Source organism: Leucobacter sp. NPDC015123 (assembly GCF_043080205.1).
Lineage (GTDB): Bacteria > Actinomycetota > Actinomycetes > Actinomycetales > Microbacteriaceae > Leucobacter > Leucobacter aridicollis_A.
In genome coordinates, this window is sequence record NZ_JBIBVH010000002.1 from 79460 (window position 1) to 137130 (window position 57671).

Sequence of the window (57671 nt, forward strand, 5' to 3'; positions counted from 1 at the left end):
TCCGGGCTCGTCGGCGAGTCAGGACTCGACACGACGTTCCGCAGAACAGCGTCCTCAGGATCAAGCACATCATTCACACGCACCTGATAACTCACCGACTTCGAGTCACCTGCTGAGATGTCACCCGTCCAGGAGAACTGCATCGTCAGCGGGTCGTAGGCGCCTTCGACAAGCGGCTCGATGAGCGTCGCGTTGTCCAGCACGCCGCTGAGACCATCAGTGAGCGTCACGTCAGCGAAATCAACCGCCGACGGGTTCGTCGCCGTCACCGTGTACGTAATCGTGTCGCCGGGCTTCACAGCCGAACCCGTCACCGGATCCGAGCTCTTCGCCAGCTCAATCGTACGAACCGGGTGGACCGTCGTCGGCGGCTCCTCCGGATCATTCGTCATGTCATCACTCGTCACGACATTCTTCACGACAGCAGGCGCGACCGCGTCGGCGTTCACCGTCACCTCGTAACTGATGGTGACAGAGTCGTTCGCGGGTACGTCGCCAGTCCAGGTGATGACGTTTCCGTTCAACGTCGCGCCCACCGGCAATGACGATTCAACGACCGTCACGGGGCCCGAGATTTCGTCCGTGATGACGACGTCAGGGATACTCTGCGCGGTGTCGTTCGTCGCGGTGATCGAGTACGTGATTGTCGAGCCAGGGCGGACCGGGGTGCCCGATGCTGGATCGGCATGCTTTGCGAGCTCAACCGAGCCGCGCGGATTGTCTACCTCATGCTCGGTACCAGGCGGATCCTCACGAACCTGAGCACTGCCAGCATGGTTGCCGATCTTCGTGCCGTCAGGTGCCGAGTCAAGCACACGGACCGTGTAGCTAATTGTCAGAGTCTCCCCTGCCGCAACGTCGCCGACCCAGCTCAGGGTCGTGCCGTCAACGGTTGCCCCGGCAGTCGGATCACCAATCAGTTCGGCGTAGGGAAGCACTGCCGAGAGATCGTCGGTGACAGTGACACCGGTCTTTGCGACCTCGGCGTCTTTGTTCGTGAGCGTCAGCGTGTAGGTGATCTCGTCGCCTGGCTTCACAACGGACCCCGAGTCAGGGGAGGCTGTCTTCGCGAGCGTGAGCTCATCCTCAACAGGAACTGTCGTCGTCGGCCCTTCAGGGTCGACGTTCCACGGTGACTCAACACCGTTCACAAGCGATTCGCCGCCTTCAAGCGGGTACAGCTCTTCCGCTGTCTTTGTCGTCACCTCGTAGCTCAGCTTGAGAACTGCTCCGGCCGGAACATCGCCCTCCCAACTCAGCATCGGCTCGGCAAAGGTTGCTGCCGCAGCGGCAAGGTCTGCGCCGTCGCGGTCGACGAGGGACACCTTGATGTTCTCAGGCCCGTTCGCGTATTTCAGCACGTTTGCGAGATTGTCGCTCACTGTCGCGCCCTCGATCGGCAGACCGCCAACGTTCGTCGCGGTGACGAGGTACGAGACCTTCTCGCCCGGGGCCGCGTGCCCGTTCCCGTCGGCATCGGTGGCGGTCTTCTCGAGTTTCAGCGCGCCATCGATCGGAGTCGTTACTGTGACGCCGTTCGTCCACTTAGCGCGGTCACCAGCGTCTGATTCGCTGCGCACGCTTGGCACAGCAGTCACGACACCGTCGGCCTCGCGCGTCGTCGACACTGTGTTGACGAGCGCCGCGACAGGCTCAGTGAAGTTTTGCACGTTCTCGTCGTCTGCGACAACGGTCTCGGCGACTGTGGCCCGATAGGTGATTGTGAGGGTCTCGTTGGCTGCGAGATCGCCAGTCCACGTGATCTTCGAGCCCGCGAGCGTTGCTGTTCCGGTGCTTGCGTTGACCCTGCTCACGTCTGCGTCGTCGAGAACATTCGTGAGGTCGTCAGTCACTGTCAGAGCGGAGAGCGCACTGCCAGTCGTGTTCTTCACCGTGACGGTGTAGTCCGCGATATTGCGGCCCTCGTTCGCGCTTGGTGAAGCATTGCCGGGCTCGAGAGAGGTCGTCTTGGTCAGGGTGAGGGCACTGAGGCTCTCGAACACGTAGACGTTTCCGCTCGCCGATACAATCGCGCGGTGGTGGGCAGTGCCATCATCGTCAACTGTCGTGGCGGCCTGCACAGAACCGCCGAGGATGCCGAACGTACCGAACTGTGACTCATTTCCTGCGAGGGTTGCAAGTGGCTTCGCTGCCGTAGCGGTCGCAGGAGCGACTACATCGAACACCTGTACCTTGCCCTGGTCTGCCGTCCCGTCAAGATTCAGCGAACCGACAAAGAGCTCGTCGGTGGTGTCGTTCAGGTCAAGGCTCGCACCAAAGTAGTACTGATGTGGGAGGTCGGAGACCGTTTTCCCGGCGAGAGTGCCATCAGCGTTATAGACGTAGACGGCGCCCTGCGTTGTGGTGTCGTCTGTCGCGACATCGCCGGGAGCGGAGCCAGTGAAGTTCAGCTCTGAGGGCGAACCGGCGATGATCGCGCCGGTTTCGGTTATCGCGATGGCGCGGCCGAGGCCCGCCCACGACCCGCCTTCGAGCGAGGCTGGAAATGCAACGTTCGCCTGGTTCACGTCGGGAGTGACAGTGAAGCTAGGCGTACGATCAGCGAGGTTCCACGCGCTGATCTGGCCGACCTGGTAGCTGTTCGAGTCTCCAGCGACGGCCTGATGCTGTGGTGCTGCGACGACCGCTGTGGGACCGCGTGCGGTGACCACTTGGCCATACACATCCGATACGTGTACCTGGGCCTCGGGCAGGAGCAGCGCGGCCGCGACGGCGTCCGAGCCGAGATCGGCGACGGGAACGGCGAACGCAGCGCCCGCATCGCTCTTGCCATCCACACGAGAGTTCGGGGCTCCAACGACGAGGTGGGACTCCGAGAGGCTCACTGATTCACCGAAAGACGCGACCGCAGTGAGGCGTGCGTCAGTGCCTGGGGTCACGCGCGTCGGCGCGGCCGACCACGCATCACCGGCGCGCGCATACACGTAGACCTCGTTTGAGTAGCGGGCGCCCACGACTGCAATCCCTGCGGCCTCGTCAAGGTCAACCGAGTACCCGAATCCCTTTGCCTCGGCGGGTGCGGGAAGCGTCGTCTCCGAGAAGTCGCCCCGTTCGGGGCCAACCCAGGAGCGAATCTGCACACTGCCGGTGCCGGCCTTGGCCGAACCGCGCTCAGCGGTGAAGATTACCGAGCTTCCGTCGAGCGCGACATCGTAGCCGGTTCGCTTCGAGTCGCTGCCGCCAGCGTCGCTGCCGAACTGGGCGACCTCGACGTATCGTTCTGCATTCGCGAGATCAAACGGCACGACGTCTTGTGTCGTCGTCGTTGCCGTCGCCGCGCTTGGCGCGACGATCAACATTCCGGCGGCCAGCGCTGCAGTGGCTGTGGTGGCCAGTGCAGATCTCAGCCTCCTCCACAGCCGCGGGCTGGAGTGCTCCAGCTGTGGCTCTCGTAGGTATTCCACGTTTCTCCTCATAACTTGGCCGAATAGTTCGACAGAGGGTGAAAAAACCGCGCCTGAATAGCGCGAGGTCTCAGCGCCCTCGTATATAGGTGCCAGTTACGAGAGGAAAGTGACGCGGCCTGAAAAAGAATTTCGTACGCAACACGCAAATAGATCGAGTTGCCGGCACAGCGCTATCGTCTACTGGACGCCAGAGGGCAAAAGTAGTTCAACAACTCGATACTGAGTACGAGGCTCACAAAGTTGAGTATGTATCGGGTAGATTTGGGCGTAGAAATTGAGTAAGAAGCCGCCAGCTGAGTACCGCTAGGCCCAGTGCGGCGGCTTGTCCGCCTGCAATCGCCTATCGTTCTCTCCAACGCTCGTCGAGCGCCGCTCAGACTGACCGCCCCACCCTTGGGGCGTGTCTTCCGCGGCCTTCGCTGTCAAGGCGTGATCCGAGGGTCGCGGGTCGACGCCCTGAGGCGCTTGTCGCTGCGCACGCCGCGCACCGCGAACCTTCCGGATGGGTTGCTCGGCCGCGTCTCGGCCCGCATCCGCGGCCGGCGCATCGTTCACGACGTGCCTACGATTCTGAGCCAGTCAGCGCGCCCTCGGTGACGCCGAGCACACGTGCGATACGTGCTGCCGCGCCCTCGGGATCCGCGAAGAGGTCAAAGCTCTGGACCCTGTGGTAATGCCAGCCGAGACGGCGGAGCACCGCCGGACGCAGCCGGAGCGCCTCCCGAAGGCTGACGTCGCCGTCGTTCGCGGTTCCGAGGTCGATGTCGATCGCGATCGCACGGTCACCGAACGATGCCGCGATCGGGATCTCGCCTCGGTAGTCCAGCACAACTGTGATTCCGTGCCCCTCGAGCCTGTCAGCGAACTCCCTGATGAGCGGATCCGTCTCCGCTGGTAGCGAGACCGGCTCCGGTTCTGGGTGTTCAAAGGCAAGGAGCTCCGCGAGCTCGACCACGCCGTGCTTGAGGCGCGAGGAATCGAGGTCCTCGGGCCTAAAGCACGACACGATTGTCATCGCACGGCGAGCGCGCGTCATCGCCACTGCGAGAAGGTGCTCACCGCCGGGCCGACCGAGCGCACCAAAGTTTGACAGCACCCTGCCGTGGGGCGTGCGACCGTACCCGATCGAGAAGATCACCCGGTCGCGGCTCTGCGCGGTTGCCTGCTCAAGCGTGAGCACAGCGAACGGCTCGGCGCGCTCACCGAGCAAGAAATCACGGTACTGCGGGAACTTCGAGAACGCCTGCAGCACCTCGCGATACACGCGCACAGCGTGCTTCTCGCTCGCCGTGATCACCATGAGTGATTCGTTCGGGCGCTCGTCTGCGTGCTGCAGCACCATCTGCACGACCCTGTCGACCTCTGCCTCGGTGCTCTCGACAGCGCCAGTCTGCTGGTCGGGCAGCCCCTGCCCTGCCGGAACGAAATCATAGGTGAGGCTCGAGTGCCCGAGAAAGCTTCCAGCCCACGGCAGCGAGTTGATCTCGCCGTCGTAGAAGCGGTCGTTCACGAGGTTCGTGAGATCTTCGCCGCCGGCTCGATAGCTGCGGGTGAGTTTCAGCGTGGGAAGCACCTCGGCGAGCTCGTCGAGCGCTGAGCGCAGCCCCGTGGTGTCCTCGCCCTGGTCAACGTCGGGGCTGTGCACACCAATCTCGAACGAGCTCGGGCTTTGCGTGGTGCTGTCACCGAACACAACAACCTGGTCGGCGCGGCGGATCGCTCCGATGTTCTCTGCGAGTGTCGTTGCGCCAGCGTCGACGAGCAGCACTGCGTCGAAGCGTGCCGTTTCTGGGAGCTGTGAAACCTCGTACGGTGACATCGCGAGAACCGGGGCAAGTGTTGAGAACAGCACGGGCGCGTCCTGCGCAAGCGCCGCAATCGTCGCGTAGCCGCTTCGCAAGAGGCCCCGAAGCGCGAGCGCCTCCTGCTTGTTGTCGAGCACTGCGACGCGCCAAGAGTCGGCGAGCTTCGACGCGAGCAGCGACCCGTTCGCCCCGGCGTGCGCGTCGTCGACGAGGCGGAAGTCTGCCTCGAGCCGCTCGATGACTCCCGTGTTCGCGCTGAGCAGCGCCGGATTCGTCTGGAGCATGCGTTCGAGTACGGACTGCCACCAGGCGAGCTCGAGTTCGGCGCCAACCTCGTCGGCCGGCACGTGACGCGCAGAGAGGTCGTCGAGCAACGGCCCCAGCCTGGCGCTCCGGAGCCGCTCCACAATCGTCGTGCGCTCCTGAATGTTCTGCAGCACCTCAGACTCTTTCGCGAGCTCCGATACGCGCGCGGCGAGCTCGTGCAGGTCGAGGTTCTTCAGGCGATCAGGTTCGACGGTCGTGCCAAGTACCGCGTCGAGCTTGTCGAGATCCTGATATGCGGCCTGGAAAGCGACTACAACGTCCGCGATTCCGAGCGGCACTTCGGGGCGCGTTCCAACAACAGTCGTGTAGCGCTGCCAGAGCACGCGCTGCTGCTGGATCTGCACGAGTCGCGCGTACATGTCAGTGATGCTCACGCCCGGCCGCACATACTCCTGGGCAAGCTTCTTCAGACGGCGCTTGTTCGACGCCGACATGTCTTCGTCGCTGCCACGGGGGGCATGCGCCGCAATAACTTCTGCGAGTGAGCGATCGTACACCTCAGGGGTGAACCGATCGAGTGTGTCGCGGATCCCCATGAGCAGCCGCAGGTACACGCCAAGCTCAGAAATCGATTCGAATGGCCGCATCGACGTCTGCTCGACGACCTCATTCGCCATCGAGATGAGGCGCGGCAGCTGCGACTCGGCGAGGTCGACAGCGACACCGTATGCAGCGCGCGCCTCTTCGGTCGTCGAGAAGTCGACGCCGTACCACGGCGAATCCTCTGGCCCGTACTGGAACTGGCCGAGGCGGGCGACCTCCGTGAGATCATCAGCGACTGATGAACGGTCAATCGTGAGCTGGCCGAGCGCCTGATCGTCGAGCCGCACAGTCGTCGACGGCGGGTTGTCGCCGAGCGAAAGCTTCGTCAGCTGCCGAAGCGCCTGCAGCGGCGTGACCGAGTAACGCTCGTCAGGCTTTGACAGAGCGTCACGGTAGTCGAGGAGCACGCCCCTGAGGCGGACGAGCGCCTCGTCGACGTCGCGCATCTGCTCGGACGCCGCGTTCTCGTTGCGGCTGATTGACTCGACAAGGTTGCGCCGCAGCCTCCGCGGGGTCACCGCGAGGCCGGGGAGTCCTGCGCGAGTCAGGCGGTGCGTGATCCCGTCGATCGTGGAACGGCGGGGCGTCACGACGAGCACGTGCTTGCCGTCGCGCACGAGGTTGCCGATTGCGTTCACCACAGTCTGGGTGCCGCCGGTGCCCGGAAGCTGCCGCACGACAATCGACTGGCCAGCGTCGATCTGCGCGAGCACGTCATCTTGCTCAGGGTCGGAGTCGTAGAGGCACCTGTCGGTTTCGGGCGCCATATGATCCGGCGAGACTGGATTCACTGGGCGGTAGTTGTCGGCGAGCGCCTGCTTCGCTGGCTCGCTCCCGCAGATCGCTTGCAGGATCGGCGTGTCGAGTCGCACCGCGTCGGCGGCCATGCCCTGCGACACGTTGTGGAACGACGAGACGACGAGCCTGGGTTGCACGAGAAACTCGGGGACGCCCGCAACCATCTGGCGGAGCCTGTCGATCACGGGCTGAGGCTTGAACACGCCCTCGGACTGCGAGAGTTCAATGAGCGAGCGCGCGTCGATGGTGATCCCAAACTGGTCGCGCAGTGCTCGGATCAGCTCCGAGTTTACGACGGGGAAGTTCTTCAGTTTGAGCTCGAAGTCGCGGCCGTAGCGGCGAATCGCGAGCGGGCGCAGCAACACCGGCGCCGAGAACTCGTCACCCTCGAACGTCCACTTCGCGAGTCCGACCGCAAGATTCACAGTCTCGAGCCCACGCATTGTGCGCATCTCGACGGCCTTATCGGTTACACGCGCGGCGGCGGCGCGTGCGTGACGCAGCGCGAGGTCGTCGCGGATCAGCGCCGAGAGCAGGATCTTGTTCCCCGAGATGAACTGGGGCAACCCGCCGGGGTGAGTCGAGCTGAGCTCGATCCGATTCGCTGGGTGGTCGTCGAAGTGGAGTAGCGGGTTGCGGCCACCGATGCCTGCGAGCTCGCGAAGCCAGGCTGCATGTTCCTCGGAGAACGGATCGACAACGCCAAGCGGGCCACCGAGGTCCTGGCGGTCAGTGTCGTTGTCGTTCACTCCTGCGAGCGCTGCGTTCGACACCGGCTCCGTCGCCTCAGCGACATCCGGTGCTTCTGCGGCGTTGCCCTTTGATTCGGGTCGCCTAAGTCGATCCACACTCCACACACCGCCACCCTAAGGCGTCTGCCTTTGAAAACGCGGCATTATCGCGGTGTTTCTTCGCTCGCCGATGACTGTGACTTCGCCACGCGCTCACGCGGGGGCCGAAGTCACAGTCAATCAGCGGGCTTGCTAGCGGATGATCGCGGTGTCCGTCGCGGTGCCGCGCGCGCGTGCCACGAGCCCCATGAGGTGGTAGACCACAACCGCGGCGATCGTGCCGAGCGCGATCCCGTTGAACATGACGTCGCCGAGCTGCATGCTGAAATCGGCGATGCCGACGATGAGTGCGATTGCGGCGGTGAACTGGTTGATGGGCTTCGAGAAGTCAACCTTGTTGTCGATCCAGATCTTTACGCCGATGAGGCCGATGAGGCCATACAGTGCGACAGTCACGCCGCCAAGCACGCCCGCCGGAACGGAGAAGATCAGTGCGCCGACCTTCGGCGAGAAGCTCAGCAGCATCGCGATCACGCCAGCAACCCAGTACGCGGCCGTAGAGTACACGCGGGTCGCAGCCATCACGCCGATGTTCTCGCCGTACGTCGTCGTTGCCGAGCCGCCGCCAAACCCGGCGAGGATCGTCGAGACGCCGTCGGCGAGCAGCGCGCGCCCGGTCACCGGATCGAGATCGCGGTCGATCATGAGGCCGACGCTCTTCACATGGCCGACGTTCTCGGCGATGAGCACGAGCACGACTGGCAGGAACGCTGGCAAGAGACCCCAGAGTGATGGGTCGGCAAACGGGTTGGCCGGAAGGTGGAACTCGGGGAGCCCGACCCAAGCAGCAGACTTCACAGCCTCGAAATCGACGATGCCCATGAGCGCTGCCGCGATGTACCCAACAACCATGCCAAGCACGATCGAGAGCCTGCCGATAAGCCCCCGAAACAGCACGGTAATGAGCAGGATCGATCCGATAGTAATAAGTGCCGCAGTCGAGTGCAGGCCCTGGTTCACGTCGGGGTTCGCCGCGGGGTTACCGAACCAATTGTTCTTGACCGCGGGTGCGAGGTTGAAGCCGATGAGCGCGACGACCGATCCCATGACGACCGGCGGCATGAGCGCATTCACCCATCCGATGCCGAAGCGCTGCACGATGACGCCAACAAGGGCGACGAGCACGCCCATGGCGATGATCGCGAACGACGCGCGCGCGAGGCCGGCGACATCCCCGTGGTCGTAACCCGAGGTCGCGACCGCGATCGGTGCGAGGAACGCGAACGAGGATCCGAGGTAGCTCGGCAGACGGTTGCCTGTGATGAGCAAGAACAGCATCGTGCCAAGGCCCGAGAAGAACAGCGTCGCCGTGGGCGGGAAGCCCGTGATGAGCGGCACGAGGAAAGTGGCGCCGAACATCGCCACAACGTGCTGCATGCCAAAGCCGATAGTCCGAGCCCAGCCCAGCCGCTCCTCGGGTAGAACGATCGCGTCTTGGGCAACTGATTTACCATCGCCGTGCAGCTTCCAGGGCAGCGCCATAGGTGGCTCCTTCGGGGCGATCGGTACGTGCGTGCCGTGCGTCCACCCCTCCAGGCGCTCGACCAAAAGTCAAGCATACAGCGAACACTCAGGAATGCGCGTTTGCTGTCGCACTACGAGTCGAACCCAAGCCCCAACGCGTCGAGGGTCTTCAGCAGCACATTGCGTTTGCCGCCGTTGTGATCGGCCCGATCGAGCGACCAGCGCGTGAGGTTGATGCCAATCGATGCGGCAGGCTCTGGCGGGAACGGCAGCGGCACGTTCTGCACCATCTCGAGCTCGGTGCGCTCGGTGACGCGCCCCTCGAGCCTGTCGACGATAACGTCGGCGGCGAAATGGGTGGCGCCCACTCCGAGCCCGGTGAAGCCAGCCACATACTGGACCCGCCCGCCGTGGGCCTGCCCGAAGAAGGCGCAGAATCGTGTCGAGGTGTCGATCACCCCCGCCCAGCGGTGCGTGAATTTCACCCCTGCGAGCTGCGGGAATGTGGTGAAGAAATGGCTTGCGAGCCTGCGGTGGCTTTCAATACGATCCTCATACTCGCGTTTGATCCGCCCGCCAGCGTGGTACACGGCATCGTAGCCGCCCCACAGGATCCGGTTGTCGGCGGTGAGCCGGGAGTAATGGAACTGGTTCGCCATGTCGGCGAGCCCCTCGCGCCCCTCCCACCCAATCGCTGCAAGCTGCGCGTCGGTGAGGGGCTCCGTCATCAGCACGTAGTCGTAGACGGGCACTGTGTGAAAGCGGTACCGCTTGAGCAAAGACGGGAACACGTTCGTGCAGAGCGCGACGCGCGAGGCCGAAACGGTGCCGCGCTTCGTCTCGAGCTCGATCGGTTCATCATCGCGACCGCCGAGCCTATCGACTGGCGTACCTTCGTAGATCTCGACGCCGATGCTCGTCGCAAACCTCGCGAGCTCATGCGCGAGCTTCGCCGGGTGCAGGTTCGCGTTCTCATTTGGTGAGAACTCACCAGCGAGAAACGTCGGGGAGTTGATGCGTGCCCGCACCTCTTGCTCGTTCAGCGCGACAACATGCGGGTCCGGGCTCTCCCCTACCCAGTCAACCTGGTAGGGGTTGTTCGCGACCGAGAGCTGGCCCGTGCGCTCCCAGTCGACATCGAGGTTGTTCTCGGCAATGAAGCGCTCCATCGCGTCCAGGTTCTCGTAGCCGATGCGTCGAAGCGTGCCAGTCTCATCCGGCCACCGGGACTCGGCGTTTGGCTCACCATGAGTGATGCTCGCCTCGCAGAAACCGCCGTTGCGGCCCGAGGCTGCCCACCCCACTCTGACGGCTTCGAGGAGCACGACCCTGCGGTCAGGATGCTCCTGCTTGAGCTTGATCGCAGTCCAGAGGCCCGCATAGCCGCCGCCGACGATCGCATCGTCAGCCACGATGTCGCCATCGAGCCGCGGGTAGGTGACCGCGCGATCTGCGACGTCATCGATCCAGAACACTCCCAGTCGCGTCTCTGCAAGCGCTTCATCTACGATCCGCGCCGCGGGGCGATGTGTCTCAAAAACAGTCTGGTGCATTGTCGTTCTCAGTCCTCGTCGTCGGGGGCGTACGGCGAGTGTATCGCGGTCGAAACGGGAATGAATAGGGGCCGCTCGGCTGCGCAGGAAGCGCAGGATGCGCAGGATGCGCTCCCCAGTCTCTCGAGTTTCATTGCTATGGTGGGGCCATGCCGCGCCGGGTCGAAGATTTCCGTGGGCTCACGCGTGTCAGCCGACTACGGATCCTCCACGCCGTCCATCGACAGCCCGGCAGACGGCTCGCTGAGATTGCCTCCGAGGTGAACCTCCACCTCAACACCACGCGCGAGCACCTCGCGGTGCTTGAGGCCGAGGGCCTCGTGCACAGTTTGCGGCTCGTCACCGGCGTGCGCGGCCGCCCGCCTGTGGTGTTTCACCCGGTCACTGACGCACACGAAAATGACGCGGCGCACGGGCGCGCTACTGCGGCCGCTGCGCGCGGCAACCTGCTTCGACGCCTAGAGCCTGAGCTCGACAGAAGTGCTGAGCTCGGCGAGGAAGCGATGGCGCAGCTCGATGCCCTCTACGAACATCTCGAAGACATTGGCCTCGAGCCGCAGCCCGATGACTCGCAGCTTCGTATCGATGTCGCACCGTGTCGGTACGCGTTCGCGATCACGACGGAGCGTGCGTTGGTGTGCTCCGTCCACATCCAGCTTTTGAAGCATCAGCTCCAGCAGGTTCCGGGTCCAGTCCGGTTGCGAAGCGTCAAGCCGTTCGTGACGCCAACCCGGTGCGAGATCGCACTTGAGGTGAGAGACGGACCCTCCCTCGCAGAGCGTGAAGCCCAGGGCGCGGCGGCCACGTCGTAGCCGCCGCGCCCTGCCACTCCGTCGGAGCGTCAGGAGGGGTTCTGCGCCCACATGTCGGGTCCAAACACCTCGTACTGGATGTTCGCAGCGGGAACGCCGCGGTCCATCAGCGTGCGCCGCGCCGACTGCATGAACGGGAGCGGCCCGCACATGAAGACGCGCGCGCCTGCCGGTATATCCTCGCCCGTCAAATCCATGTACCCGCTCTTCGCGGGCACGAGCGTCGGTGCCGACTCGGCTCCTTCCTCGTACCAGTTCTGAGCCTTGGCGTCGCTCAGGGCCAGCACTTGGCGCCGCAGACTCGTGTAGAGCGCATGGGTGTCATGGGAACGGTCTGCGTGGAACAGCCGCACCTGTCGTTCCGGCTGTCGCCGAGAGACATCCTCGAGGATCGCCGCAACGGGAGTGATCCCGATCCCTGCCGACACGAGCACAAGCGGCGAGTCTGCAGTGTCGAGCACCACGTCTCCGGCAGGCTGGGACACGTCGAGAAGTGCGCCAGGCACGGCATGCTCGTGGAGCCAGCCTGAGACCCGCCCGTCAGGGGTTCCGCCCTCGCCGCGCACTCGCTTGATCGTGACACGCAACGAGTCACCGCGCGGCCCCGATGAGATCGTGTACTGGCGCGGCTGCCGCTCGCCGTCAGGCAGATCAACGGCAATAGCCACGTACTGCCCCGTGCGGTACGCGGGAACATCTCCAGTCACAGGCGCGAGAAGCAGCGAGAACACGTCTGCGCTCTCGTCGAACCGTTCCACGACTCGGTACTGACGCCAGGGCTCCTCGGGGTCAGTACCGCCGAGGGCGTAGAGCTTCGCCTCCTCCGCGATGAGCGCGGTCGCGAACAGCCAATACACCTCGTCCCACGCAGCGGCCACCTCCGGTGTCACTGCGTCGCCGAGCACCGTGCCGACCGCCGACAACAGGTGGTGCCCGACGATCGTGTACTCGCGGGCTTTGATCCCAAGCGAGACATGCTTGTGGGCGATCCGCTGCATGACGGGGGTGAAGTCCGGCGCGTCAGGATCGATCAGTTGCACCGCAAACGCAACGACCGATGCGGCGAGCGCTTTAGGTTGCTCTCCGATCGCCTGATTTGCGGCGTTGAACACATTCTTCAGTTCGGGATGCGCCGCGAACATCGCCGGATAGAACGTGCGGGTGATCTCATCCGCGTGCGCGGCGACGACCGCCGCTGTCGCTGCGACCGTAGCTTCCGAAGTGGGGGACAATTTCATCGACATTGCTGCCTCCTGGTTACGTGGAATATCCACTCACCAGATCCTCCCGCCGTACGCGTTTTCGCGCTCAGGGTTTCGCCGTGATTATTCACGGCTGGGCGCGGCAGCTTAGTTTGCGGGAGGCTTCATGATTGCCCCGGTCGCGAGCCCGACAGCGAGGCCCGCTGGCAGCCACAGCCAAAACTGGGTGAAGAATCCAAGCACGAGACCCATGACCGCGCCGACAGCGAGGCCGAGGAAGATCTGCTTGCGACGCTGCTCTGGCGTCGGCTCCTCCCCTTTGCCCTTCGGTCGGTTGCCTGGGCGCGATGACTTACTCATGCGCCCAGCCTACGCGCGCTCTCGCGGTCAAGTCTGTCCATCTCCTGCAACTGCGCGACAGTCTCGGGCGACGCGCCGCGAGAGCGGGCGACCTCGACGAGGGCGCCCATTGCCCGCGCGATCTTCGCGGAGCTCAGTGAGGGGGTTGCGCCGGCTGCCTCGAGCACCTGTCCGGTAGCGTCAAGCCAACGCTCGTCCGCGCCGGGCAGCAATTCGGCCTCCCACTCGCGCCAGGCACGCTTGACTGGCTCGGCGCCTCGGAGTTCTGTCGCCAGCACTCTGTCGTCGGCGAGCTCAACGACCTCCACACCCGCTCCGTCAGTGAGTCGCAGCGTGCGTCGTTCGGTCCGCAGCTCCGCAATCGGTCGCACTTGCTCGGCGACGTCGCCGATTCGCTCGACGAGCTCGGCTTTGAGCCCCGCCGGAAGTGTCTCGGCGAGCGGCCAGTGCAGCTCCCGCGTCCCACCCGACGTCTTCGCTTTCAGGTGCCACCCTTCGTCGCTGCCGCCCTCACGCACGCGCATCGCCAGTCCTTTGGAGGCGAGCGCCCCGTCATCGGTGTCGAAGTAGCGTGCGTGCATCTCATGTACTTCGGCAGTTCCGACCCCGAGACCCGCAGCAGCGAACGCTGTCTCCCCCGGCACCTCCGTCGCCGCGGGTACCTCGTACTTGCGCTCGATCTCAAGGGACTCGGTTGCGGCAACCGCCGCAACCTCTTCGTCCGTCGCCCGGCGCTGGCCAGCAGACCAGACGATGCCGGCGCCGGCCAACACGATCAGCAGGATTCCCACGAGGGCCGTCGGCGTGAGCACGTCGCCGAGGAACAGCACTCCGACGAGCGTGCCCATTACCGGGTCGAACGCGAAGAACACGCCGAGGATTCGCGCAGAGGTCAGACGTCCAGCAATGGTGTCGACCGAGAACGCGAGCGCGGTCCCAACGAGCGCCGACAGCGCGAGCAGGCCCCACTGCGCAGGCTGAACCTGCGCGACAATCGGCATCGAGAACGGCAGGGTCAGGATCGCAGCGACCAAGATCGATAGCGCGACCGACTGGAGGCCGCCGTCCGACTTTCCGATGCGCGGCGCGAGCATCGTGTACCCGGCGAAGCTCACGCCCGCGAGCGCGCCCCATAAGAGGCCCACAGTGTCGAATGGGCCACCGAACCCGGCGAGCAGCACGACGCCGGCGAACGCAGCGATGGCGAGCAGCCCCTCGCGAAGCCGCCGGGATGCAAGAAACGCGACCATGCACGGCCCGAGGAAGTCAAGCGTCGTCGCGACGCCGAGCGGGATGCGCTCGATCGCCTGGTAGAGGAACATGTTCATCGCCGCCATCGCGACGCCATACAGCACGATGCCGAGCCATTCCTCGCGCGTGCGACCCCGCAAGCTCGGCCTAAAGATTGCCAGCATGATGGCTGCAGCAAGCAGCATCCGCAGCCCGCTCGTACCGGCGGCCCCGAGGTCGGTAAACAGGGACAGCGAGATGGCGGCGCCGATCTGCATACCGATCGACCCCGCGAGCACGAGGAACATGGCACGAATCGTCGCTGACCTGTTGGGCTGTGTGTGCATCCTCCCAAGCCTAAACCCAGCAAGGTGCCTACACTTAGCTTCGTGAGTGAGCTCGTCGAAACAGTGGTGCAGGCCGTCCGCGAGGCAGGCGCGAAACTGCGCGATTCAGGGGTGGCGCCGGAGGCGCTCGCGGTCTTCGTCCCCGAGCGGCGAAAACTTCTCATCCGGCGAAAGCCGACGATGCTGCCGCTCGGGCACGTCTGGCGGCTCGGAACGTTGATGATCGGTGCCGACGAGGGCGCCCCTCCAGCGCTCTATGTCGTCGGCAAGGCGACGCGATCGGCTCCGAGACTGCATCCTGGCAACCAGTCGATATCGCGCGAGGAGCGCCGAGATGTCGCGGCGGCAGCGCTGAACGGCGGGTACGCCGAGGGCACCCCTGTGAACTACGACGCTGTACAGATCAATCTCGCAGAGACGGCCCTGACCGCACTTGCACCGGAGCTCCCGCTCGGCCTCGTCGACGGCCAGCTTCGGGTGCGGTGGCGTGCAGGCGCTCCGCTCGACGGCGCGCAGACGTTTGAGGCGTACCTGAGGGAGCGCTCAGACCTGCTCGCCAATCCTCCGCAGGGCGCGAGCTAAGCGAGCCCGAGCCGCGGCCCGGTGAGCCCCTGGGATCTGCTGCCGATTCACCGGTCTTTGGTCCTGCTGCCACGCAAAGACCCTGGGATCTGCTGCCGATTCACGAGTTCTTGGTCCTGGTGCCACGCAAAGACCTTGGGATCTGCAGTACATCTGCCGGGAGCGACGAACTTTGGCAGAGATACTGCCGATCACATACAGAACGAGCGAAACTCAGCGCGACGAGGGCTACTCCTCGTCCTCCTCGTCATCATCGTCCTCCTCCTCGTCCTCCTCGTCGTCCTCACCAGCAAGCCTGGCTTCGAGTGCGGCAATCTCGGCCTGAACGGCCTCCAAAACGCCGGGTTCGTCTTCCCATAGCTCGAGAAACTCAGAGTCGGGCTCGGCCATCTCGGTGAGCAGTTCGATGGCGCGTTCGAGGTGATTGTCCAGCCGCTCAAGGTCGCCTGGCCACACCGTGCTGTGCCCAAGCACGGTGAGCAGATAGCCGGCAGCGCGAATCCGGTCGAAGTCATCGTCGTATTTCAGCGCCTGGTCAATATGGGCGTCGATATCGATGCCCTGAAACACCTCAGCAAACCAATCTGCTGCGCCGTCGTTGTGCCACGGTGCGCTTCCCCAAGCTCCCATAGGTTCCCCCCTTCCTTCCCCCGGATTCTCCGAGTGTCGCACCATTCTGGCGCATTGGGTGCGCCTGCCGCGACAGCCAGGCGGTGAACTCTCCGCGAAACTTCAAGGACTACTGGGGAGCGCAGCACCCGCACCCGCTGAGGACTCCCCTCGCCCGCGAGGCTCGGCTGGCTTCGCGAGCCGGTGTATCGTCTCAACGATACCCGGCTGCGACTTCCCACCGATCAGCGCAAGGATTAGCAGCAGCCGCGCCTTCGTGGGAGCGAGGTCGCCGATCGCGATCTCCCAGCCCAGCTTCGCGACGGCGCTCCCCGCTCCGGTTCGCGAGACGCATACGACAGGAAGCCCGTTACGAGCGGCCTCACCCGCTGCACCCGCCAGGTCGTTCGAAATCGCTCCGAATCCCATGCCGGCGATGACAAGCCCACGCACGCCGGCGTCAACATAAGCGGCAACGGCCTCGCCGCCTCCACCCGGATACGAGACGAGGATCTCGACCCTCGGAAGTTCTTCCCCATCAGCACGGTGCGTCAGATCAACAAGCGGCTCTGCTGGGTTCCCGGGCGGGCGGACGACGTGGCGGTGCAGCACCACGGAACCGCCGAAGACGTATCCGATGGGGCCTGCGGAGGGGCTCTCGAACGGATCGGGAAGGGTCGAGTGACGTTTCACCACGTCGCGTGCGGCATGCAGCAGGTCGCCGAACACGACGACAACTCCCTGTCCGGCAGTCACACCGCTCGCGGCGACCCTGACCGCGGAAAGCAGGTTCGCTGGACCGTCTGTCCCGTGCACGAGGCGAGTCGGCGGCGTTGGTCGTTCAGGATCGCGAACTGCAAACGGCCGCATCGACCCCGTGACGATGACGGGGCGGTCCGCGGGGACAGTGAGGTCGAGCCAGTACGCGATCTCCTCGAGCGCGTCACTTCCGCTCGTCACCACGACGGCGTCGGCAGTCGCGAGGGCGTCGTTGACGGCTTCCGAAACTCGAACAAGGTCTGCGACGCTGAGCGCGCTCGATCCGCTCGCGAGCACCTGCTCGCCGTCGAGCTCGGCAACGCTCAGCAGCTCCGGGCGAAGGTACTCGAGCAACTCATCGACATGGAAGCCGGGGGCGCCATAGTTGATGAAGTCGTCTGGCGCGAGTGTGGAACTCGCAATGGTCCCACCGAGCCCGACGACAGCCACGTGCGGCAGCTTGGTTTCACGCGTCATCCGTTCGCCTCGTCTTTCGTTTCGTTTGCTGCAAGCAGCACCCGGTCAATTGCATCGATGTTAGGCGACTCCGCAAGCCGCAGAATCGCGTCGTAGTGCGAGTCGTCGAGTCCCGTCAGCGCGGAGAACTTACGACGTTTCTCCCATGGCGCGAACGGCTCGCTCACCGCCCCTCGGGCTACCTCGCGCTGGCGGTCGAGCTTTCGCCCGTCCGCAAGCGTCACCTCCACCCGGTGTGGGGTTCGACCCTGGTCGAGCATGATGCGCTCGGCCTCCTCCGACCATGTCCGAACCGAAATTTTGTCGAGCAGTGGATGGCTACGCCGCTCGCGCACCACCTCCTGTTCGAAGTCTGTCATCGAGACCGTGCCGCCCTCGAGCGCCGCGGTCAGGGCGTACTGCATTGAAAACTTCGCCTGAGTCGGGTTCTCGGGGTGTGTGTACGGCAAGTTTGCGGCGTTGGGGCGCAGCACCGTCACGACGATCTCAGCGACGTCTGCGGCAGCGAAGCTGTGCTCGCGGATCAGGTCGAGCACCGCGTCAATCGCCAGGTGGGTTGATCCACAGCACGGATAGAGTTTCGGAAATAGGCCAGGCTGCTCGATCGCGTGCACCGCAGACGTGTCAACGGGCTCCGTCGGCCAGTCAGCCAGCGGCGCCCCGTACAGGGCGGCGAACCCGCGCTCCCCCTCTAGGATGCCTGAGCGACCGGCTACCCCCGCCTCCGCGAAGAGTGCCGCCTCAACCGAGCTGCGCGCGGCGAAGCCTGCGTGAACAGGCTTCACTGGCGTACCGAACTGCAGTTTCAGACCGCTCGCCGTACTTACCGCGACACTCATCGCCGCGGCGGTCCGGCGGGCGTCGAGCTCGAGCAGATGCGAGACGGCTGCGGCTCCCCCGATCGGCCCGATTGTGGACGTCGCGTGCCACCCAGCGGTGTAGTGCTTCGCGGCGAGTTCACGCCCGATCTCGCGCTGCACCTGCAGACCAACGAGGTAGGCGTCAAGGAGCCCCGCACCGTCTGCCCCCGCAATGCGTGCTGCGGCAAGCAGCGCAGGAACGAGCACGGCACTCGCGTGGGTTGCGGCCCCAATGAAGTTGTCGTCGAGGTCGAGTGCGTGCGCCGCCGTGCCGTTAATCAGTGCTGCGGCTCCCGGGGAGCGAAGCTTGCCGTCGACACACATCGCAGACTCACGCGGATCCGGTTGTGATGCGGCGGCGAGCGCGCCCCGGGTCGACACGTCAGCTGCCCCGGCGATCATGCAGGCAAGCGTGTCGGCAAACGCGTCTGTCGCCGCACTCCGTCGCGCGTCGGTGACTTCAGGGCTTGACGTGACCCACTGGGCAATGCGTCCAAGCGCGGTCACTCCTGAGCCTCCGCAGACGCTCCGTGCGTGCGCCATCCCCTGGCGAGCCAGCCCTCGGCAAGCGCCGCGAGCGCGGCGGCCTGGTCGTCGAGAACTGCGTCGTCGAACACGACGCGAGGCGAGTGGTTCGGCGCCGCCGTCGCCGGGTCGACGCCGTCTGGGGACGCCCCGAGCATGAATATCGTGCTCGGCACAAGTTCTGCCACGTACGCGAAGTCCTCGGAGCCCATGACCGGTTGTGGCAGCTCGGCGATTCGGTTGTCGCCGAGGAGCCCAGCGAGCTCCAACATGGCCCAGTCTGTCGCAGCCTTGTCGTTGACAGTCACCGGGTAGTCGACGTTCAGCACTACCTCAGCGGTCATGCCGTGTGCGCGAGCCAGCCCCTCAAGCTCCTCGACGAGATCGGATCCTACGCGCGAGAGGGTCTGCGCCGAGAAGTTCCGGACAGTCGCCGCGAGCTCAACGCTTTCGGGAATAACGTTCAGCGCCTCACCCCCGCGGATCACCGTCGGCGTGATGATCGCCGGGTCGAACGGGTCGAGCCTTCGCGCTGTGAACGACTGCATCAGGCCAACAGCCTCAGCTGCAACCGGAATCGGGTTTCGCGCGGTGTGCGGCTGGGAGCCGTGGCCTCCTCTACCGACGATCCTCACTCGCAGTTCGTTGCTCCCCGCGAGCGTGGGGCCCGAGCGGGTGAGGAACATCCCGCGCTGCCCCGGGCTCACATGTACGGCAAACGCCGCCCCCACCCGGGATCCGGCGGCGTCGAGCACGCCCTCGGAAAGCATGATCCGCGCGCCTCCGAGCCGCTCCTCACCCGGCTGAAACATGAAGACGACGTCGCCGTCGAGTTCACCGCGTCGCGCCGCAAGCTGCCGCGCCGCGCCGACAAGTCCAGCCATATGCAAGTCGTGTCCGCAGGCGTGCATTGCACCCGCCCGCTCCGACGCGTAGTCGAGCCCGCCAGGCTCCGGCACTGGCAGCGCGTCCATGTCAGCGCGGAGCAGCACCGCCCGCCCAGTCGGTCGGCCGCGAAGCACTCCAACGATTGAGCTCAGGTTCTCGGAGAACGTCAGCTCGATGCCCAGCGGGGTGAGCTCTCGCTCAATCCGCTCGCGAGTGTCTGGGAGATGCAGACCAACCTCAGGATGCCTGTGGAGGTCTCGCCTGAGTTCCTGCAGAGTTACAGCGGAGGTCACTGACGCGCCTCCTCACCGACGAGCTTGGTTCGCTGCGCGAACGCGTCAACCGACTGGGGCGCGAGGATCGCCATCACGATGGCGAGCACCGCACCAACGCCGAGGAAGAGGAATGCCGACGTGTAGCCGTAACTGTCGAGCAGGATACCCATCGCGAGGGGAGCGACAATTCCAGCGAGCTGCCCGCCGAAGTTCACTATCGAAAATGCGCTGCCCGAGAGCTGCGTTGAGAGGGCTTTGAGCGGCACCGAGACGACGGGCACGTTGCAGAGGCCACACCCGAATATCGCGATGCATTCGAAGATGATAAACATCGTGAGCGACTCAGATGTCGCCATGAGGATGATCGCGACGAGGCTCACTGCCATCGCTGGGGCGACGATCTTCGCGCTCGCGCCACCGAGTTTGTCAGTGAGCCGACCACCAACGTAGATGCCGATCGCGATGCACAGCGCGGGCAGCGCGAGCAGCAGACTCGAACCGCCGACCTCGATGCCACGCACCTGTTGGAGGTACGAGGGCATCCACGTGACGACGCCCCACGTAATCAGGTTGCTGCCGAAGAACATGGCGGCGAAGATCATCATCGTCGGGTTGCGCACGAGCGCGCGCACCTGGCGCCACTGTTCTGCGCGTGCCGCGGCGCTTTCGGCTGACGGCTTCGGCACGTCGATCTTGAGCTTCGGAAGCAGGAACAGCATGAAGAAGCTGAGCACGCCAAGCCCCGCCATCGCGATGAACGTTCCTCGCCACCCAAGCAGCACGACAACGGGCGGGATCACTAGGTAGCCAACGAGCGAGCCGATACCGTTGGATGCCGAGACGATTCCCTGCGCAGTCATTCGTTGGCCTGGCGTCGTGCGCTCGGCCAGGATCTTTGCCGCTGCGCTTGGGAACGGCGCCTGCGCGGCGCCGAACAGCACACGGATTGTGAACAGCACGCCGAAGCTGCTGACGAGACCGGACAGCGCGGTAAACGCCGACCACGTGAGCATCGCGATGCCCGCGATCGGTCGTCCCCCGAAGCGATCGGTGAGCATGCCTCCCGGCACCTGCGCGAAAGCGTAGGCAAAGAAGAACCCGGAAGCGAGAAGGCCGAGCTGCGTGTTGTTCAGCTCGAGGTCCGCTCCGATGAGTGGCAGCACAATGGTGATGACAAGGCGGTCGATGTAGTCAACGATCCAGGCGGCGAAGAGGATCGCGACCGTGAATTTCACGGAGCGCGGCAGCGGTGCACGCTTCTCCTTCACCGCCGCTGTTGTGCGTTCAGCTGTGTCCCCTGACATGTTTTCTCCTTCGAAAATGTTGCGGTTCCCGCACGAGGGTGATGAGCAGAACACAGCATAGAAACCGCTCGACGACATGGCGCGCATCGCAGGATTTATGCATATTATGGTGCAATGACGCCAGAAAACTCTCTTGACGATCTGGATCTGCGTCTTATTCACGCCGTCAAACTCGCGCCGCGCGCAGCCTGGAGTGCGCTGGCACCGGTTATCGGGGTCGACGCTGCAACGCTCGCGCGGCGCTGGGCGAAGCTCACCGAGCGTGGCCAGGTCTACGTGACGGGCTACGGTACCCTCGGCACGCCGTTCACGGTCGCCGTGGCTGAGGTGCAGTGCACACCAGGGCGCGCGCACGAAGTCGCGCGCCAACTCGCGCAGGATCGTGAGGCGCTCACGATCAACCTCACCGCTGGCGCTCGCGACATTCTCGTGACAGTGGCAGTACCGGACCTCGAGGCTCTCTCGACATACGTACTGCGCGACATGGGCGGGCTCGGCGACGCGACCTCTGTACGCACGACGGTGGTGACCTCAATGATGACCGACGCGCGCCCATGGACCCCGCGAGCCCTCTCACCCGCAGAGCAGGCCCAGGTTGCCGCGTTGCAGCCCGCGCCCCCGACGAACGCGAGGCGCCAACCGCTCGACGTGGAGCGCGCTGTCATCGCGGAGCTGAACCACGACGGCAGGGCGGCGGTCGCGTCGATCGCGCGGCGCACCGGGCTCAGCCAGAAGCGGGTTCATGACGCAATCGCAGGGCTGCACAGTGCCGGCCTGCTGTCTGTCAGAGTTGACGTCGCTCGCACTCTGACGGCCTGGCCGCACTATGTCTGGTGCTCCTTCCGCGTCCCGGCGGAGCGCGCTAGTGCGATCGCAGAAGCACTCACCAAGGTCGAGGAGGTGCGCTCCGTGCTCCTCACGCTCGGAGAGAGCAACATCATGATCTCTGCATGGTTGCGCACTCTTGCCGATTCCCAGCGGTTCGAAGTGATGGTGTCGACCCGGATCCCGGATCTTGTCGTGCTCGACCGCTCACTCGTCATCGGGTCCGTGAAACACTACGGCCACATTCTCACTGGCACGGGCTTTGCGACGGGAGAGACGATCGCCCACCGCCTTCCTGAGCCGCTGGAAACTTGAGAAGCGGAACGAAGCGCTTGAGTTGGGCGGGGTGCAATGGGCCCGGTACGGCGTTTGGTCGCCGGCCGGGCCCATACTGGCGCCCATTACACAGCGTCTACTGCCCCATGTACAGGCGCTGGCTCGCCCTGTCAGCGAGCCAGGTCCACCGACGAATGGCCTCGCCGGCGACACCGCGCGCCGCGTCGAGCGCCTCGTCGCGAATCAACCGCAGCCGTTCCACAGGAAGCACCTGGTTTGCATCTAGCTCAGTCATCCTTGACACAAACGTCTCGGCCTCGGCTTCGCCGCCAAGGCGAGGGGCCACGTCTCCCCTCATAAAGTCTGCCCACGTGAGGGTTGGGTCAAACCCAAACCGCCCGAAGGCGAGATAGCTCAGCTCGGCTGACACATGGTAAGGCGAGGGCTCACCCCAGACTGTAAGCCCCTGCATACCAACCTCGGCTGACTTCTTGGCGAGGTCTGCAAACACCGGAGCGTTAAACGCGTATCGCTCGGTGCGCTCATCACCGTTCCACTGGCAGGCGAACTGGCTGCGGATCACATTCTGCTGGGTTGGTAGGTCGCGCACATGCTGCTCAGTGAGCTCGCCCCGCGCTCGTTCCCAATAGGCACGGTTAAATGTGTGCTGATAGATCCCACCATCAGGCAAGGTCTCGAGCGGTGCATGCGCGGCAGGGTCGAGCAGATTGTCCCACTGCAGCTCGCAGTACAACCAGAGATCGTCACCTCGCGAGCGAGCCGCATCAAACAGCCTTGGGAAATTGTCGGCCATATCCGCGTGCGACCAGAACTCAGCGTCGTTGTCGCGGCGGCTCGCCGCTTCACGTTCGCCCCGTCGGCTGACACACCGCGGGCAGCCGCAGACGCCGTAGTCGCCGCCCTCAATATTGATCCCCCCGGGCTCGACGGCCTCAACGAGCCATTCAAGCGCGTCAGCCATCCATTGGATGTTCGCTGGCTCAGACGGACAAGCGGTCCGGGTGTAGTCGCTCTGCGGAAAGTTCAGTGGGAAACTGAGGTCAGCTAGCTGGAACCCCACTCCTCGTTCCATATCCGCTGCCATCCCGGGGTTGTCTCGCAGATACGTCGCGAGGTTGTAGCGATGGTCACCCTCCCAATACACGCCGCCGTATGCCCCGATCGCGACTCCTGGCAGGATCCGCACCCCACGCTCACGCGCGTAGCGGGTCAGCTCCTTGGCCGCGTCAACTCCCCCATGCGAGTCACGGAAGAACCCGTAGATCACAATCGCGGCGATCTGGTGGCGACTGCAGAAGTCAACCATTCTCTTGTAGTCCTGCAAGAAGCCCCCCGGGGGCTTACCGTATGGGTTGAAGACGCCGATTTCCTGGTGCCCCACCTGGCTGAGTTCCCAGTTCGTCGAGTGGTCCCACGTCCAGAACGTACGGTAAGCGAGCTTGGGCGTGCGCTCAACAACGACCGCGGGCACGCTGATTCCTGTGGGCTCGACCGTGGCGATGCGCTGCACGAGTTCCTCGACGCCATAGATCACACCTGAGTACGGGCCGCCCGTCACTCGAATGATTGGCGCGCTGCCCGCATGTTCAACGTCAACGCGCAGCGACCCTTCAGGCATGTCGGCACGTTCCGACAGCACCACGAGAGGCATCGTGTCTGGGACGGCGGCAAGATCGGGCGCCTGGTGCCAGTCGAGGTCAGGCCATTCTTCGGCCAGACGTCGCGCCGCGTGTGGGTGTACATCACCCCCGTGAACTGCGATTCTTCCGCTCAGCGTGGCAAGACGGTGCTGTGACATCGTTCAACTTCTCCTCGTACTGTGTGTGCGTCATTGCGTCGATCGGTAGAGCGAACGATTGATGGTTATGTACCATAATGCACATTATGAAAGAAAGCCAGCAGTCATCCCCCCTCGCCGCAAACCTCCGAAAGTGGCGGGAGCGACGCGGGATGAGCGCATCCGCACTCGCGCGCGAAGCGGGCATCTCGAAGTCAACAATCTCGGAGCTCGAGCGGGGAAACGGCAACCCGTCACTAGACACCCTCTGGTCAATCGCCAAAACCCTCAATGTTTCCCTCGGCAGCCTCCTCGCCGACCCCGGCTCCATTGGCGACTCCGAGATTCGTCGCCTAGCAGACGCTCCCGTCATCGCTCGTGATGGCGACGACTTCGTTGCACAGCTGATGTCTGGCTGGCACGGCGATGGTGAGGTCGAGTTATCTGTCGTCTCGCTCGCACCGAACGCCCTCCGCAGCTCACGCGGCAACGCCGCCGGGGTGATCGAGCGGGTGCTCTGCGCAAACGGTCTCGTGGAAGTCGGGCCAGATGGAGCGGGCCACCTTCTCGAGCCGGGCGACATGCTCACATTCAGGGCAGACCAGCCCCACTTCTACCGCGCCAGAGAGGCTGGCGGTCAGCTATTTGTCGTCCAGCAGTACCCCGCCGGGAACTAACCAAACAGCACGTTTGGAAACTTTCTAGAAGGGCTTGCGCAGCCAAAGGGCGTCCAATATAGTGATGATCGTTCGGTAGAGCGAACGATTGAACTCTCACTAAACTTCCTGTTGTCATTGGAGACACAAATGGATGCGGAACCCACCCCAACGACGAGGCAGCCGCAGGCGCCCGTCATCGAAACCCGCGGGATCACGAAAAGCTTCGGCCACGTCCGAGCGCTTCAGGGAGCCTCGCTACAGGCCTATGCAGGAGAAGTCCTCGCGCTCATCGGCGACAACGGAGCTGGCAAGTCCACGCTCTCGAACGTCATTGCCGGAGTGCATGCTCCCGACGAAGGCGAGATCATCCTCAACGGAAAAGAGATCTCAGTCACGTCGGTCCGTGGGGCACGCGAGGTAGGAATCGAGATCGTGTATCAAGATCTCGCACAGGCACCCGACCTCACCGTCGTTCAGAACTTCTTCTTTGGCCGCGAACTCCTGAAACCAGGCCTCGGCCGCCTCATTGGCCACGTCGATGAGGCAGCGATGCGCGATCGCACCAAAGAGGCAATGAGCCTCCTCGGAGCACGTGTACCCTCGTTAACTGCGCCCGTGAGCGCACTCTCCGGTGGACAGCGTCAGGCCATCGCCGTCGCCCGCGCAGTCATGTGGGCCAAAGCAGCAATCCTCATGGACGAGCCGACAGCCGCACTCGGCCCGAAGCAAACGGCAATGGTCTATGACGCGGTGCGCGCAGCCGCAGACCGCGACCTCGCGGTCATTCTCGTGTCGCACGACATCCCGAAGATGCTCGAGTTCGCCGACAGGATCGCCATTATGCGGCACGGCCGCGTCGTCGCGCAGATGCCAACCGCGGGCCTCGAACTCGTCGACGTTCTCACAACCATGCTGTCAGCCAAGGAGGAAGCCGCGTGAACCAGTCAACTGCCGTGCGCACACCGAGCACTGAATCGGTCACCACGCCCCCAACGTTCGACAGCAGCGAACCAAGCGCGGCACGACGCCTCTTCACCTCGACAGCCTTCCTCATCGCGGTCGTTGTCGTCGCGCTGATCCTGCTCTTCGGGGTTCTCTCACCCAACGGCGTCTTTCTCGGCCCCGCGAACTTCCGAAACCTCGCCCTCGACTCCGCTCAGCTGATCCTCCTTGCCGTCGGCATGACCTTCCTCGTGGGAGCGGGCGAGCTCGACCTTTCGATCGGCGCGAACGTCATCCTCTCCTCGGTAGTCGCAGCGAAAGTCATCACCTGGCTTGGGGGTTCCCCCGAGGCAGTGCTGGCCGGTGAATACACGAACGCCCTCTTCGCGATTCTCGCGGGCGTCGCGGCAGCGATCGGCACAGGCCTACTCTTCGGCTTCATCAACGCGCTGCTCGTGAACGTACTTCGCGTGAACTCGTTCATCGTGACTCTCGCCATGATGAGCGTCGGAAGTGGCCTGGCGTACATCGTCACGAATGGCGTCAACGTGAGCTCCTTGCCCCGCGAGATGCAGAAGGGTTTCGGGTCCGCAGACTTTTTCGGCATCATCCCCATCCCCGCATTGCTCGCGCTCCTCATCGGCGCGCTCGCATGGTACACAATGACCAAACTGCGCTTCGGCACTCACACGCTGGGGATGGGCTCGTCGCTTCGCGCGGCTGAACGGGCGGGAGTGAACGTGCGCCGCCAGCGCATCAAACTGTTCCTCATTATGGGCGGAATCTGTGGCCTTGTCGGCTTCATCGATATCGCAAGATTTCTCACCACCAACATTCAGGGCCACCAGGGCGATGCCCTCGCCGCCATTGCCGCGGTCGTTATCGGCGGCACGAGCCTGTTCGGTGGCCGCGCCTCCGTACCAGGTTCCATGATCGCCGCGATCATCCCTGCAGTACTGATCAACGGCCTCGTCATTCTGCGGGTCGGCTCGTTCTACCAACTCGTCGTCACCGGCGCGATCCTGCTCATCGCTGTTGGGATCGATCAGCGTCGCCGCGCACAACAGAAATAGAAACGTCCCGAGGCGCGGGGCTGGCAAGCCATCTCCCCGCTCGTTTGGCACCCCCAAAGTAGTACCCGCAGAAACCCTGCACCCTCACTCATCACACACTGATCCAATGGAGGAACCGTGTCTAGATTTACACGCCGATTCGGCACAACTGGCGCCGTTGCTGGAGCTGCGGCACTCGCTCTGATTCTGAGCTCCTGCTCCTCAACTCCCTCAGAGGGCGATGACGCCCCCGCGGGCGATGAACCGACAATCGCGTTCGTCGCCGCGCAAATGACCGCGACGTACTTCCAGGTCATGCAGTGCGGCGCAAAGGCCGCCGCAGATGAAAATGGCGTCAAGCTCGATTGGCAGGGCGACCCGAACTGGGATCTGAAGACCCAGACCCCGCTGATTAACGCGGCAGTTCAAACGAAACCAGCAGGTCTCGTACTCGTCCCGACCGATCCGGTAGGCCTGATCGAGACCGTTGAGAACATCTCCGCGGACGACATTCCCGTGCTCACAGTCGACGGCAGCCTCGACGAGCCTGTGGAATTGCAGAACATCCGCACCGATAACCTCAGCGCTGGAGCTCTCGCAGCAGATGCACTCGCAAAAGCAGTGGGCGGAAAGGGAACCGTGCTCGTCATCGCATCATTCCCTGGCGTCGCCGCTAATGCCGAGCGTGTCGACGGCTTCACCGAGCGCATGGCAGCGGAATACCCAGACATCACCGTGCTGCCGACCGAGTACTCCGATGCAGACCAGAGCAAAGCCGCGCAGAAGGCCGCCGCTGCAATCGCCAATCCTGATCTGAAGGGTATCTACACGACGCTCGCGCCTGCGTCGGCCGGCGCCTCGGCGGCGATCCAGGCCGCGAACAAGACTGGCGAGGTCAAGCTTGTGGCGTACGACGCTGATCCCGCACAGGTCGCCGACCTCAAGGCGGGAGTGTACGACGCGTTGGTAGCGCAGGATCCCTACGGCCTCGGCTACGACTCGGTCGACAGGCTCGCGAAGATCGCGAAGGGCGAGCTGGATCCGTCGTCGCTTGAGTACCAGGAGTACGTCAGCGCGTTCATCATCGACCGCGACAACGCTGACACCGAAGAGGCGCAGCGCTTTATCTACAAGCCGAGCTGCTAGCTTGCCTGTCCGGCGCCGCCAGTCGGCGCCGGACAGTTCCTCCGCATACATCACGAACGGACACCTCGCAATGACGCCCACCACACGCCCTCAGCGGGGTAACCTGATCGCCAACGGAACCCGGCAAGGCCGCATTCGCATCGCCGTCGTCGGCTCGGGCCCGTTTGGGGCGCTCCACGCGGAAACGCTCGGGCGAAACCCAGACGTCGAACTCGTCGCGATCGTCAACCACGATGGTGTTCGCGCCCGTGCGCTCGCGGACAGGCTCGGCGTCAACGCCGCATATGAGTCAGTGCAGGAGCTGCTCGATTCCGAGCCAGTGGACGGGATCACAGTCGCCACGGCAAACGCGCACCACGTCGCGCCGAGCATTGCAGCGCTCGAGGCCGGGGTGAGCGTGCTGCTTGAGAAGCCAGTTGCGCTCACCCTCGATGAGGCAGAGCGTCTGCTCGCCGCCGAGCGCGCGAGCACCGGATTCGTGTTCCCTGCCCATCTCCTCCGCTTCGCAGCTCCCTACCAAGAGCTCAGGCATCGCCTGCAAATTGGCGACATCGGTGCGCCACGGGCGCTCTCGTTTCGACGGCACCGCGGCATCGACCACGACACGAGGTTCCCCGATACGCACCCGGCTCTCATGACAATGATCCACGACATCGATCTCGCGCTCTGGTACGACGGGTCACGCCCGGTCAGCGTGACCGCTCGAGAAGTTCGGGTTGCCGGTCGCTCACAACCGACTGCCGTGTGGGCTGAGGTGCTAACCGACGCCGGTTCACTGTGGTCGTTTCAGGTGTCGTGGTCTCTTGGCGGGCGTCAGGGCGACCCCTCACTGGCGGATGCGCTCGAGATCATCGGCGATGAGGGCGCGCTCTCCCTGAGGCTCGATCCTCGGGTCCGCTCTCATTCCGAGGCCGATGAAACGGTTGATGACGTGCTGACCCCTGCAGCGGCTCACGGAGCCATGGAACAGGAGATGCGTGACTTTGCCGACGCGGTTCGACGAGGGTTGCCGCCGACAGTCGTAACGCTCGAAGAGGCCGTGGCCGGCATCCGTCTCGCCGAACAGATCGTCTCGTCGGCTGCGGCCCGCCAAGATAGTGGGCCGCGATAGTGCCCGGGAAACTCTCGCCACGGGCAGACGCGCATATCCACCTGTTCAAGCACGGGTTCTCTGGAACCAAGGCTGCGGGGGCGGAACTCACAACCTACATCGAACTGCGAGAACGATACGCGATCGACGAGGCACTCGTTGTCGGTTACGAAGGCGATACTCGGTTCGCAGGAAACAACGACTATGTGCTCGAGCTCGCCGCGACCCATCCATGGATTCGCCCAACTCTGTTTCTTGATCCGATGCGCCCGCCTTCGCCCGAGCAAATTGAATCAGACCGCGCACAGGGCGCCGTTGGCTACTCCATCTACCTGGGCTCCGATCCTGAACTCGCTGGTCTCATTCCAACGAAGACATGGGACGCGCTCTCGCGCGCCCGGTGCATCCTCAGCGTGAATGCGGCGCCAGAAGCGGTCGCGGGAGCCGACACACACCTGCGCGACGCGAGCGGGGCTTTCATACTGCTCAGCCATCTGGGTCTTCCTGGCAACCTCGCAGGTGCGCCCGTGCTCGAGACCCAGCGCCGCATAACCCCGATCGTGCGACTCGCGGACGCCCCGCACGTGTCGGTCAAGCTGTCTGGTCTCTACGCCACAGATCCTGACTTCCCGCACACCGCCGCGATTCAGGCAGCCCAGGTTCTCATCGAAGCCTACGGCCCCGCGCGCATGCTCTGGGGCTCAGACTATGCCCCTGGCCTCAGCGCTGTCTCCGACTCAGAACTCTTTGCCCTCCCCGACATCATTCGAGACGAACTGAGCGAGAGCGATTCCGCGCTCGTCCTCGGAGGCTCCCTCCGATCCATTCTGAAGGAGACACTCGCATGAATCGATTCTGCTACGTCTTCGAGCTGGTCCCTGGAAGCGAAGAACGCTACGACGCGGAGCATGCCGAGCTCTGGGAGGGAGTCGTCGAAGCCATGCGCGACGCGGGAGTCACCGACTACACGTTGTTCCGACGCGGCACACTCGTTGTCGCAGTCGGCACTTGCCTAGGGCCGGTCGCAGAAACATTCGAGCGGCTCGAGCACGACCCTGTCAACGCGGCCTGGAGCGCGCACATCCGGACACTCATGCTTGACCCAACCGACGAGAGTGGAAGCCTCCTTTTCGCCCCGGAAGTGTGGCGGTTGCCAGCTACCTCGCAAACCTCAATCAGCTCGTAAGATTCCCGACCGAAAGCAGGATCCACATGCACGCTCCTGGACAACAGCCCCTCATCGAGAGGGACGCCTTCGTCAATCTGGACGCAAACGCATACCTCTACACAGGGGCGCACTCCCCCGCACTACGACGCGTCGAAGAGGCAATCGTCTGTTCATACAGGGCAAAGAGCCTCGGCGAAGGCGGGCGAGACGTGCTGTACGCCGCGGAGGCTGCAACCCGCGCGAGCATCGCCAGGCTCACAGACCGCCCCGTAGAAGAGGTCGGGCTGCTTGGCGATGCCTCGAGCGCCTGGAGTGCGATCGCGAATGGCTGGCAGTGGTCGCCCGGCGACAACGTTGTCGTGAATGAATACGAACACCCTGCCGTGTTCGCTCCCTGGCTCAGGCTCAGGGAAGCCGGGCTCGAGGTGAGAGTAGTGCCACGGCGCGAAGATTGGTCGCTCCCAGTTGAGGATCTCGTGGCTGCATGCGACGACCGCACTGTCGCGCTCTGTGTGAGTCACGTGGGGTACATTACTGGGCTGCGGTACGATCTCGAGGAGCTCGGTATGGCGGCAGAGAATGCCCGAGTGCCCCTACTTCTTGATATCTCGCATTCGCTCGGCGTCGTGCCCACTGATCTGAGCCGTGCAGCGCTCACTGTCAGCGCATCATACAAGTGGACGCTCGGCCCGTACGGTGTCGGAATCGTCTTCTGGAATCGAGACATCCTGCCAGATTTCAAGCCTGGCGCGGTCGGCTGGCGCTCACTCAGCAACATCTTCACCGAAGACAGGTTTGAGACGCTCAACTGGAATCCCGGGGCGTCGAGGTTTCAGGTCGGAGCCCCCGCCCTCGCAGAAATCGCCGGCCTCGGCGCCGCGATCGACGAGATCCTCGAACTTGGAATTGATCGCGTCGAAGCACACGCCGTAAGCCTTGCTGCGGCAGCTGCCGCCGGGCTGCGCGAACAGGGCTTCACTGTCATCACCCCAGCCGACCCAGCGGCACACGCAGGCAATGTGTCGTTTCTCTGGCCAAATGGGGAACAGCTTGCAGCCGCACTCGCAGAGCAGGGCGTCTACGTCTGGGGCGGAGACGGGCGCGTCCGCGCGTCGTTCCACGTCATGAACGACACTGGCGACGTCGAACGTTTTCTCAGTGCGGTACAAGCTGCGACTGTGCAGTCAGACGAAACACGTGAACTACCCACACCTTTGGAAGGAAGCACCCGATGACCCAGCATCCCTTGGAAGGTGCGGCACACGCCCTCACAAGCGACCAGACTGCCGCAATTGATTCGTTTCTGGCGGAGCGCGAGGATGAGCTCATCACGCTCGTCTCAGACCTCATCGCCATCGACTCGCAAATACCACCGTATGCTGACGAGCGAGAGATCGTCGCGTTTCTCGTTTCGGTGCTTGACCGGGCAGGCCTCGCCGACGACGTCTCAATCATCGGCCCGACACCAGAACGGCCGAGCCTCATCGCTCGTGTCTCGGGGAGCGGCGGCGGTCGCTCGCTCATGCTCAACGGGCACACCGATACCAAGCCGATCGGAGAGGCCGCCCACCTCTGGCATACGGACCCGCACACCGCGACAATCGTTGATGGGAACCTCGTGGGCCTTGGCGCGACAGACATGAAAGCCGCTGTTGCCTGCATGATCCTCGCCGCACGAGCGGTGCGCGAGACCGGAGTCAAGCTGCGCGGGGACATCGTGTTTGGCTTTGTCGCCGACGAAGAGGCCGGCGCACAGCTCGGGTCTAAGTTCGTGGCGCCGAGGGTCGAGAACGTTGACGCTGTGCTCATCGGCGAGCCCAGCGGCTGGGAACACGACTGGCAGGGCATCCACCTTGTCTCCCGCGGGGTGTGCGGATTTCGGATCCGAGTAACGGGTACCCAGATGCATTCGAGCCTGTCCGACAGGATGCCGTCGGTGAACGCCTCACTGAAGCTCGCTGATCTCATGCTCCGTATCGGGTCGGAGCTTGACCTTCCATTCACCCCGCACCCACTCGGCGGTATCGGGCCCACTCTCAATACTGGCGTCATGATTCAGGGAGGCACCTACTTCGGCGTCGTTCCAGGCCAGGCCGAGTTCGCCTGCGACCTTCGCACCGTTCCGGGGCAGACCCGCGAACAGGTTGCAGCGGGCATCGAGACGTGGCTCGAGGCGTGCCGTGCCAAAGACCCAGAATTGCAGGTGGACTATGAGTTCGAGCCTGGTCTCGATTGGATCCCGTGGAGCGAACTCGAAGAAGATCACCCGCTGGTGTCTGCCGTGTCAGGTGCTGCGCGCGACGTGCTTGGCGAGGCGCCTCAGCTCGGGGTCTTCCCCGGCGGGACCGACGCCCCCTGGTTCTCACAGCAGGGTATCCCGACGCTGCCATCCTTCGGCCCGGGCACACTCACCTGCGCACACGGCCCGAATGAGTTTGTCAGTGTGCAGAGCATTCACGAGGCTGCGCGCATCTACGCGCGAGTCATCGCAGAGTTTTGCGCCTAGCGCGCACGCCGTCGCCAGAGGCGGCGACGGCACTGATCACCCACACCACAGACAAGGAAACGCAATGTCGCTCTCATTCATCAGCACCCCGAACGCCCCTGCACCTGGAGGACACTACTCGCAGGCCGCAGTGACCGACGGACTCGTATTCACGGCAGGGCAAGTCGGGCTCGACCCAGAAACTGGAACCACGTCCACAGACTTCAGGGAAGAGACTCGTCAGGCTCTCGCAAACCTTCGGGCTGTTCTCGAAGCCGACGGCCTCGGATTCGGCGACGTCGTTCGCACGATGTGCCTGCTGACTGACATTGCCGACTTCGCGGTGTTCAATGAAGAGTACGCCGCCGCGTTCGGCAATCACCGCCCGGCTCGGAGCACGTTCGGAATTGCACTCGCCGGAGGGTTCCGGGTCGAGATCGAAGCAATCGCGGTACGCCAGGGCGCCTAGTTCGTCATTCTCACCTTTCGAGGCCAGCCCGCAGTACCGTCTGCGGGCTGGCCTCTTCGGCATGGAACGGGCTGAGTTGACCACGCGCCGAGATCAGTGCAGCTGCGGTTGCCGGACCAGCCTGTGAGCCGAGGACGCCCGGCACCGGGCACGGCCACCGGGCTCGGTGCCGGGCACGACCACCGGGCACAGCCACCAGGCTCAGCCACCAGGCTCAGCCACCAGGCACAGCCACCAGGCACAGCCACCAGGCACAGCCACCAGGCACAGCCACCAGGCACAGCCACCAGGCACAGCCACCGCGATGGTACACGGTCCCTGCAAGTGCATACGAAACCCCGCCCTAGAAATCGTGTGCATTTGCAGGAACCGTGTACAGCGGATGGCGGCACAGAGCGCGCGACGGGGTGGTACCGGGCACGCGAGGCGCACGAAGCGAGCGGACTGCCCTCAGAGCGCGCGGGCCGCCCACACACCCAGCGGAGCGGGCCTCTAGCGCCACCGAACCGCCGGCAGCCGCAGACGCAGACGCAGACGCAGACGCAGACGCAGACGCAGAGGATGTTCGCAGCGGCCGAGCGCGCCCCGCAGCGGCACAACCCCGGAATCGGATGAACAGCAGAGCCTGCAGGCCCCACGGGGGGCATGCAGGCTCTAGGAGTGCCCTGGAGAGGAATCGAACCTCCGACACCTTCTTTAGGAGAGAAGTGCTCTATCCACTGAGCTACCAAGGCCGGCGATGCGCTACGGCACCGAGTATCGATTCTAGCGCACTGAACACGCCAGCCGACAAACAGAAACGGGGCGCAGCCCGAAAGCTACGCCCCGTTTGAGTGATGAGCAATTAGCTCATACGAACAACCTGAGTCGGCAGGCCGGCGTAGGTGCTGAGGCCAGCGACGACGGTGGTGCCACCGGTCCAGCCGCCGTGCACTGCCTGGCCGCCACCGATGTACACGGCAACGTGAGGAGCGCCCGGCCACATGAGCAGGTCGCCCGGTGCGAGCGCCGTCGAACCGTGTACGTAGTCGACCGACGCGCCGTAGCGGAAGAAGTCGTTCACGCCATGGTCGTAGCCGCCCTGGTCGCGGCGCTCGGTCAGACCGATTGCAGCGAGTGCGTTCTGCGCGAGATCAGTGCAGTCCTGTGAGACGCCAACCTGTGCGAGCGCTGCAGCGACGAGGCCGCTCGCGCCCGAACCGGCAGGAATCTCTGCGGCCTTCGGAGCCTCTGCAGCAGCAGCTGTTCCGGTCTTCGTCTCCTTGGCGGCTTCAAGCTCAGCGGCACGCTTCTCAGCCTCCGCGACGAGCTTCTCACGCTGCTCCTGCTCGGCAACAGTCGTGTCGACCTCGAGCGGGATGTCGTCAATCTTAGTGAGCGCGGGGCCTGCAGTGACCTTAATCGTCTGCGATTCGGCGACAGCTGCCACCGGCTCTTCCTTGTCGTTGAACGCGTATGCGGGCAGCGCGAGCGTGCCAAACATAGCGAAAGTGAAAACGGCGGCGCCGCCCACTCGTGCGATCTTCTTGACCTTCGCCTTGGACGAAGCTGCGGGTTCGGTCGCAGCTACGACCTCAGTGCTGGGCTGTGAATTCACGAAATATCTACCTTACGTTGGTGCTTATTGGCGGTCAGCATGTGACCGTTGAAGCCAAGACTTGACCAAGCCTAACCGAACATCACGAAATTGTCACGCTTAGATTACGGACCGGAATTCGGGCTTAAATGACGCCCTGTTCGAGCATCGCCTGAGCCACTGTCACGAACCCTGCGGAGTTGGCACCGAGCACGTAATCACCGGGCTTTCCGTAGCGCTCTGAGGCCGAGTAGCAGAGCTCGTGAACGTCGCGCATGATCTCGTGCAGCCGGTTCTCGCTCTTGTCGAAGTCCCAGCGCGAGCGTGCAGCGTTCTGGCTCATCTCAAGCGCAGACGTTGCAACGCCGCCAGCGTTTGCGGCCTTGCCGGGAGCGAAGAGCACTCCCGCGCCCTGCAGCAGCTCAATCGCCTCAGGTGTGGTTGGCATATTTGCACCCTCGGCGACCGCACGAACGCCGTTCTTCAGCAGGGCGCGCGCGGCGCTCTCTCCGAGCTCATTCTGCGTCGCGCACGGGAACGCAAGTTCGCCGCGCACGTCCCAGACGCTTCCACCCTCGACGTAGTGCGAGCCGGGCCGGCGTTCAGCGTACTCGGAGATTCGTGCGCGCTCGGTCTCCTTGATTTGCTTGAGCAGCTCGACGTCGATGCCAGCCTCGTCAACGATGTAGCCGCTGGAGTCAGACGCTGTGACAGCGCGGCCGCCGAGCTGCTGGATCTTTTCGATGACGTAGATCGCGACGTTTCCCGATCCTGACACGATGGCACGGCGGCCTGTCACGCCGTCGCCCGAGCGCGCGAGCATTTCTTCTGCGAAGAACACGGCACCGTAGCCCGTGGCCTCTGTACGGACCTCGGCGCCTCCCCAGCCTTTACCCTTACCCGTGAGCACGCCCGATTCGTAACGGTGTGTCAGGCGCCTGTACTGGCCAAAGAGGTAGCCGATCTCGCGAGCGCCCACGCCGATGTCGCCCGCGGGAACGTCGGTGTGCTCGCCGATGTAGTGCACGAGCTCAGTCATGTACGCCTGGCAGAAGCGCATCACCTCAGCGTCGCTCTTGCCTGCCGGGTCAAAATCTGACCCGCCTTTGCCGCCGCCAATGCGCTGCGACGTCAGGGCGTTCTTGAAGACCTGCTCAAAACCGAGAAATTTCACGACCGAGAGGTTCACGCTCGGGTGGAAGCGCAGGCCGCCCTTGTAGGGCCCGAGCGCGGCGTTAAACTGCACGCGGTACCCGCGGTTCACCTGCACTTTGCCTGCGTCGTCAACCCACGGCACCCGGAAGGCGAGCTGCCGCTCGGGCTCGACAAGGCGTTCAAGGATGCCTGTCTCAATATATTCAGGGTGCTCATTGAGCACCGGAGCCAGTGTTTCGAGCACTTCGCGAACGGCCTGGAGAAACTCTGGCTCTCCGGGGTTCCGACCTTCAACAGCTTCTAGAACAGCGCTAAGGTGCGCCTCCGACGTTGGAAGTGACAATGCTGTCTCCTCGGGGTATCAGCTCCATTGTTCATGGGCTCGCCAAAACAGGCGATATCGAACGTCCACGAAACTCCATGTACGTAGACGCCGCCTCATCTATGAGACGAAAATGTGTGCCGCCACCTCCACGGGAATGTCGATGGCATCACTGTTTCCTTCCACCTGAACTCGCACGAGGTCGCCGGTGCGGGTGAAAGAAGCCTTGTTTCCGGGAAGGACGCCAGCAGCAGCGAGCTGAGACAGCAGCTCAGGCTCGTACTGCGCGGGCTCAGCGAGGCGCCGGATCGTCGCCTCGGAAGGGTTGTGCGGCTCGGCGAGCCAATCAAGCATGCCAAGCTCGCTCGCGCTCGCTGGCGGTGCGGGACGCGCGCCAAGCTCCTCGAGGCCCGGAATGCGGTTTCCGTAAGGTGACACAGTGGGGCGGTCGAGGATGCTGAGGAGCTTCCGTTCAACCTGCTCACTCATCACGTGCTCCCAGCGGCACGCCTCTTCGTGAACGAATTCCCACTCAAGCCCGATCACGTCGGCGAGCAGCCGCTCGGCGAGGCGGTGCTTACGCATGACGCGGATCGCGCGGGCGTGCCCTTCCTCCGTGAATGCGAGCTGCCGATCGTCGGTAACGACGACGAGCCCGAGGCGCTCCATGCGTGCAACCGTCTGCGAAACTGTCGGGCCGGAATGGCCGAGTCGCTCGGAAATCCGCGCGCGCAGCGGGACGATACCTTCTTCTTCGAGTTCGAGAATCGTTCGAAGGTACATCTCGGTAGTGTCAATCAGATCCGTCAATGTATATACCCCACCAGCCGTCTGCGTAGCCCCAGCTTACGACATGTTCGTGGCGGGCTCACGCAAGAGTTCAGCCACAGGGCCGCAGTATTCGGCCAGCTGAACCAAATCGCGAGCCCGTAGATGCCGAGCAAACGCGCATTAGTCCATACAATTAGGGCATGCCCGCGATTGAACTCCCATCCTCACTCATTCCCGCAGACGGACGTTTCGGTTGCGGCCCGTCGAAGATTCGGGACGAACAGCTGTCGTTCCTCGCAAGTCTGCAGCCAACGGTGCTCGGCACCTCGCATCGCCAGGCTCCCGTGAAGAACCTCGTCGGCTCGGTCCGTGAGGGCCTGTCGTCGCTCTTCCGTGCGCCCGAGGGCTACGAGATCCTTCTCGCCAACGGTGGCGCTACAACGTTCTGGGACTCGGCAGTGCATTCTCTCATCTCCCGCCGCAGCCAGCACCTCACCTTCGGCGAGTTCGGCGCAAAGTTCGGCGCGGCCGCTGCAGCCGCGCCGTTCCTCGAGGAGCCGATCATTCGCAAGGCCGACGCTGGCTCACGCTCCGAGCTCGCGCCGCAGGCTGGCGTCGATGTCTACGCGTACCCGCACAACGAAACCTCGACGGGCGTCATGGCCGAGGTCCGCCGCGCGGCTGGCCCCGATGTCGATCCCGGCGCGCTCACAGTCGTCGACGCGACGAGCGCCGCCGGCGGAATCGATTTCGACGCCGCCGAAACCGACGTCTACTATTTCTCGCCGCAGAAGAACTTCGCGTCTGACGGTGGACTATGGTTCGCGCTCGTTTCACCCGCCGCCATCGAGCGAATCGAGCAGCAGACAAACGGCGACCGCTACATCCCCGAGTCACTCAACCTGGCAGGCGCCCTGTCAAACTCTCGCCTGAACCAGACGCTCAACACTCCTGCGCTTGCGACGCTCGCGCTCATGGACGAGCAGGTGCGATGGATCAACGAGAACGGCGGCCTGAGCTGGGCCTCAGCGCGTACCGCCGAGTCCTCAGGCGTGCTCTACGAGTGGGCCGAGCGGTCCGAGGTTGCGACGCCGTTCGTGACGGACCCGGCGCACCGGTCGCAGGTCGTCGCGACGATCGACTTTGACGATTCGATCGACGCATCGGCAATCTCGACGGCGCTCCGTGAGAACGGCATCGTCGACACCGAGCCCTATCGCAAGCTTGGTCGCAATCAGCTTCGCATTGCGACATTCACGGCGATCGAACCCGACGATGTGCGCACCCTCACGGGCGCGATCGATTACATCCTCGAGCGCCTGTAACTGGCGCCTCGCCGCTGCCCACGCACACGGGCAACACGAGAAAGCCCCCGCCATTTGGCGGGGGCTTTCTCGTCTCGCTACTTGAGCCGCGTGAAACTACTCGGTCGCCGCCTCTGCTGCGCGGAGCTTCGAAACCTCGTAGAGCGCCACAGACGCGGCGATGCCAGCGTTCAGCGACTCAGTGACCGCGGAGATCGGGATCGACACGATCGCATCGCACGTCTCAGTGACGAGGCGGGACAAACCCTTGCCCTCACTTCCGACAACGATCACGAGCGGGCGTCCCGCGAGGTCGAGATTGGGAAGGCTCACGTCGCCGTCGCCGTCCAGCCCGACGACGAAGAGGCCCTGCTTCTTCAGCTCTTTCAGCGTCTGCGTCAGGTTCGATGCGCGAGCTACCGGGATACGCGCTGCGGCGCCTGCGGAGGTTTTCCACGAGGCCGAGTTCAAGCTCGCAGTGCGACGCTGAGGAACGATGACTCCCTGTCCGCCGAACGCGCCCACTGACCGAATGATCGCGCCGAGGTTGCGGGGATCGGTCACGCCATCGAGCGCCACGAAGAGCGGAGTCTCGTCGCGGTCGAGCACCTCCTCGAGGAGGTCCATCGGGTGCGCGTACTCCATCGGAGGAACCTTCAGCACAACGCCCTGGTGAACGGTGTCGCGGTCGGTCATCCGGTCGAGCTCTTGGCGCATCACTTCAAGCACGGCGACGCCGCGGTTTGTCGCGATGCGCATGATCTCGCGCATCCTGTCGTCCATGTCAACGCGCGCGGCTATGTAGAGCGTGGTTGCGGGGATCTTTGTGCGCAGCGCCTCGAGCACTGCGTTGCGGCCGGTGACGAGTTCTGACTCGTCACTCTTGCGCTTGTTCTGCCCTTGGCCACCGCTTCCCCCGGCGCCGGATCCACCGCGCTGGTGGCGTGCCTTCGCGGCCTCATAGCGCTCGCGAGCGGCTTTCGCCTTCGCTGCGGGGTGGTACTCGCGGTCGGTCGCCTTCGGCGTGGGGCCTCGGCCCTCGAGCGCCTGGCGGCCCTGGCCACCTGATCCGACGCCCTTACCGAGCCCCTTCTTGCGTACGGCGCCTGTGCGCCCCTTCTTATTGGTCATGCGTGACTCCAGCGGGTTCCGGTCGGACTGTCTTCAAGGATGATTCCGGCTCCGGCAAGACGATCCCTGATCGCGTCGCTGGTGGCGAAGTCTTTGTTCGCACGCGCTTCGGCACGCTGTTCGATAAGGCCGACTACGAGCGCGTCGAGCGCTGTATCGGCAGCGGCGTTCCCAGAAGCCGCGCCCCACAGACTATCGCGTGGATCGAGTCCAAGCACATCGAGCATCGCAACTACCTCGATCGCGCGGTGCAGCAGGGTATCGCCGTCGCCCGCGTCGATCGCAGAATTTCCGGCACGAACCGCGTCGTGCAGCACCGCGAGCGCCTGCGGAATGGCGAAGTCGTCAAACATCGCGGCAGTGAACTCGGCGGGAAGTGACTCGGTCGTTGCCTTCCCAGCGAGCGGCGCCAGGTACAGCTGCGCGGCGGCCTCACCGGCTGCCCGATCCTCGGCGGCTCCGACAATGTACTCCTCGGCGCGCTCAAGGAACCCCTCGATGCGGTCGAAGGCGGCAGCCGCCTCGGCGAGGGAGCCGTCAGAGTATTCGAGTGTGGAGCGGTAGTGCGCAGCGCCAAGGAAGTAGCGAAGCACAACCGGGCGGGCCTCCGCGAGCAGGTCAGCCGCGAACAGCGAGTTGCCGAGCGATTTTGACATCTTCTGGCCGCCCGTGTTCACGAGGCCGTTGTGCACCCAGTGGTTCGCAAAGCCCTGCCCCGCTGCGCGCGACTGCGCAAGCTCGTTTTCGTGGTGCGGGAAGCGCAGGTCGAGGCCGCCGCCGTGAATGTCGAAGGAGTCGCCGAGGTAGCGTGCCGCCATCGCGGAGCATTCGATGTGCCACCCGGGTCGGCCGTCGCCCCACGGCGACGACCACGACGCGGTCTCGGGCTCGGTGTCGCGGTGGGCCTTCCAGAGCGCGAAGTCACGCGGATCCCGCTTTCCGACGGGCTCGGAGTCGGCGGCGTCTTCCATCTGGTCGCGCCGCTGCCTCGTAAGCGAGCCGTAATCCTCCCAGCTTGCGGTGTCGAAGTACACGCTCGCCGAGCCGTCGTTCGCCTGATAGGCGTGTCCGCGCTCAATGAGTTCGCTAATCAGCGCGACCATCTCACGGATGTTCGCTGTAGCGCGCGGCTCGTAGGTTGGGGCGAGCACGCCGAGCGCATCGTAGGCGGCGGTGAACTCTCGCTCGACGCGGTAGGCGAGCGCCCACCATTCCTCGGTGCCCCCGGCTTCGCGTGCAGCCCGCGCATTGTCGAGGATCTTGTCGTCAATGTCGGTGACGTTGCGGATCAGCGTCACATCGTGACCCGTCGCACGGAACCACCTGTACATCTGGTCATACACGAGCACACTACGCAGGTGGCCAATATGCGGCGCTGACTGCACGGTGGGACCGCAGACGTAGATGCCAACTTTGCCCGCCTGTTGCGGAACGAAGTCAACAATTGCCTGCTTGTGCGTGTCGTAGATGCGTTGTGTCACGCCACAAGCCTACCGTTTGCTGGTTCGCAGCCCACCGAATGTTTCGCCCGGGAGGGCTAGTCGAAGTCTGCTGCGATCTCGCCCGAGAAGAAGAACTGCATCTGCTTCGCGACACCGACGGCGTGATCGCCGAAGCGCTCGTGGTAGCGGCTCGCGAGTGTGGCGTCGACGAGCCCGAGCGCGTCGGCGTTCACCTTGTCGCTCAGCATCTTCGTGAAGACCTTCGCGTGCAGCTTGTCGAGATCATCTTCAAGGTCACGGATCTCAAGAATGATCGCGGGATTCTGCTCGCGGAGCAGCCTCACGACTGCCTCGGCCATCTCGACATCAAGGGCGCCCATGCGTGTAAAGACCTTGCGCAGTCCCTTCGGGATCGCACTGTCCGGGTAGCGGTAGCGCGCGAGCTCCGCGATGTGCTCTGCGAGGTCAGACATGCGCTCGAGCTCGGAGCTCATGCGCAGCGACGCGACGACGAGGCGCAGGTCGGAGGCGACGGGCTGCTGCCGCAGGAGAATGTCGAACGCGAGCTCGTCAAGGGCGAGCGCAAGCGCGTTCACCTCTTCCGAACGATCGATAACGTTCTCGGCGAGCTCCGCATCTGAGTCGCCGAAGGCAGTCGTCGCCTCGCCGATCGATGTCTCAACGAGCTCTGCCATCAGAGCGAGTCGCTCCTGCAACTCACTCAGCGACTGCTGAAATACTGCGCGCATGATGTCCTTTCGTGGCCAACCTCTTGCGTTCTTACTTTCCCTGTCTCCGGTGAACTGTCCGTCACTACAAGGTAAACAGTGAGCGAACTCTTCACTACCCAGTGCGCGGATGGTTCGCTCCCGTTTACGATGAAGACATGCTCCAGCTTGCTGAGCTCCCCCAGAGCCATGGCCTTCCCGAGACTGCAACCGCAATCCTCGACGGACTCGACGTCTTCGCTGTCATTCTCGACCGTTCACTCACAGCTGTCTATGCGAACGACGTCGCGCGCCGGAGCGAAAGTCCCACCGAGCTCGGCCTGTTGCGCACGCTTGAGTTCCGCAAGCGCGCGACGAGCGTCTTCGAGAGCGGGATCCCGTCGCATCGCGACCCCAAGCCTGCGGACCCGGGTGCCCCAGTGCGCACGCACGTCGTTCGTATCGAGGGCGACTTCATCGCCGTCATCGCAGAGGATCTCGCGGAGGAGCAGCGGCTCACAGCCATGCGACGCGACTTCATTGCGAACGTTTCGCACGAGCTGAAGACCCCGATCGCCGCTGTCGGACTCCTCGCTGAGGCGGTGAAGGAGGCTGCCGACGATCCGGATCTGGTGCGCGAGTTCGCGGCGAGCCTCGTGAAGGAATCGAAGCGTCTCGCCGATCTCTCTCGCGACATCATTCAGTTGTCAGAGGCGCAGTCGACGCTGCGTCCCGAGCTCCTCGAGCCTGTCGACTTGCGCGCCGTAGTCGATGAGGAGATCGACGCGCACGAGAGCTTCGCGGAGCGCCGCGGCGTCGACCTGTTCTTCACTGACAGCTCAAACCCGAAGCGAACCTCCGTAATTCAGGGGCGCGCAAGCGCGATCGAGAGCTCGATCGCGAACATTCTGAGCAACGCGATCAGGCATTCACCTCCCGGCGCGACGGTCAGGATCAGGATCGCCCACAAGAAGCGTCACTTCACTGTCACCATCACCGACTCGGGCCCCGGAATCGCCGAGGAACACCTTGAGCGGATCTTCGAACGGTTCTACCGCGTCGACGGCGCGCGCAGTCGCGAGGACGGCGGTACTGGGCTTGGCCTGAGCATTGCCAGGCACTCGCTGCGCGCGCATGGCGGCGACGTGACTGTGCGCTCCACGCCGGGCGAGGGGGCCCGGTTCACGCTCTCATTCCCACTCAACGACATCCCGAAGAAGAAACGCGCAAAGCGTGTGAAGCGCACGCGCAAAGCCCTCAAGCAGCTCACAGACACGAAAGGACGCGTCTAGTGTCCCCAAGCATCCTCCTCGTCGAAGACGAAGAGTCAATCTCGAAGCCGCTCGCGTTCTTGCTCGAACGCGAGGGGTACAGCGTGACGGTCGTTGCAGACGGCAACGACGCTGTGCGTGCGTTCACCACGGACGGCGCCGACCTCGTGCTTCTCGATCTCATGCTGCCGGGGCTGCCCGGCACCGAGGTCTGTCGCGAGATCCGGCTCCGGTCTCAGGTGCCGATCATCATGCTCACCGCGAAGGACAGCGAAATCGATATCGTTGTCGGCCTCGAGCTCGGCGCCGACGACTACGTCACGAAGCCATACTCAACCCGCGAACTGCTCGCCCGCGTGCGAGCTGCGCTGCGCAGGGCCGTGCCAGCTGAAGAAGCTGCGGAAGAGGAAGACGGGGGTGCGCTCGAATCGCACGGCATCCGCCTGGACACTGACCGCCACACGGTGACGGTTCGGGGCAGTGAGATCGCAATGCCGCTGCGGGAGTTTGAGCTCCTCGAGCTCCTCATGCGCCACAGCGGACGCGTGCTCACCCGCGGTCAGCTCATTGACCGCGTCTGGGGCAGTGACTACTACGGCGACACGAAAACTCTCGATGTCCACGTGAAGCGGGTCAGGTCACGCATCGAGGAGGAGCCGGCGCAGCCAAAGCTCATCTCGACTGTCCGAGGCGTCGGCTACCGCTTCGGGTAGCCGACACACAGCAGCCACAAAGAAAGGCGCCCCGCGAGATTCACTCGCGGGGCGCCTGTCGTTCGCGCAGTCTTCGCGCTACAGCCGTGTTAGCCGGCCTTGCTCGTGAGCGCCTCGGCCGCCTCAGCGGCGACGCGGGTGGTGAACTCCTCGACGGTCTCGCCGGCTTCCTTCGCCGCGGCAGCAAGCTCGTCCTCGGTCATCTTCGCGAGGTCGGCAACGGAGATCGTGGGAACGGCGCCAGCGCCCTCGGGCAGCACGTAAGCCTGGTACTCCTTGAGCGTGCCATCGAGCAGCGGCACGTACTCGACGAGGTCGCCCGTTCCGTTGATCGTGAAGTACGTCTTCACGGTCTGGCCAGCCTGCAGCCCGTCGAGCGGGGTGACGAGCAACTCGTCGTCGCTGTCGGGGTTACCGAACGAGGTTGTTCCCTCGGGGGCAACGAAGTCGATAGTCGCGTCAGCGGTGTCGCTCGTCATGTTGAGCGACACGTTGGCCGGAGCGCCGGTCTCGTTGACCGCAGTGAAGACGAGGTTGAAGTTCTCGCCGGTCTCGTCAGCGACGAGCATGATGTTGCGCAGCGCAACTCCGTCTGAGGTGACCTGCACGCCATCGCTCGGGGCGTACTCGACGCCGGTAGCGTTGTGCGCGATCAGGCTGCACCCGCTCATGCCGAGCGTGAGCGCTGCTGCAAGTGCGAGTGAAGCGGCGATCCGATTCTTCAAGAGGGCCTCCGAGCCGTGTATGAACTGAAACGTGCGCGCCCGAAGCACGCAGACCTGCTTCAATACTATCCCTCGCGGGGAGTGCTTGCGACCTGCTCCGCGACGAGTCGCAAGATACACCAGCTTCCGGAGGGAGAGCTGTGGTATTCTAGTGGTTGGATTTACACCAAGGAGCAACTCGATGCAATTTGAGGTCGGAGAGACCGTCGTCTACCCCCACCACGGCGCAGCCAAGATCATCGAGGTGAAGAAGCGCAAACTCGGTGGCGAGGAGAAACTCTTCCTGAAGCTTCAGGTCGACCAGGGCGACCTGACAATCGAGGTCCCCGCAGAGAACTGCGATCTCGTCGGCGTTCGTGATGTGATCGATCAGGAGGGCCTCAAGGAGGTCTTCGAGGTGCTGCGCACCCCCTTCACCGAGGAGCCAACGAACTGGTCACGCCGGTTCAAGGCGAACACTGAGAAGCTCGCTTCGGGCGACGTCATCAAGGTATCTGAGGTCGTTCGTGATCTGTGGCGCCGCGACCAGGAAGTTCGTTCGCTGTCCGCTGGCGAGAAGCGCATGCTCGCGAAGGCTCGTCAGATCCTTGTCTCCGAGCTCGCACTCGCCGAGAAGACTGACGAAGAGAAGGCTGGCCTGATCCTCGACGAGGTTCTCGCCTCGTAACCCAGGTTTCGCGCTCCCGCGCTGATAAGGCCCCGACGTGCTCTGCACGCCGGGGCCTTGTCATGTGTTGGGCGGGGTGAGCTGCAGGCTCGTCCCGCTCACTCAATCAATACACACAGAGATCTGCAGTCCGTATGCGACCTCCGCGGGCGGAAGGCATACGAACTGCAGATTTCTAGTGGGACGGCCGACTGGTCAGTGGCGTTGGTTCGGCAGCGTTGGACCAGAAGTGTTGGCCCAGTGGCCGGCCCTAGGCGAACAGGCCAGGAACCTCCGCGAGCGCGACCTTGTCCTTCGTCCCAGCGGCGCGATCCCAGACCTCGGCGAAGCCCTCGGCCGCGTCTCGACCAACCACAACCACGCGCGGCACGCCGAGCAGCTCGGCGTCGCCGAACTTCACGCCAGGCGACACCTTGGGTCGATCGTCGAACAGCACATCGACTCGAGCGTCGGCGAGCGTCGCAACGAGATCCTCGGCGATTGCAAGCACCTCTGGGTCCTTGCCAGTCGCGACGACGTGCACGTCAAACGGTGCAATGGCCCGCGGCCACACGAGCCCGCGCTCGTCGTTGTTCAGTTCAGCGAGCGCAGCCATGATGCGCGTGACGCCAATGCCGTAGGAGCCCATAGTGACAGTGACAAGCTTGCCATTCTCGTCGAGTACCTTCAGGCCAAGCGCCTCAGCGTACTTGCGCCCGAGCTGGAACACGTGTCCAATTTCCATGCCGCGCGCGGTCTCAATCGGACCTGAGCCGTCGGGTGCGGGGTCACCCTCGCGCACCGTAGCGATCTCTGCGACGCCGTCAGCGGTGAAGTCACGCCCGGCGACGAGATGCGCGACGTGCTTCTCGTCCTCGTTCGCGCCCGTCACCCACGAGGTGCCGGCAACGACGCGGGGGTCGAGCAGGTACTTCACCCCAGTCGATCCCTCGAGGCCGAGCACGGGTGCATCAGCGAAGCCGGGGCCGATGTAGCCCTTCACGAGGCCCGGGTGCTTCGCGAAGTCAGCAGCCGTTGCGGGCTCGACCTCGCAGTTCGGGAACGCGACCTCGACACGCTTCATGTCCGCATCTCGGTCCCCCGGGATGCCGATGACGACGAGCGAGCGCTCGCCTTCGAGGTCGGTCACTGCGAGCACAACGTTCTTCAGGGTGTCCGCGGCGGTCCATTCGCGGCCGTCCTCGCGGGGCATCGTCGCGTTCACGTGTGCGACGAGCGTCTCAATTGTCGGGGTATTCGGCGAATCAAAAACGACAGCGGCAGGCTGGCCCTCGATTGGCAGTGCCTCGGGAACGGGAGTCTCGTAGGCCTCGACGTTTGCAGCGTATCCCCCTGCCGAACGCACGAACGTGTCTTCACCGATTGCGATCGGCAGCAGGAACTCCTCAGAGCGCGAGCCACCCATCGCCCCAGCGTCGGCCGAGACGATGACGTACTCGAGGCCGAGCCGCGTGAAGATGCGCTCGTATGCGTCGCGCTGCTTCTGGTAAGCGGCGTTCAGCCCCTCGTCGGAGACGTCGAAGGAGTACGCGTCCTTCATTGTGAACTCACGGCCGCGCAGCAGCCCCGCGCGGGGACGCGCCTCGTCACGGTACTTGTCCTGGATCTGGAACAACTGCAGGGGCAGGTCCTTGTAGGAGGTGACGATGTCCTTCACGAGCAGTGTGAAGGCCTCCTCGTGTGTGGGGGCGAGCAGGTGGTCGGCACCGTGCCTGTCTTTCAGACGGAACATGTTGTCGCCGTACTCTTCCCAACGGCCAGTGAGCTCGTAGGGTTCGCGCGGCAGCATTGCCGGGAAGTGAACCTCGTGAGCGCCGGCCGCAGCCATCTCCTCGCGAACGATCTGTTCGATCTTCGCCTTCACCCGGAGGCCGAGTGGCAGCCACGCGAACACGCCCGGTGATTGGCGGCGGATGTAGCCCGCACGCAGCAGCAGTTTGTGGCTCCGCGCTTCCTCGTCAGAGGGGTCTTCGCGCAGAGTCTTGAGAAAGTATGAGCTGAGCCGTGTGATCACTCTCCCATGCTAGCCGTAGGCTGAGCGTATGCCCGTCAGTTTGCGCAGGCGTCCACGCGTATTCGCCGCCGTTGGCGTCTTCGCTGTGCTCGCCGTCGCCGCGGTACTGCGGTTCTGGGCGCTGGGACGGCCTGGCACGCTCGTCTTCGACGAGCTGTACTACGTACGCGACGCGATCACGCAGCTCGCACACGGTTATCCGACCACTTGGCCCGACGATGACCCGGCGATGGCTGTTCGTTTCACTGACGAGCCATCGTTCGCGGTGCACCCGCCGCTCGGCAAGTGGATCATCGCGCTTGGCGTTGCGCTCTTCGGCGATGCATCAGGGTGGGGCTGGAGATCAGCGGTCGCGCTGACGGGGGTCGCGACTGTTGGCCTCACGATGCGCCTCGGGTGGCGGATCAGCAGAAGCGTCGGCGTCGCGCTCTTCGCGGGCCTGTTCCTCGCGATTGACGGCGTGCACGTTGTGCTCAGCCGGGTAGGCCTCCTCGATGGGATCTTGACGTTTTTCGTCGTGCTTGGGGCCCTCTTCATGTGGCGCGATCACGAGTGGGTGAGTGACCGGAGTAGGCTCACCCGCGGCGGACTGCCGGTGCTCTGGGCTCGACCGTGGCTCATCGCAGCCGCCGCCGCGTTCGGCTGTGCGGCCGCGGTGAAGTGGTCCGGACTCTATCCGCTTGCCGCGCTTCTGCTCCTCACCGCGGCACGCGACGCAACCGTGCGGTTCTCGGTCGCATGCGAGGCGCGTCGCCGACTCGGCTTGACGGCTGACCTCAGCGCACAGCAGCACGCGAACTACGCCAGGGCAACCGGAACCGCGCTCCTCCAGGCGCTCGCCACTGGCCTGCTCGCGATCCCTATCGCCGTTGCCGTCTACGTCGCGAACTGGTTCGGTTGGATCTTTACGTCGGGCGGCTGGGGCCGGGACTCGGGGTGGCTGACTGGCCTGTGGCAGTACCACGTCGATATGTTCGCCTGGCACTCCACTCTGTCGGCTCCACACCCCTACCAGGCACACCCACTCACCTGGCCTCTCGGTCTTCGCCCAACGGCGATGTACTTTGAAGCCCTCGACAGCGGTCTCGTGCAGTCGATCACGCCGATCCCGAATGCACTCATCACGTGGGGCGGCGTCGCCGCGCTTGTCGTGCTCACCTGGTGGGTGCTCCGCGCACTCCGCACTCCAACGACCCTCGTTCGCTATCGGCCCATCGCGGCCCGCGGCGCTTACGCTGCCGCCTTCGTCGTCGTCTGCTACCTGTCGGGCTGGCTGCCCTGGGTGCTGACGTTCTCCCGGTCGGCGGTCTTCCAGTTCTACGCGGTCGTGCTCACACCCTTCTCAGCGCTCGCACTCGCCCTCGTCGTTGGCGTGATCTGCAAGCGTCGCGGCTCGCACGAGGAAACCTCGGGCCGCCGAATGGCTGTCGCGCTCTTCGTCGCGACAGCCATCATCTTCGCGGCACTGTTCTTCCCTGTCTGGTCAGGGATGCCGATCCCTGAGGGGTTCTGGCGTTGGCACCTGTGGATCCCGAGCTGGGGGTAGCACCCGCTACCTCTCGTCTGGGGTGTAGCCAGCTACCGCGCCGTCGGGCGAGGAGTACTTCACCACGAGACTCGAGTCTTTATGCCCGAGGCCCTCGGCGATGAGGCGGTCAAATTGAGCCATGGCAACCTGCGCGCCGGGAAGCGCGACACCCAAGTCTGCGCCGGCCTGCACCGCGAGCCCGATATCCTTCCTCGCGAGCTCGGCGCTGAACGTCGCGTCGAAATTCTGGTTTGCTGCCGCGCGTTCGACGATGCCAGGCACCGGGTACCACGTCTGCTGCGCCCACGACCTGCCTGAGGAGGCCGAGACGACGTCCCAGAAGACCTGTGGGTCGAGGCCGAGCTGGAGGGCAAGCTGTGAGCCCTCTGCGCACGCCTGCTGAGCGATGAAAAGCATCATGTTGTTCGCGATCTTCGCCGCAATGCCGGTCGTCGGCCCGCCCGTCGCGAAGATGTTGCCCGCCATCGGCTCGATGAGATCGCTCACGCGCGCGACGTGGCCCGGGTCACCGCCGAGCATGAACGCGAGCGTGCCGTCTGCAGCGCCCGCAGTGCCGCCCGAGACGGGCGCGTCGACGAACGCGAATCCGCGCTCCCGCGAGCCCGCGTGGCACCATGTCGACGTCTCAATGTCAACTGTCGAGGAATCAAACAGCACAGCGCCCTCCTGCGCGTTCTCCCAGACGCCCTCGGCGCCCGCATACACGTGCCTGACGTGTTCGCCCTTCGGCAGCATCGTGATCACCGCATCGGCGGAGGCGACGGCCTCGGCGACTGTGGCCGCCGGCGTCACGCCCGCCGCCACAGCCTGCTCAAGCGCGGCCGGGCTCGGGTCTACCCCGACCACAGTGTGTCCCGCCGAAATGAGGTGCGCGCTCATTCGCGACCCCATGTTTCCCAACCCAATCCAGGCGATTGTTGCCATCGTGTCCTCCTTGACGTCTCTGGTGCTGGCTTCAGCCTGCCCAAGGACCAAGTGAGAATCAATACACAGAGACGACCCTTTCTTGCAATCGCTCCGTGCACTGACGCACAATGGCGGCATGCGACATCTTCGACCCGACCTCCAGCCAGAGGCGCTCATGACGTTCCTCGCGGTCGCCCGCCTTGGACGGTACACCGCGGCCGCAGACTCGCTTGGCATCAATCACTCCACCGTCTCCCGCCGGCTCGCGGCGCTCGAGGAGAGCCTCGGCGAGCGCGTTCTCGTTCGCACCCCGACCGGCTGGGAGCTGACCGATCTGGGGCATCAGGCAATGCTCGCTGCGGAAGAGATGGAGGCGGCCATCGGACGACTTGCCGCGCATGACAGCCCAAGCACAATCTCGGGCCTCGTTCGGATTGCCACCCCCGACGCGTTCGGCTCCGCCTGCGCGATTCCCGCCCTCGCACGGGTGCAAGAGAACCACCCAGACGTCGCGTTCGAGGTCATTGCCGCAACGCAACGCGTGCGGCAGCACAGGTCAGGCGTCGACATCGAGATAGTGGTGGGCAAGCCCGAGGTCTACAAGGCGTCGGCGCTGCGACTCTCCGGGTACACACTCGCGCTCTACGCGACCGATGACTACCTCGGGACATACGGCGAACCGCTCGCGCTCAAGGACCTCTCGGAGCACCGGCTGATCTACTACGTGGAGTCTGCGCTCCAGGTCGACGAACTCGATGCAGCACACCAGCGGCTCCCCCTCGGCAAGCCAAGCATCAGCTCGACGAGTGTCTTCGCCCATGTGTCGGCGACGCTCGAGTCCGCAGGAATCGGGATCCTCCCTGACTACCTCGCCGAACAGCACGGCGCGCTTCGACGGGTGCTCCCCACCGACTATGAGCATCGGGTGGACTACTGGGCAGTCGTGCGAGAAGAAGGATTTCGCAAGCCGGCAGTCGCACTCACGATTCAGGCGCTCGTTGACTACGCCGCCCCGAATCGGCCGGCGTCTGCCCAGAACGGGTGACCTTGGGTGTCAGCTGAGGCCCATCCTCAGCTGACACCACCTGGCAGTGCGCAGCTCGCGCTAGGCTGCCACGTCAGGCGAACCGCGCGCGGTCGGCGTTGTCGAGCTGCTTCAGGTCAATACCCTTGGTCTCCCGCAGCGACACCACCGCAACCAGCGTCACGACGCATGCCGCCGCGAGGTAGACAGCGACCGGTACGCTCGACCCTGTCCTCTTGAGCAGCTCGGCTGCGATGATCGGGGCGATAGAACCAGCCACGATCGAAGTCACCTGGTAGCCGAGCGAGACCCCTGAGTAGCGCATGCGCGTCGGGAACATTTCGGCCATGAGCGCCGGCTGCCCGGCGTACATCATGCCGTGACACAGAAGGCCAATGACGATCGCAATGACGATGGTCACCGTGTTTTGTGTGTCAAACATCGGGAAGGCGATGAACCCCCACCCCGCGGAGAGCACGGCGCCGATCCCGTACACCACACGCCTGCCGAGCGAATCTGCGAGGCGCCCGATCAGCGGAATCGCGATGAACTGCACGGCGTGCGCGATGAGCAGGAACCCGAGGATCGGGGTCGTCTCCATTCCAACGTGAATCGAGAGGTAGGTGATCGAAAAGGTGACGACGAGGTAGTACATGATGTTCTCGGCGAACCGAAGACCCATCGCCGTGAACACCTGGCGGGGGTAGTACCGAAACACCTCGACGAGTCCGTTCGTGCGCTTCTCGGCGACGACCTCGATCGCCTGCGACTCGGTGAAGATCGGCGCGTCTGTGACCTTCGTTCGCACGTAGTAGCCGACGGCGACAATAACGACAGAGAGCCAGAATCCGATGCGCCAACCCCAGGACAGGAACTGGTCAGCACTCAAGACACCCGAAAGCACCCACAACACGATTGTCGCGAGCAGGTTGCCAAGTGGCAGCGCTGCCTGCGGCCAGCTCGCCCAGAAGCCACGGTGATCCTTCGGCGCATGTTCGGCGACGAGCAACACGGCGCCGCCCCACTCCCCGCCGACGGCGAACCCCTGGAGAAATCTCAGGGTGACGAGCAGCGCCGGGGCCCAGTAACCGATCGTCTGGAATGTCGGCAAGCACCCCATGAGAAACGTGCTGAGTCCGACCAGAATGATGGCGACCTGCAGCAGCTTCTTACGACCGTACTTGTCACCGAAGTAGCCGAACACGACACCGCCGAGCGGGCGGGCGACGAAACCGACGGCGTAGGTTACGAACGCGGCAATTACCCCGTCGAGCGGCTCGTCGGTCTGCGGAAAGAAGATGAGGTTGAACACGAGCGTCGCCGCTGACGTGTAGAGAAAGAACTCGTACCATTCGACGACGGTTCCCGCCATCGAGGCAACGACGACTCTGCGCAGCGCCCCGAGTTTCCCGGTGGGTTCGGTGCGTGAAGAATCCGCTGACATTGCTACCTCCTTGTAGCTCAGACACTGACTAACTTGATGCGTCCCCCGGGATGTCAATGCTGCTCGTTCCGCCACGCCCCTGCAACGGCTCTTCCCGCACCACTCATGCGCAAATTTGCACACTCGCGGTTGGCGCTACGCCCCAGCAGTTGCACCGGCGCCCCCAAGCGTGGAAGTCTGACACCCATGACCGAGTCCCACTTTCCGCAGGAAATCGTCTTTGACGCGTGCTGCGCTGCGGCGCTGTCGTGCTTCGAGCAGAACGGCTTCCATGGCACGTCGATTCGACAGATCGCAAGCGCTGCGGGACTCTCGGTGCCTGGCCTGTACCATCATTACCCATCGAAGGCCGCGCTCCTTGAGAAGCTCTGCGAGGTCTCGATGGGCGAGCTGCACACCGCGCTCGTACAGGCGCGCGACAGCGCCGAATCGACAATCGACCGCTTCAATCGTCTCGTTGCATGCCTGCTCGAGTTCCATGCCGAGTTCGGCGCGGTCGCGTTCGTGACCTACAGTGAGATCCGCGCGCTCGAGCCTGGTCCGCGAGCACAGCACATCGAGTCACGCCGCCGTGTTGAGCAATACATCACCGACGTCGTGACGGCTGGCGTCTCTGAGGGCATCTTCGAGACGTCCGAGCCCCGCCACGTTGCACGGGCGATCACTCATATCTGCCTCGGAGTGGCTCAGTGGTACAGGCCAGGCGGCCCGAGCTCAGTCGAAGAGATCATCGAGATCTACACGGGTATCTGCCAAGACGCTGCGCGCCACGTACGCTGAGTGCGTGCGTGGCGCGCCCCGGAACGCTCGCCCGGGACCCGACGCAAGCTCAGCGGGTCAGCTTCTGCGCCTGCTCCAAGACCTCTGGCACCGCGAGCTCAAGCGTGTGCGCGAAGGTGTCGCCTGGCCGTTCGCCCCTGCACCAGCGCGTGTAGATCGCTTCGAGAAAGACTGAAGCCTTCCAGAGCGCGAGCGCTTGGTACCAGCGCAGATCGCTGATGTCGAGGCCGGTACCCGACGCGTATCTCTCTGCAAGCTGATCGCGCGTCAGGTAGCCGGGTTCGCGCGTCGCGCTCGTGAGTTCCATCACCGTTCGCGGCGATGCGGGATCGCTGTATGTTGCGGTGAGGTAGCCGAGGTCGGCGAGCGGGTCGCCGAGCGTCGCCATCTCCCAGTCGAGCACGGCGAGCAGGCTCGGCGGGCCTTCGGGTCGAAACATCACGTTGCCGAACCTGTAGTCACCGTGCACGAGCGCCGTGCGTTGCGTGGCTGGCCTGTGCCGTTCAAGCCACGCGCCAATCTCGGCGACGAGCGGGAGCTCGCGCTGCGACACCTGGGTTGCGAGACCTGTAAAGGTCTTCACCTGCCGTTCGAGATACCCGTCCGGCCTGCCGAACCCTGAGAGCCCGGCACGTTCGAGATCGACAGTGTGTATCTCGACGAGCGTGTCGACAAGCGCCTCCGATGCACCACGCCTTCCTGCGGGCGAGTCGAACATTGCGGGCGTCTCGTCGAGCAGGATCGCGCCGTCGAGGTACTCCATCACGTAGAAGGGCACTCCGAGCACGTCTGGGTCGGTGCAGACCGCGAGGATGTTGGGAACTGGCGTACCTACGCGCCCCAGCCCCTGTTGCACGGTCGCCTCGCGGATCATGTCGTGCGTCGACTTGGGTAGCGGTGGCCGCGGGCCGCGGCGCAGCACGACTCGCGTGTCTCCCCTGTCGATGAGGTATGTGATGTTTGATTGACCGTCGCCGATGCGCCGCCAGGCGATTTCACCCTCACCGATGCCGTGCTCGTCGAGGAACGCCGCAACGCGGTCAAGGACGAGAAGGGGCGGCATGGTGAAGCCTGCGGCGTCGGCGAGCGTCGCGACGACCTCGGAGTCCATCTCAGCGCGAGTCACAGCACACCCCAGGTGTCGGCGCCATGCTCGTCGACGCCGTCGAGGCGCGGCGCGCCCGCCTCAACCTCACGGCGCCTGCGCGATGATGCGCGCTTCGCGATCGCCCACTTATGGGTTTCGTTCGAGCCGTCGTAGATACGGAACGGGCGGACCTCGTTCGCGTACGAGGCGAGCGGCAGCGCGTCTGTCACCCCGTCGCCACCGCAGATCTGGATCGCGCGGTCGATGATCCTGCCGATCGCGTCTGAGCAGTGCACCTTCGCGACGCCCGAGAGCGCCGCACCTGTCTCGGGGTCTCGTTCAAGCAGGGCGGCAGTGCGATCGATAATCGCCTCCGAGGTTGCGATGTCGATCTCCGACTGCGCAAGCATGTCTTGTGCGACACCGAGGCTTCGCAGCGGCGACCCAAACAGCTCTCGACTTGCCGCCCGGTCAAGGGCGATGTCCTGTGCTCGCTTGGCAAGGCCGAGCCACCGCATGCAGTGTGTGAGCCGCGCTGGGCCCAGCCTGACCTGCGCGTAGCTGAACCCCTCTCCAGGGGCCCCGAGAACGGCGTCGTCGGCGACAACGCAGTCCTCGAAATAGACGTGCGGGTGCCCGCCAGCGATCGCGGTATCGATCGCTTTAATCGGGTTCCCCACGCGCACGCTTGGGTGATCCATGTCAACGAGAAACATCGTGGCTCCCTCGGGGAACCCCTCCTCTGGAACTGCTGGGGTGCGCACCATGAGAATGCAGTATGCAGCCCCCTCGGCGCCGCTGATGAAGCGTTTGTGGGCGTTGAGCCGCCAGCCGCCCGCGACGCGTTCGGCAGTAGATCGGAGCGCGCGCGGATCCGACCCGGCGCCCGGGTGCGGTTCTGTCATTCCAAAACACGACCGCACCGTCCCCTCCCCGAGTGGGCGCAGGTAGCGCTCTTTCTGCGCGTCGGTGGCGATGAGCTCGAGCATGTGCATGTTGCCCTCATCGGGTGCCATGCAGTTCAGCACAGCTGGCCCGATCGGCGAGTAGCCCGCCTCCGTGAAGATCGCGGGCCAGTGTTCGAGGGGCACGCCCTGCCCGCCGTACTCTGTCGCGAGGTGGGGCGCGAACACTCCAGCCTCACGTGCCTGCCGCATGAGCGACAGCCTCGTCTCGTCAGGCAACGTCGTTCCGGGCTTGGGCTCGGCTGGGACAACGACAGTGCGGATGAACTCCCGTGTGCGCAGCCGAATCGCCTCGTAGGGCTCGGGGAGCGACACTGTCACGCTGCACCCCCGACCGAGAGCAGCCCGCCGTCAAGCACGAGCGTCTGCCCCGAAACCCAGGCAGCGTCGGGCGATACGAGGTACGCGACGGCCCCGGCGATGTCTTCAGGGGTGCCGAGGCGTTTCAGCGGGTAGGCGGCCGCGACGTCGTCCTCGCGACCTTCATAGAGCGCCTTGGCGAAGTCGGTCTTCACGACTGCCGGGGCGACCGCGTTCACGCGAACCTTTGGGCCAAGCTCTGCTGCGAGCGTTGTCGTCAGATGGCAGACCGCGGCCTTGGTGACCCCGTACATACCGATTCCGGGCGACGGGATGTAGCCCGTCACCGACGACAGGTTCACGATCGACCCGCCGTGCTGCGCAAAACCGAGGCCCTCGTGTCTGTAAGCGGCCTGCGACCAGGCGAGGGTCGAGACGATGTTCACCTCAATGATCTTGCGCGCGGCTGCGAGGTCAACCTCGATGAGCTTGCCGTAGATGGGGTTGATGCCAGCGTTGTTGACGAGAATGTCGAGGCGACCCCAGGCCGCGGCGACGCGGTCCATAACTTCCGCACGATGCTCCGGGTCATCTGCTTTGCCCGCGACTGCCATTACTTGCCCCTCTGGGAGCGTTGCTGCGGCAGCAAGCAACGCATCCTCGGTCCGCGCGGTGATACACACATTTGCGCCGTCGGCAGCGAGCCTGGCGGCGATGGCGAGGCCGATCCCCCGGCTCGCGCCTGTCACGATTGCGGTCTTCCCCGCGAGCGGGAGGGTCTTCGTTTCCGTCATGTCAAACTCCATCGTTCAGTGAGAGCGCAGGGACGAACACCTCGTGCCGACCGATCAATCGCTCGGTACCGACTGTAGCCTGAGTGTGATTTCCCCCACAACTCCCCATCGCCTGCCGCTCGAAAGCGCAGCATCGACTGCCGGGCTAGAGGAGGCGTTTGGACAGCGCCCACGCGGTGAGCTCGTGCCGGTTCGAGAGCTGCAGCTTGCGCAGCACGCTCGACACGTGCGTCTCGACAGTCTTCACCGACAAAAAGAGCTCGGCTGCAACCTCTTTGTAGGCGTATCCGCGCGCGATCATGCGCATGACCTCCTGCTCGCGGGCGGTGAGCCTATCGAGCTCGTCATCGGCGGCAGCAGTCTCACCGAGGCCCGTGCCGAACGCGTCAAGCACGAAACCCGCCAGGCGAGGTGAGAACACGGCGTCGCCGCCCCGAACGCGGAGCGCGGCGGCAGTCACCTCGGACCCCGAGGCCGTCTTCGTGAGGTATCCCCGAGCGCCGGCTCTGATGACACTGACGACATCGTCCGCAGCGTCCGAGACACTCAACGCGAGAAACCGGGTATTCGCGCTCACGCCAGCCAGGCGCTGCAACACTTCCGCGCCGCCGCCGCCAGCGCCGCCAGGCAAATGTACGTCGAGCAACACGACGTCGGGCGCGAGCCCGGGAATGAGCGCGACGGCCTCGTCGACAGTCGCGGCCTCCCCAACAACCTCGATCTCAGGGCCGAGCTCGGCCCTGAGCCCGGTGCGAAAGATCTGGTGGTCATCAACGATCACGACCGTGATCGCGGTCACGTCGTTCGTGGTCTCACTCACGAAGCAACTCCTGTCCCTGCGTCGCCCGCAGCGTCCGTTTTCTGTTCCCGTGGCATCTCAAGGCGCACCGATGTGCCGCTGCCGCCGGGCCCTGGAACAATCTTCGCAGTCCCACCCGCACGCGCCATCCGGCCAACGATGGAATCGCGCACACCCATGCGCCCCTCGGGGAGGCGATCAGGATCGAGTCCCGGCCCTCTGTCAGTGACATCGATCGAGACGCGCGCGGGGCTGACCTCCGCATACACCGTCACGTCCCCGCCCGCGTGCTGCGCGGCGTTCAGCATCGCCTCTCGCGCCGCAGCGACGATCGGCTCCGGCACGACAACCTCTGCTCCAACGCCGACGATCTCAAACCGCACCGGGTGCGCGTCCTCGAGCGCGGCCGAGTGCGCCCGCAGCTCCTCGAGGGCCGTCTCCTTCGGTGCGGTTACCCCACCGTCGGCGGCGCGGAACAGCCACTCACGCAGCTCCCGCTCCTGGCCGCGCGCGATTCGCGCGACCTCGCTCCCTGGGGCCGACCGCTGCTGAATCAGCGCAAGGGTCTGGAGGACCGAGTCGTGCAGGTGCGCAGCGATCTCAGACCGCTCAGCCTCACGTTCGCGGCCTGCCCGCTCCGCGATGAGCTCTCGGTTCAAGCGCAACAGCCACGGGGCGATTGCGAGCGCGACGCCCGCTAGCGCAGCAAGGGCAGCGGCGATCACTGTCCACACGCTCGGGCTCTCGGCTGTCACGAAGAACATGAGCACCCCAACCGCAACGAGGGAAAGTGCACCGAGCACGCGGGGAACGGGGTTCGACTCCGGCCGGTTTCGATCGGCGATCTGCCACCAGGTCAGGCCCACACCGACAAGCACGGCGAGTCCAGGGAGAATGATCGACAGGCGCAGCTCGATCCCGAATCGTTGGACGACGAGCAGCACCCCAACGACGAGCAGACAGGTGCCGAAGAGAAGCTCAGCAACCGGCCACCGCGTGCGTTGGCGTGTTGGGTCGGCGGGCCTGGCCGGTGCCCCAGCGACCTGGGGATGCATCTCTGCGTGCTGCGCACGAGGCGACACGTGCTCCGTAGCAGCGCTCATCACCGCTCGTGACGCAGCCTCAGGGTCCACCTGCGGCGTCGACGCAGGCCAGTCCTGTTTCTCGTGCGCAGACGGAGCTTGTCGCTTCGGAGGGTGTGGCGCGGAGGGTAGCTGGACCCCTGCCGCGCCCGGCCACAACGTTCCGCGCGTGAGCGCGCTCCGCATGGGCGCGACCCGCGTGTCCTGCTCGGCGAGCGGAACAGTTGCCCACAA

General features: G+C 64.4%; 47 protein-coding genes, 1 tRNA gene and 1 pseudogene (1 of these 49 cut by a window edge). 20 read left to right on the top strand and 29 right to left on the bottom strand.

Annotated features, from left to right (window positions below; genetic code table 11):
- The 4 genes and pseudogenes from ACF07D_RS04070 to ACF07D_RS04085 all read right to left on the bottom strand — a co-directional run.
- Window positions 1–3320, bottom strand: a pseudogene (locus ACF07D_RS04070) (hypothetical protein); the annotation flags it as partial.
- Window positions 3321–3990: 670 nt separating this feature from the next.
- Window positions 3991–7650, bottom strand: a complete 3660-nt coding sequence (locus ACF07D_RS04075) for an AAA family ATPase (protein ID WP_370647892.1) — start codon at window positions 7648–7650, stop codon at window positions 3991–3993.
- Between the two features lie 234 nt (window positions 7651–7884).
- The gene (locus tag ACF07D_RS04080; protein WP_391503996.1) at window positions 7885–9234 is read right to left on the bottom strand and encodes a uracil-xanthine permease family protein; all 1350 of its coding nucleotides are present in this window, start codon (window positions 9232–9234) and stop codon (window positions 7885–7887) included.
- Window positions 9235–9347: 113 nt separating this feature from the next.
- Window positions 9348–10769, bottom strand: coding sequence for an NAD(P)/FAD-dependent oxidoreductase (locus ACF07D_RS04085; protein WP_391503997.1), 1422 nt, complete (start codon window positions 10767–10769; stop codon window positions 9348–9350).
- Between the two features lie 149 nt (window positions 10770–10918).
- Between ACF07D_RS04085 and ACF07D_RS04090 the strand changes: the two genes are divergently transcribed.
- Entirely contained in the window at window positions 10919–11581 is a 663-nt protein-coding gene (locus ACF07D_RS04090) for a helix-turn-helix domain-containing protein (protein WP_391503998.1), read from the top strand.
- Between the two features lie 29 nt (window positions 11582–11610).
- Here ACF07D_RS04090 and ACF07D_RS04095 read toward each other — a convergent pair whose 3' ends face one another.
- From ACF07D_RS04095 to ACF07D_RS04105, 3 genes are all read right to left on the bottom strand, one after another.
- Entirely contained in the window at window positions 11611–12825 is a 1215-nt protein-coding gene (locus ACF07D_RS04095) for a globin domain-containing protein (protein WP_391503999.1), read from the bottom strand.
- Window positions 12826–12930: 105 nt separating this feature from the next.
- Entirely contained in the window at window positions 12931–13143 is a 213-nt protein-coding gene (locus ACF07D_RS04100; protein ID WP_119284913.1) for an HPP family protein, read from the bottom strand.
- Window positions 13140–14720 (bottom strand): EamA family transporter, encoded by a 1581-nt coding sequence (locus tag ACF07D_RS04105; RefSeq protein WP_255808350.1) that lies wholly within the window; start codon window positions 14718–14720, stop codon window positions 13140–13142. Before ACF07D_RS04105 ends, ACF07D_RS04100 begins: the two co-directional genes overlap by 4 nt.
- A 42-nt stretch (window positions 14721–14762) precedes the next feature.
- On the opposite strand from ACF07D_RS04105, the gene ACF07D_RS04110 reads away from it, so the two are divergent.
- Window positions 14763–15302, top strand: coding sequence for a hypothetical protein (locus tag ACF07D_RS04110; protein ID WP_255808351.1), 540 nt, complete (start codon window positions 14763–14765; stop codon window positions 15300–15302).
- A gap of 228 nt (window positions 15303–15530) precedes the next feature.
- Here the strand turns inward: ACF07D_RS04110 and ACF07D_RS04115 are convergent, their stop codons facing one another.
- The 5 genes from ACF07D_RS04115 to ACF07D_RS04135 form a co-directional block, all read right to left on the bottom strand.
- On the bottom strand, window positions 15531–15932 hold the full coding sequence (locus tag ACF07D_RS04115) for a DUF4259 domain-containing protein (protein ID WP_162921365.1): 402 nt from the start codon (window positions 15930–15932) through the stop codon (window positions 15531–15533).
- Window positions 15933–16034: 102 nt separating this feature from the next.
- A complete protein-coding gene (locus ACF07D_RS04120; RefSeq protein WP_255808352.1) occupies window positions 16035–17147 on the bottom strand; it encodes an asparaginase in 1113 nt (370 codons plus the stop codon).
- Window positions 17144–18514, bottom strand: coding sequence for an MmgE/PrpD family protein (locus tag ACF07D_RS04125; protein WP_391504000.1), 1371 nt, complete (start codon window positions 18512–18514; stop codon window positions 17144–17146). The genes ACF07D_RS04120 and ACF07D_RS04125 overlap by 4 nt, the downstream gene beginning before the upstream one ends.
- A complete protein-coding gene (locus tag ACF07D_RS04130; RefSeq protein WP_119284918.1) occupies window positions 18511–19713 on the bottom strand; it encodes a M20 family metallopeptidase in 1203 nt (400 codons plus the stop codon). Before ACF07D_RS04130 ends, ACF07D_RS04125 begins: the two co-directional genes overlap by 4 nt.
- Entirely contained in the window at window positions 19710–20999 is a 1290-nt protein-coding gene (locus tag ACF07D_RS04135) for an MFS transporter (protein ID WP_162921367.1), read from the bottom strand. The genes ACF07D_RS04130 and ACF07D_RS04135 overlap by 4 nt, the downstream gene beginning before the upstream one ends.
- 114 nt (window positions 21000–21113) lie before the next feature.
- Here ACF07D_RS04135 and ACF07D_RS04140 point away from each other — a divergent pair, with 114 nt between their 5' ends.
- A complete protein-coding gene (locus ACF07D_RS04140; protein WP_391504001.1) occupies window positions 21114–22139 on the top strand; it encodes an Lrp/AsnC family transcriptional regulator in 1026 nt (341 codons plus the stop codon).
- 97 nt (window positions 22140–22236) lie between these two features.
- On the opposite strand, the gene ACF07D_RS04145 is transcribed toward ACF07D_RS04140, so the two are convergent.
- Window positions 22237–23919, bottom strand: a complete 1683-nt coding sequence (locus ACF07D_RS04145) for a hypothetical protein (protein WP_391504002.1) — start codon at window positions 23917–23919, stop codon at window positions 22237–22239.
- Window positions 23920–24005: 86 nt separating this feature from the next.
- Here ACF07D_RS04145 and ACF07D_RS04150 point away from each other — a divergent pair, with 86 nt between their 5' ends.
- The 10 genes from ACF07D_RS04150 (at window position 24006) to ACF07D_RS04195 (ending at window position 32909) form a co-directional block, all read left to right on the top strand.
- Window positions 24006–24575 (top strand): helix-turn-helix domain-containing protein, encoded by a 570-nt coding sequence (locus tag ACF07D_RS04150; protein ID WP_255808353.1) that lies wholly within the window; start codon window positions 24006–24008, stop codon window positions 24573–24575.
- 129 nt (window positions 24576–24704) lie between these two features.
- On the top strand, window positions 24705–25496 hold the full coding sequence (locus ACF07D_RS04155; RefSeq protein ID WP_391504003.1) for an ATP-binding cassette domain-containing protein: 792 nt from the start codon (window positions 24705–24707) through the stop codon (window positions 25494–25496).
- A complete protein-coding gene (locus tag ACF07D_RS04160) occupies window positions 25493–26572 on the top strand; it encodes an ABC transporter permease (protein ID WP_119284925.1) in 1080 nt (359 codons plus the stop codon). The genes ACF07D_RS04155 and ACF07D_RS04160 overlap by 4 nt, the downstream gene beginning before the upstream one ends.
- Before the next feature lie 117 nt (window positions 26573–26689).
- Window positions 26690–27697, top strand: a complete 1008-nt coding sequence (locus ACF07D_RS04165) for an ABC transporter substrate-binding protein (RefSeq protein ID WP_391504004.1) — start codon at window positions 26690–26692, stop codon at window positions 27695–27697.
- Window positions 27698–27767: 70 nt separating this feature from the next.
- Window positions 27768–28808 (top strand): Gfo/Idh/MocA family protein, encoded by a 1041-nt coding sequence (locus ACF07D_RS04170; RefSeq protein ID WP_391504005.1) that lies wholly within the window; start codon window positions 27768–27770, stop codon window positions 28806–28808.
- Window positions 28808–29635 carry an amidohydrolase family protein gene (locus ACF07D_RS04175; protein ID WP_391504006.1) on the top strand — a complete coding sequence of 276 codons (828 nt, stop codon included), beginning with the start codon at window positions 28808–28810 and terminating at the stop codon, window positions 29633–29635. The genes ACF07D_RS04170 and ACF07D_RS04175 overlap by 1 nt, the downstream gene beginning before the upstream one ends.
- Window positions 29632–29973 carry an L-rhamnose mutarotase gene (locus ACF07D_RS04180; protein ID WP_391504007.1) on the top strand — a complete coding sequence of 114 codons (342 nt, stop codon included), beginning with the start codon at window positions 29632–29634 and terminating at the stop codon, window positions 29971–29973. The genes ACF07D_RS04175 and ACF07D_RS04180 overlap by 4 nt, the downstream gene beginning before the upstream one ends.
- Window positions 29974–29999: 26 nt before the next feature.
- Window positions 30000–31190: an aminotransferase class V-fold PLP-dependent enzyme gene (locus tag ACF07D_RS04185; RefSeq protein WP_391504008.1), complete on the top strand. Its 1191-nt coding sequence runs from the start codon at window positions 30000–30002 to the stop codon at window positions 31188–31190.
- Complete coding sequence (locus ACF07D_RS04190) at window positions 31187–32461, top strand: M20 family metallopeptidase (RefSeq protein ID WP_391504009.1); 1275 nt, start codon at window positions 31187–31189, stop codon at window positions 32459–32461. Before ACF07D_RS04185 ends, ACF07D_RS04190 begins: the two co-directional genes overlap by 4 nt.
- 64 nt (window positions 32462–32525) lie before the next feature.
- On the top strand, window positions 32526–32909 hold the full coding sequence (locus tag ACF07D_RS04195; RefSeq protein WP_391504010.1) for a RidA family protein: 384 nt from the start codon (window positions 32526–32528) through the stop codon (window positions 32907–32909).
- 661 nt (window positions 32910–33570) lie between these two features.
- Here ACF07D_RS04195 and ACF07D_RS04200 read toward each other — a convergent pair.
- From ACF07D_RS04200 to ACF07D_RS04215, 4 genes are all read right to left on the bottom strand, one after another.
- Window positions 33571–33643 (bottom strand) — tRNA-Arg (locus tag ACF07D_RS04200).
- 110 nt (window positions 33644–33753) lie between these two features.
- Window positions 33754–34506, bottom strand: a complete 753-nt coding sequence (locus ACF07D_RS04205) for an NlpC/P60 family protein (RefSeq protein WP_255808358.1) — start codon at window positions 34504–34506, stop codon at window positions 33754–33756.
- Between the two features lie 124 nt (window positions 34507–34630).
- Window positions 34631–35983: an NADP-specific glutamate dehydrogenase gene (gdhA, locus tag ACF07D_RS04210; protein WP_391504011.1), complete on the bottom strand. Its 1353-nt coding sequence runs from the start codon at window positions 35981–35983 to the stop codon at window positions 34631–34633.
- A gap of 99 nt (window positions 35984–36082) precedes the next feature.
- Complete coding sequence (locus tag ACF07D_RS04215; RefSeq protein WP_119284945.1) at window positions 36083–36772, bottom strand: metal-dependent transcriptional regulator; 690 nt, start codon at window positions 36770–36772, stop codon at window positions 36083–36085.
- 161 nt (window positions 36773–36933) lie between these two features.
- On the opposite strand from ACF07D_RS04215, the gene serC reads away from it, so the two are divergent.
- On the top strand, window positions 36934–38058 hold the full coding sequence (gene serC, locus ACF07D_RS04220) for a phosphoserine transaminase (RefSeq protein ID WP_119284946.1): 1125 nt from the start codon (window positions 36934–36936) through the stop codon (window positions 38056–38058).
- 96 nt (window positions 38059–38154) lie between these two features.
- On the opposite strand, the gene rlmB is transcribed toward serC, so the two are convergent.
- From rlmB to phoU, 3 genes are read right to left on the bottom strand one after another with little or no spacing between them, the layout of a single operon-like run.
- Window positions 38155–39168, bottom strand: a complete 1014-nt coding sequence (rlmB, locus tag ACF07D_RS04225; protein ID WP_119284947.1) for a 23S rRNA (guanosine(2251)-2'-O)-methyltransferase RlmB — start codon at window positions 39166–39168, stop codon at window positions 38155–38157.
- Window positions 39165–40649 carry a cysteine--tRNA ligase gene (gene cysS, locus ACF07D_RS04230; RefSeq protein WP_119284948.1) on the bottom strand — a complete coding sequence of 495 codons (1485 nt, stop codon included), beginning with the start codon at window positions 40647–40649 and terminating at the stop codon, window positions 39165–39167. The genes rlmB and cysS overlap by 4 nt, the downstream gene beginning before the upstream one ends.
- A 56-nt stretch (window positions 40650–40705) precedes the next feature.
- A complete protein-coding gene (phoU, locus tag ACF07D_RS04235; RefSeq protein WP_391504012.1) occupies window positions 40706–41359 on the bottom strand; it encodes a phosphate signaling complex protein PhoU in 654 nt (217 codons plus the stop codon).
- A gap of 137 nt (window positions 41360–41496) precedes the next feature.
- Here phoU and ACF07D_RS04240 point away from each other — a divergent pair, with 137 nt between their 5' ends.
- Complete coding sequence (locus ACF07D_RS04240) at window positions 41497–42609, top strand: cell wall metabolism sensor histidine kinase WalK (RefSeq protein ID WP_119284950.1); 1113 nt, start codon at window positions 41497–41499, stop codon at window positions 42607–42609.
- The gene (locus ACF07D_RS04245) at window positions 42609–43301 is read left to right on the top strand and encodes a response regulator transcription factor (RefSeq protein ID WP_119284951.1); all 693 of its coding nucleotides are present in this window, start codon (window positions 42609–42611) and stop codon (window positions 43299–43301) included. Before ACF07D_RS04240 ends, ACF07D_RS04245 begins: the two co-directional genes overlap by 1 nt.
- Before the next feature lie 89 nt (window positions 43302–43390).
- Here ACF07D_RS04245 and ACF07D_RS04250 read toward each other — a convergent pair whose 3' ends face one another.
- Complete coding sequence (locus ACF07D_RS04250) at window positions 43391–44026, bottom strand: DNA modification methylase (protein ID WP_119285077.1); 636 nt, start codon at window positions 44024–44026, stop codon at window positions 43391–43393.
- Between the two features lie 181 nt (window positions 44027–44207).
- Between ACF07D_RS04250 and ACF07D_RS04255 the strand changes: the two genes are divergently transcribed.
- A complete protein-coding gene (locus ACF07D_RS04255) occupies window positions 44208–44693 on the top strand; it encodes a CarD family transcriptional regulator (RefSeq protein ID WP_042544077.1) in 486 nt (161 codons plus the stop codon).
- Window positions 44694–44943: 250 nt separating this feature from the next.
- Here the strand turns inward: ACF07D_RS04255 and ACF07D_RS04260 are convergent, their stop codons facing one another.
- On the bottom strand, window positions 44944–46707 hold the full coding sequence (locus tag ACF07D_RS04260; protein WP_119284952.1) for a proline--tRNA ligase: 1764 nt from the start codon (window positions 46705–46707) through the stop codon (window positions 44944–44946).
- A gap of 28 nt (window positions 46708–46735) precedes the next feature.
- Between ACF07D_RS04260 and ACF07D_RS04265 the strand changes: the two genes are divergently transcribed.
- Entirely contained in the window at window positions 46736–48253 is a 1518-nt protein-coding gene (locus ACF07D_RS04265) for a dolichyl-phosphate-mannose--protein mannosyltransferase (RefSeq protein WP_391504013.1), read from the top strand.
- 6 nt (window positions 48254–48259) lie between these two features.
- Here the strand turns inward: ACF07D_RS04265 and ACF07D_RS04270 are convergent, their stop codons facing one another.
- Window positions 48260–49231 carry an NAD(P)-dependent oxidoreductase gene (locus tag ACF07D_RS04270; RefSeq protein WP_391504014.1) on the bottom strand — a complete coding sequence of 324 codons (972 nt, stop codon included), beginning with the start codon at window positions 49229–49231 and terminating at the stop codon, window positions 48260–48262.
- Window positions 49232–49298: 67 nt separating this feature from the next.
- Between ACF07D_RS04270 and ACF07D_RS04275 the strand changes: the two genes are divergently transcribed.
- A complete protein-coding gene (locus ACF07D_RS04275; RefSeq protein WP_255808364.1) occupies window positions 49299–50207 on the top strand; it encodes a LysR family transcriptional regulator in 909 nt (302 codons plus the stop codon).
- A gap of 73 nt (window positions 50208–50280) precedes the next feature.
- Here ACF07D_RS04275 and ACF07D_RS04280 read toward each other — a convergent pair whose 3' ends face one another.
- Window positions 50281–51630, bottom strand: coding sequence for an MFS transporter (locus ACF07D_RS04280; protein WP_255808365.1), 1350 nt, complete (start codon window positions 51628–51630; stop codon window positions 50281–50283).
- 186 nt (window positions 51631–51816) lie between these two features.
- On the opposite strand from ACF07D_RS04280, the gene ACF07D_RS04285 reads away from it, so the two are divergent.
- Window positions 51817–52410: a TetR/AcrR family transcriptional regulator gene (locus ACF07D_RS04285; protein WP_391504015.1), complete on the top strand. Its 594-nt coding sequence runs from the start codon at window positions 51817–51819 to the stop codon at window positions 52408–52410.
- A 49-nt stretch (window positions 52411–52459) separates the two neighbouring features.
- On the opposite strand, the gene ACF07D_RS04290 is transcribed toward ACF07D_RS04285, so the two are convergent.
- From ACF07D_RS04290 to ACF07D_RS04310, 5 genes are all read right to left on the bottom strand, one after another.
- Complete coding sequence (locus ACF07D_RS04290) at window positions 52460–53536, bottom strand: phosphotransferase family protein (protein ID WP_391504016.1); 1077 nt, start codon at window positions 53534–53536, stop codon at window positions 52460–52462.
- Window positions 53533–54783, bottom strand: coding sequence for an acyl-CoA dehydrogenase family protein (locus ACF07D_RS04295; protein WP_391504017.1), 1251 nt, complete (start codon window positions 54781–54783; stop codon window positions 53533–53535). The genes ACF07D_RS04290 and ACF07D_RS04295 overlap by 4 nt, the downstream gene beginning before the upstream one ends.
- Window positions 54780–55556 (bottom strand): SDR family oxidoreductase, encoded by a 777-nt coding sequence (locus ACF07D_RS04300; RefSeq protein ID WP_119285080.1) that lies wholly within the window; start codon window positions 55554–55556, stop codon window positions 54780–54782. The genes ACF07D_RS04295 and ACF07D_RS04300 overlap by 4 nt, the downstream gene beginning before the upstream one ends.
- A 145-nt stretch (window positions 55557–55701) precedes the next feature.
- Entirely contained in the window at window positions 55702–56376 is a 675-nt protein-coding gene (locus ACF07D_RS04305) for a response regulator transcription factor (RefSeq protein ID WP_119284960.1), read from the bottom strand.
- Window positions 56373–57671: the 3' portion of a PspC domain-containing protein gene (locus ACF07D_RS04310; protein WP_391504018.1), read on the bottom strand. 174 nt of this gene lie beyond the right edge of the window; the window shows 1299 of its 1473 coding nt (coding positions 175–1473); the start codon falls outside the window, past its right edge; it ends in the stop codon at window positions 56373–56375. Before ACF07D_RS04310 ends, ACF07D_RS04305 begins: the two co-directional genes overlap by 4 nt.

Excerpts from the sequence above, each read along its gene's own strand:
- ACF07D_RS04080 (WP_391503996.1), bottom strand. The coding sequence starts at position 9,234 with ATGGCGCTGCCCTGGAAGCTGCACGGCGATGGTAAATCAGTTGCCCAA.
- ACF07D_RS04085 (WP_391503997.1), bottom strand. The coding sequence starts at position 10,769 with ATGCACCAGACTGTTTTTGAGACACATCGCCCCGCGGCGCGGATCGTA.
- ACF07D_RS04090 (WP_391503998.1), top strand. The coding sequence starts at position 10,919 with ATGCCGCGCCGGGTCGAAGATTTCCGTGGGCTCACGCGTGTCAGCCGA.
- ACF07D_RS04095 (WP_391503999.1), bottom strand. The coding sequence starts at position 12,825 with ATGTCGATGAAATTGTCCCCCACTTCGGAAGCTACGGTCGCAGCGACA.
- ACF07D_RS04100 (WP_119284913.1), bottom strand. The coding sequence starts at position 13,143 with ATGAGTAAGTCATCGCGCCCAGGCAACCGACCGAAGGGCAAAGGGGAG.
- ACF07D_RS04105 (WP_255808350.1), bottom strand. The coding sequence starts at position 14,720 with ATGCACACACAGCCCAACAGGTCAGCGACGATTCGTGCCATGTTCCTC.
- ACF07D_RS04115 (WP_162921365.1), bottom strand. The coding sequence starts at position 15,932 with ATGGGAGCTTGGGGAAGCGCACCGTGGCACAACGACGGCGCAGCAGAT.
- ACF07D_RS04120 (WP_255808352.1), bottom strand. The coding sequence starts at position 17,147 with ATGACGCGTGAAACCAAGCTGCCGCACGTGGCTGTCGTCGGGCTCGGT.
- ACF07D_RS04135 (WP_162921367.1), bottom strand. The coding sequence starts at position 20,999 with ATGTCAGGGGACACAGCTGAACGCACAACAGCGGCGGTGAAGGAGAAG.
- ACF07D_RS04140 (WP_391504001.1), top strand. The coding sequence starts at position 21,114 with ATGACGCCAGAAAACTCTCTTGACGATCTGGATCTGCGTCTTATTCAC.
- ACF07D_RS04145 (WP_391504002.1), bottom strand. The coding sequence starts at position 23,919 with ATGTCACAGCACCGTCTTGCCACGCTGAGCGGAAGAATCGCAGTTCAC.
- ACF07D_RS04150 (WP_255808353.1), top strand. The coding sequence starts at position 24,006 with ATGAAAGAAAGCCAGCAGTCATCCCCCCTCGCCGCAAACCTCCGAAAG.
- ACF07D_RS04155 (WP_391504003.1), top strand. The coding sequence starts at position 24,705 with ATGGATGCGGAACCCACCCCAACGACGAGGCAGCCGCAGGCGCCCGTC.
- ACF07D_RS04170 (WP_391504005.1), top strand. The coding sequence starts at position 27,768 with ATGACGCCCACCACACGCCCTCAGCGGGGTAACCTGATCGCCAACGGA.
- ACF07D_RS04180 (WP_391504007.1), top strand. The coding sequence starts at position 29,632 with ATGAATCGATTCTGCTACGTCTTCGAGCTGGTCCCTGGAAGCGAAGAA.
- ACF07D_RS04185 (WP_391504008.1), top strand. The coding sequence starts at position 30,000 with ATGCACGCTCCTGGACAACAGCCCCTCATCGAGAGGGACGCCTTCGTC.
- ACF07D_RS04190 (WP_391504009.1), top strand. The coding sequence starts at position 31,187 with ATGACCCAGCATCCCTTGGAAGGTGCGGCACACGCCCTCACAAGCGAC.
- ACF07D_RS04195 (WP_391504010.1), top strand. The coding sequence starts at position 32,526 with ATGTCGCTCTCATTCATCAGCACCCCGAACGCCCCTGCACCTGGAGGA.
- serC (WP_119284946.1), top strand. The coding sequence starts at position 36,934 with ATGCCCGCGATTGAACTCCCATCCTCACTCATTCCCGCAGACGGACGT.
- rlmB (WP_119284947.1), bottom strand. The coding sequence starts at position 39,168 with ATGACCAATAAGAAGGGGCGCACAGGCGCCGTACGCAAGAAGGGGCTC.
- phoU (WP_391504012.1), bottom strand. The coding sequence starts at position 41,359 with ATGCGCGCAGTATTTCAGCAGTCGCTGAGTGAGTTGCAGGAGCGACTC.
- ACF07D_RS04240 (WP_119284950.1), top strand. The coding sequence starts at position 41,497 with ATGCTCCAGCTTGCTGAGCTCCCCCAGAGCCATGGCCTTCCCGAGACT.
- ACF07D_RS04255 (WP_042544077.1), top strand. The coding sequence starts at position 44,208 with ATGCAATTTGAGGTCGGAGAGACCGTCGTCTACCCCCACCACGGCGCA.
- ACF07D_RS04265 (WP_391504013.1), top strand. The coding sequence starts at position 46,736 with ATGCCCGTCAGTTTGCGCAGGCGTCCACGCGTATTCGCCGCCGTTGGC.
- ACF07D_RS04275 (WP_255808364.1), top strand. The coding sequence starts at position 49,299 with ATGCGACATCTTCGACCCGACCTCCAGCCAGAGGCGCTCATGACGTTC.
- ACF07D_RS04280 (WP_255808365.1), bottom strand. The coding sequence starts at position 51,630 with ATGTCAGCGGATTCTTCACGCACCGAACCCACCGGGAAACTCGGGGCG.
- ACF07D_RS04285 (WP_391504015.1), top strand. The coding sequence starts at position 51,817 with ATGACCGAGTCCCACTTTCCGCAGGAAATCGTCTTTGACGCGTGCTGC.
- ACF07D_RS04300 (WP_119285080.1), bottom strand. The coding sequence starts at position 55,556 with ATGACGGAAACGAAGACCCTCCCGCTCGCGGGGAAGACCGCAATCGTG.